At 34.2% G+C, this 57,671-nt stretch carries 53 protein-coding genes and 1 pseudogene (2 of these 54 running past the window's edge); 41 read left to right on the forward strand and 13 right to left on the reverse strand.

From position 1 onward, the window contains the following. The 28 genes from AC4BB5_RS07115 to AC4BB5_RS07250 form a co-directional block, all read left to right on the forward strand. Positions 1-550 carry the 3' portion of a hypothetical protein gene (locus tag AC4BB5_RS07115; RefSeq protein WP_490459039.1) on the forward strand. It extends 1,013 nt beyond the left edge of the window, so 550 of the gene's 1,563 nt are visible here — the last part of the coding sequence; its start codon lies off the left edge, out of view; the stop codon is at positions 548-550. A 205-nt stretch (positions 551-755) separates the two neighbouring features. After that, on the forward strand, positions 756-2,144 hold the full coding sequence (locus AC4BB5_RS07120) for a hypothetical protein (RefSeq protein WP_490458658.1): 1,389 nt from the start codon (positions 756-758) through the stop codon (positions 2,142-2,144). A gap of 11 nt (positions 2,145-2,155) precedes the next feature. Further along, positions 2,156-2,722: a hypothetical protein gene (locus AC4BB5_RS07125; protein WP_490458659.1), complete on the forward strand. Its 567-nt coding sequence runs from the start codon at positions 2,156-2,158 to the stop codon at positions 2,720-2,722. Positions 2,723-2,724: 2 nt separating this feature from the next. Beyond that, complete coding sequence (locus AC4BB5_RS07130; RefSeq protein WP_490458660.1) at positions 2,725-3,405, forward strand: structural protein; 681 nt, start codon at positions 2,725-2,727, stop codon at positions 3,403-3,405. 15 nt (positions 3,406-3,420) lie between these two features. Beyond that, positions 3,421-3,684, forward strand: coding sequence for a hypothetical protein (locus AC4BB5_RS07135; RefSeq protein WP_490458661.1), 264 nt, complete (start codon positions 3,421-3,423; stop codon positions 3,682-3,684). Positions 3,685-3,722: 38 nt separating this feature from the next. Further along, entirely contained in the window at positions 3,723-4,010 is a 288-nt protein-coding gene (locus AC4BB5_RS07140; protein WP_490458662.1) for a hypothetical protein, read from the forward strand. Further along, complete coding sequence (locus AC4BB5_RS07145; protein ID WP_490458663.1) at positions 3,997-4,302, forward strand: hypothetical protein; 306 nt, start codon at positions 3,997-3,999, stop codon at positions 4,300-4,302. Before AC4BB5_RS07140 ends, AC4BB5_RS07145 begins: the two co-directional genes overlap by 14 nt. Continuing rightward, positions 4,292-5,425, forward strand: coding sequence for a hypothetical protein (locus AC4BB5_RS07150; RefSeq protein WP_490458664.1), 1,134 nt, complete (start codon positions 4,292-4,294; stop codon positions 5,423-5,425). Before AC4BB5_RS07145 ends, AC4BB5_RS07150 begins: the two co-directional genes overlap by 11 nt. Before the next feature lie 5 nt (positions 5,426-5,430). Beyond that, complete coding sequence (locus AC4BB5_RS07155) at positions 5,431-6,573, forward strand: hypothetical protein (RefSeq protein WP_490458665.1); 1,143 nt, start codon at positions 5,431-5,433, stop codon at positions 6,571-6,573. Positions 6,574-6,577: 4 nt separating this feature from the next. After that, entirely contained in the window at positions 6,578-7,291 is a 714-nt protein-coding gene (locus AC4BB5_RS07160; protein WP_490458666.1) for a hypothetical protein, read from the forward strand. Next, positions 7,288-7,533, forward strand: coding sequence for a hypothetical protein (locus AC4BB5_RS07165; protein WP_490458667.1), 246 nt, complete (start codon positions 7,288-7,290; stop codon positions 7,531-7,533). Before AC4BB5_RS07160 ends, AC4BB5_RS07165 begins: the two co-directional genes overlap by 4 nt. Then, positions 7,533-7,922, forward strand: coding sequence for a hypothetical protein (locus AC4BB5_RS07170; protein WP_490458668.1), 390 nt, complete (start codon positions 7,533-7,535; stop codon positions 7,920-7,922). Before AC4BB5_RS07165 ends, AC4BB5_RS07170 begins: the two co-directional genes overlap by 1 nt. Positions 7,923-7,934: 12 nt before the next feature. Next, entirely contained in the window at positions 7,935-8,081 is a 147-nt protein-coding gene (locus tag AC4BB5_RS07175; RefSeq protein WP_490458669.1) for a hypothetical protein, read from the forward strand. A gap of 12 nt (positions 8,082-8,093) precedes the next feature. Further along, positions 8,094-9,443 (forward strand): hypothetical protein, encoded by a 1,350-nt coding sequence (locus tag AC4BB5_RS07180; RefSeq protein ID WP_490458670.1) that lies wholly within the window; start codon positions 8,094-8,096, stop codon positions 9,441-9,443. Between the two features lie 9 nt (positions 9,444-9,452). After that, positions 9,453-10,013 carry a hypothetical protein gene (locus AC4BB5_RS07185; protein WP_490458671.1) on the forward strand — a complete coding sequence of 187 codons (561 nt, stop codon included), beginning with the start codon at positions 9,453-9,455 and terminating at the stop codon, positions 10,011-10,013. A 104-nt stretch (positions 10,014-10,117) separates the two neighbouring features. Beyond that, positions 10,118-10,339: a hypothetical protein gene (locus AC4BB5_RS07190; RefSeq protein ID WP_490458672.1), complete on the forward strand. Its 222-nt coding sequence runs from the start codon at positions 10,118-10,120 to the stop codon at positions 10,337-10,339. Continuing rightward, positions 10,340-14,953 (forward strand): tape measure protein, encoded by a 4,614-nt coding sequence (locus AC4BB5_RS07195; RefSeq protein WP_490458673.1) that lies wholly within the window; start codon positions 10,340-10,342, stop codon positions 14,951-14,953. It begins immediately after the preceding gene. 1 nt (position 14,954) lies between these two features. Next, positions 14,955-16,058, forward strand: coding sequence for a hypothetical protein (locus AC4BB5_RS07200; protein WP_490458674.1), 1,104 nt, complete (start codon positions 14,955-14,957; stop codon positions 16,056-16,058). A gap of 15 nt (positions 16,059-16,073) precedes the next feature. After that, a complete protein-coding gene (locus AC4BB5_RS07205) occupies positions 16,074-16,859 on the forward strand; it encodes a hypothetical protein (RefSeq protein ID WP_490458675.1) in 786 nt (261 codons plus the stop codon). A gap of 22 nt (positions 16,860-16,881) precedes the next feature. Beyond that, positions 16,882-19,446 carry a phage tail tip lysozyme gene (locus tag AC4BB5_RS07210; protein WP_490458676.1) on the forward strand — a complete coding sequence of 855 codons (2,565 nt, stop codon included), beginning with the start codon at positions 16,882-16,884 and terminating at the stop codon, positions 19,444-19,446. Next, positions 19,443-20,105: a hypothetical protein gene (locus AC4BB5_RS07215; protein WP_490458677.1), complete on the forward strand. Its 663-nt coding sequence runs from the start codon at positions 19,443-19,445 to the stop codon at positions 20,103-20,105. The genes AC4BB5_RS07210 and AC4BB5_RS07215 overlap by 4 nt, the downstream gene beginning before the upstream one ends. A 4-nt stretch (positions 20,106-20,109) precedes the next feature. Beyond that, positions 20,110-20,301 carry a hypothetical protein gene (locus AC4BB5_RS07220; protein WP_490458678.1) on the forward strand — a complete coding sequence of 64 codons (192 nt, stop codon included), beginning with the start codon at positions 20,110-20,112 and terminating at the stop codon, positions 20,299-20,301. Next, positions 20,291-20,767 carry a hypothetical protein gene (locus AC4BB5_RS07225; protein ID WP_490458679.1) on the forward strand — a complete coding sequence of 159 codons (477 nt, stop codon included), beginning with the start codon at positions 20,291-20,293 and terminating at the stop codon, positions 20,765-20,767. The genes AC4BB5_RS07220 and AC4BB5_RS07225 overlap by 11 nt, the downstream gene beginning before the upstream one ends. Then, the gene (locus AC4BB5_RS07230; protein WP_490458680.1) at positions 20,760-22,574 is read left to right on the forward strand and encodes an XkdV family phage structural protein; all 1,815 of its coding nucleotides are present in this window, start codon (positions 20,760-20,762) and stop codon (positions 22,572-22,574) included. Before AC4BB5_RS07225 ends, AC4BB5_RS07230 begins: the two co-directional genes overlap by 8 nt. Positions 22,575-22,591: 17 nt before the next feature. Next, positions 22,592-22,960: a hypothetical protein gene (locus AC4BB5_RS07235; protein ID WP_490458681.1), complete on the forward strand. Its 369-nt coding sequence runs from the start codon at positions 22,592-22,594 to the stop codon at positions 22,958-22,960. Beyond that, positions 22,960-23,277, forward strand: coding sequence for a hypothetical protein (locus AC4BB5_RS07240; protein ID WP_490458682.1), 318 nt, complete (start codon positions 22,960-22,962; stop codon positions 23,275-23,277). Before AC4BB5_RS07235 ends, AC4BB5_RS07240 begins: the two co-directional genes overlap by 1 nt. Further along, a complete protein-coding gene (locus AC4BB5_RS07245; RefSeq protein ID WP_490458683.1) occupies positions 23,261-23,476 on the forward strand; it encodes a phage holin in 216 nt (71 codons plus the stop codon). The genes AC4BB5_RS07240 and AC4BB5_RS07245 overlap by 17 nt, the downstream gene beginning before the upstream one ends. Before the next feature lie 10 nt (positions 23,477-23,486). Continuing rightward, entirely contained in the window at positions 23,487-24,323 is an 837-nt protein-coding gene (locus tag AC4BB5_RS07250; protein ID WP_490459040.1) for a peptidoglycan amidohydrolase family protein, read from the forward strand. Positions 24,324-24,601: 278 nt separating this feature from the next. Here the strand turns inward: AC4BB5_RS07250 and AC4BB5_RS07255 are convergent, their stop codons facing one another. The 7 genes from AC4BB5_RS07255 to AC4BB5_RS07285 all read right to left on the reverse strand — a co-directional run bounded on the left by AC4BB5_RS07255 (position 24,602) and on the right by AC4BB5_RS07285 (position 30,659). Further along, entirely contained in the window at positions 24,602-25,792 is a 1,191-nt protein-coding gene (locus tag AC4BB5_RS07255) for a site-specific integrase (protein ID WP_490458684.1), read from the reverse strand. A gap of 82 nt (positions 25,793-25,874) precedes the next feature. Continuing rightward, entirely contained in the window at positions 25,875-26,072 is a 198-nt protein-coding gene (locus AC4BB5_RS07260; RefSeq protein ID WP_490458685.1) for a hypothetical protein, read from the reverse strand. A 752-nt stretch (positions 26,073-26,824) separates the two neighbouring features. After that, positions 26,825-27,409, reverse strand: coding sequence for a hypothetical protein (locus AC4BB5_RS07265; protein WP_490458686.1), 585 nt, complete (start codon positions 27,407-27,409; stop codon positions 26,825-26,827). A gap of 422 nt (positions 27,410-27,831) precedes the next feature. Then, on the reverse strand, positions 27,832-28,035 hold the full coding sequence (locus AC4BB5_RS07270) for a helix-turn-helix domain-containing protein (RefSeq protein ID WP_490458687.1): 204 nt from the start codon (positions 28,033-28,035) through the stop codon (positions 27,832-27,834). Positions 28,036-28,103: 68 nt separating this feature from the next. Further along, positions 28,104-28,508: a sigma-70 RNA polymerase sigma factor region 4 domain-containing protein gene (locus tag AC4BB5_RS07275; protein WP_490458688.1), complete on the reverse strand. Its 405-nt coding sequence runs from the start codon at positions 28,506-28,508 to the stop codon at positions 28,104-28,106. Between the two features lie 30 nt (positions 28,509-28,538). Then, the gene (locus AC4BB5_RS07280) at positions 28,539-29,000 is read right to left on the reverse strand and encodes a hypothetical protein (protein ID WP_490458689.1); all 462 of its coding nucleotides are present in this window, start codon (positions 28,998-29,000) and stop codon (positions 28,539-28,541) included. Between the two features lie 168 nt (positions 29,001-29,168). Further along, positions 29,169-30,659 (reverse strand): helix-turn-helix domain-containing protein, encoded by a 1,491-nt coding sequence (locus AC4BB5_RS07285; RefSeq protein ID WP_490458690.1) that lies wholly within the window; start codon positions 30,657-30,659, stop codon positions 29,169-29,171. A gap of 268 nt (positions 30,660-30,927) precedes the next feature. On the opposite strand from AC4BB5_RS07285, the gene AC4BB5_RS07290 reads away from it, so the two are divergent. The 5 genes from AC4BB5_RS07290 (at position 30,928) to AC4BB5_RS07310 (ending at position 38,075) form a co-directional block, all read left to right on the forward strand. Beyond that, entirely contained in the window at positions 30,928-31,377 is a 450-nt protein-coding gene (locus AC4BB5_RS07290) for a hypothetical protein (protein ID WP_490458691.1), read from the forward strand. Between the two features lie 507 nt (positions 31,378-31,884). Next, positions 31,885-36,462 (forward strand): bacterial Ig-like domain-containing protein, encoded by a 4,578-nt coding sequence (locus tag AC4BB5_RS07295; RefSeq protein WP_490458692.1) that lies wholly within the window; start codon positions 31,885-31,887, stop codon positions 36,460-36,462. Between the two features lie 13 nt (positions 36,463-36,475). Further along, entirely contained in the window at positions 36,476-36,997 is a 522-nt protein-coding gene (locus tag AC4BB5_RS07300) for a hypothetical protein (RefSeq protein WP_490458693.1), read from the forward strand. 57 nt (positions 36,998-37,054) lie between these two features. Next, on the forward strand, positions 37,055-37,723 hold the full coding sequence (locus AC4BB5_RS07305; RefSeq protein ID WP_490458694.1) for a hypothetical protein: 669 nt from the start codon (positions 37,055-37,057) through the stop codon (positions 37,721-37,723). 1 nt (position 37,724) lies between these two features. Continuing rightward, positions 37,725-38,075 carry an EF2685/EF0750 family sortase-dependent surface protein gene (locus AC4BB5_RS07310; protein WP_490459041.1) on the forward strand — a complete coding sequence of 117 codons (351 nt, stop codon included), beginning with the start codon at positions 37,725-37,727 and terminating at the stop codon, positions 38,073-38,075. Positions 38,076-38,749: 674 nt separating this feature from the next. Here the strand turns inward: AC4BB5_RS07310 and AC4BB5_RS07315 are convergent. Both AC4BB5_RS07315 and AC4BB5_RS07320 read right to left on the reverse strand, forming a co-directional pair. Beyond that, positions 38,750-39,047, reverse strand: a pseudogene (locus AC4BB5_RS07315) (bacteriocin immunity protein). A 224-nt stretch (positions 39,048-39,271) separates the two neighbouring features. Then, the gene (locus AC4BB5_RS07320) at positions 39,272-40,771 is read right to left on the reverse strand and encodes a helix-turn-helix domain-containing protein (protein WP_490458695.1); all 1,500 of its coding nucleotides are present in this window, start codon (positions 40,769-40,771) and stop codon (positions 39,272-39,274) included. Positions 40,772-41,001: 230 nt separating this feature from the next. Between AC4BB5_RS07320 and AC4BB5_RS07325 the strand changes: the two genes are divergently transcribed. From AC4BB5_RS07325 to AC4BB5_RS07360, 8 genes are all read left to right on the forward strand, one after another. Next, positions 41,002-41,709 (forward strand): winged helix-turn-helix domain-containing protein, encoded by a 708-nt coding sequence (locus tag AC4BB5_RS07325; RefSeq protein WP_490458696.1) that lies wholly within the window; start codon positions 41,002-41,004, stop codon positions 41,707-41,709. A gap of 253 nt (positions 41,710-41,962) precedes the next feature. Further along, positions 41,963-43,195: a DUF3440 domain-containing protein gene (locus tag AC4BB5_RS07330; protein ID WP_490458697.1), complete on the forward strand. Its 1,233-nt coding sequence runs from the start codon at positions 41,963-41,965 to the stop codon at positions 43,193-43,195. A gap of 9 nt (positions 43,196-43,204) precedes the next feature. Continuing rightward, positions 43,205-43,609 (forward strand): hypothetical protein, encoded by a 405-nt coding sequence (locus AC4BB5_RS07335; protein WP_490458698.1) that lies wholly within the window; start codon positions 43,205-43,207, stop codon positions 43,607-43,609. Between the two features lie 3 nt (positions 43,610-43,612). Further along, positions 43,613-44,131: an IbrB-like domain-containing protein gene (locus tag AC4BB5_RS07340; RefSeq protein WP_490458699.1), complete on the forward strand. Its 519-nt coding sequence runs from the start codon at positions 43,613-43,615 to the stop codon at positions 44,129-44,131. Between the two features lie 900 nt (positions 44,132-45,031). Further along, a complete protein-coding gene (locus tag AC4BB5_RS07345) occupies positions 45,032-45,766 on the forward strand; it encodes a hypothetical protein (protein WP_490458700.1) in 735 nt (244 codons plus the stop codon). 61 nt (positions 45,767-45,827) lie between these two features. After that, on the forward strand, positions 45,828-46,595 hold the full coding sequence (locus AC4BB5_RS07350) for a hypothetical protein (RefSeq protein WP_490458701.1): 768 nt from the start codon (positions 45,828-45,830) through the stop codon (positions 46,593-46,595). 25 nt (positions 46,596-46,620) lie between these two features. Further along, positions 46,621-50,409: a hypothetical protein gene (locus AC4BB5_RS07355; RefSeq protein ID WP_490458702.1), complete on the forward strand. Its 3,789-nt coding sequence runs from the start codon at positions 46,621-46,623 to the stop codon at positions 50,407-50,409. A gap of 56 nt (positions 50,410-50,465) precedes the next feature. Then, complete coding sequence (locus AC4BB5_RS07360) at positions 50,466-51,668, forward strand: DUF4238 domain-containing protein (RefSeq protein ID WP_490458703.1); 1,203 nt, start codon at positions 50,466-50,468, stop codon at positions 51,666-51,668. Between the two features lie 177 nt (positions 51,669-51,845). On the opposite strand, the gene AC4BB5_RS07365 is transcribed toward AC4BB5_RS07360, so the two are convergent. The 4 genes in view from AC4BB5_RS07365 to tcpF are tightly spaced (at most 18 nt apart) and all read right to left on the reverse strand, a layout consistent with a single transcriptional unit that may run on beyond the window. Next, positions 51,846-52,748 carry a conjugal transfer protein gene (locus AC4BB5_RS07365; protein ID WP_490458704.1) on the reverse strand — a complete coding sequence of 301 codons (903 nt, stop codon included), beginning with the start codon at positions 52,746-52,748 and terminating at the stop codon, positions 51,846-51,848. A gap of 18 nt (positions 52,749-52,766) precedes the next feature. Further along, on the reverse strand, positions 52,767-53,768 hold the full coding sequence (locus AC4BB5_RS07370; protein ID WP_490459042.1) for a bifunctional lytic transglycosylase/C40 family peptidase: 1,002 nt from the start codon (positions 53,766-53,768) through the stop codon (positions 52,767-52,769). Between the two features lie 5 nt (positions 53,769-53,773). Further along, complete coding sequence (locus tag AC4BB5_RS07375; protein WP_490458705.1) at positions 53,774-55,807, reverse strand: CD3337/EF1877 family mobilome membrane protein; 2,034 nt, start codon at positions 55,805-55,807, stop codon at positions 53,774-53,776. Continuing rightward, positions 55,807-57,671: the 3' portion of a conjugal transfer ATPase TcpF gene (gene tcpF, locus AC4BB5_RS07380; protein ID WP_490458706.1), read on the reverse strand. 586 nt of this gene lie beyond the right edge of the window; only the last 1,865 of its 2,451 coding nucleotides appear in the window; the start codon falls outside the window, past its right edge; its stop codon occupies positions 55,807-55,809. The genes AC4BB5_RS07375 and tcpF overlap by 1 nt, the downstream gene beginning before the upstream one ends.

Here is a 57,671-nt window from a genome sequence, read left to right on the forward strand (position 1 = left end):
TCCATTGGGACGTGTACGTGTATTGGATCATGTAACGATTGATAAATCTGATTGGGTGGATGGTGAAACAAGCGAAAAAATAATTGATAATCTTATGAAAATCATTGTACAATTCAAAGTGAAAAAGATTTGTGTCGATGTCGGTTATGGTGTTTATATCATAGAAGGACTAGCCAAGCGTTTAGGGTCTGCAGCCGTTCTTGGAATAAACTTTGGTGGGGGCACAACTAAACTGAGGAAAGATTCGAATCATTATGCATCTGTCCATGGCTTCAACATGCGGTCAGAGCTTCATATCGATCTGCAGCAGCTGATCCAAAGTAAGAGCGTAACTTTCACCAGTAAAATGCATGAAGCTTTAGAGGATCAAATGAACGCAGTCCAAGCAGATAGAAAACCAAACGGGAAGATTGCCATCATTCCAAAAGATGATATAAAATTGATGATTGGCAAATCGCCGGATGAGTTGGACAGTGTGTTATTATCAATTCATGCGATGTTAATTTACAAGATTGAGAATGCTGGTTCTGCTATTTATTCTGGTAAATAAATAACGATATTCAGCTTAATACATTGAGGAGATTTCACAATGTTTCATTTTTATAAATCCTTATTTTAAAGCAATGTATAATTACTTTTCGAGTATACCAATTAATTTTCACAATCTCATTAAGCTAGATGCCCATGGATGCTGCTACTTGATATAAGACAGATTATGTAACCTTGCTTATTAAATAACAGAAAGGGGTGAAATAATGTCGAAGAGTAAACGGAAAAGAAAAAAACAAATTAAGATGAAGTTAAACGACCGATCTCAATCGAATGATCAGTCGTTTTTTTCTTTGTCTGATGGCGGTGACAACGGCTATAAACTCTTTAAAGATATATTTGGAAATGCTCCAGATGATTGCAAGAGTGGCTACACCGAACAAAAAGAAAAAAGCACCATCGATTTACTTGAATGGCTGTGGCACAATCTTCCTGTCCTTGAATATGTTGTCGGATCAATCGTTAATCTAATCTTCAGTGCACCATTAGTCAGTGGTTCAGATGAAGATGAAAACGAAAAAATTAAAGAGTTTTTGTATTCTCAGAATGCGCAGGGCACTACAAACTATTTATTGATCAGGCAAGCTGTTAAATATTCATTGGTGTTTGGCCGCGCAGGGATTCGTTTTTTGAGTGAAGACGATGGCCTTCAGCTGATCAAATACAATAGGTATGGCACTCTAGTTGCTGAAAACACTGAGTATTATGGGTTTGATGATCTCTTAGCATATATCATTTCAAGAGATAAACAGAAGCTTGATTTCTCCACTGTCGAAAAAGATAAGATCGATGGGTGGTTGAATTTTGATCTTAAAACATTAATGAGAAAAGGAATTTTAATCACCGAAGACAAACGGCACATTGGTGTTCCTGTAGAAGATTTTATCAATTTACGGACAGATGTGTCTTTGATCGAAGGCGAACCAATTCTGACACACGATCAACTCAGAGTTCGTTTGATTACTACGATTTATGAAACTTTAGTAAAAGATTTAGAGTATGACGGCCCTGGTCGTCTTTTATTTTGGTTAAATAATGGTATTGATCGATCGGGAGGAAATGAAGCAAGTACATCTGACGTTTTAAATACGACAGTTAGAGCAAATCAAAATATTGCTGATAATGCAAAAGAAGAAGCCACTGAGCTGGGTAAAAAAATTAAGAATAGCAGCAGTGACAGCGTGGTTCTTGTCAGTGATATGTTTGAAAAAATGGAACACATTCCCAGGGTTACCAAATCTACTGAGTTTCTCACATTTTCACAAGATGCTGGCGAAATCATTGCCCAAGTATTTGGAATCAACCCAGCGTTGATTGGGCTAGGGAAAATGAGTGGAAATGTCTCAATGGAAAAAGTTTTAGAGAACGCCATGCAGAACGTCATCATCCCTTATCGTGAGTTGTTTGCTGTTCAACTCAGTAACATCTTAGCTCCGAAAATAGGAGTAGAAAAAATGTACTTTTACAAAGATGATTCTGTTGACAGCAACGCTAAAACTGAGAATGCGCTGAAGATTGTTGAATTAGCAGAAAAGCTTAAAGCGCTTGGACAGGACGAAAAAGCAAATACTTTACTTGAAAATATTATTATTTAGGAGGAATAAAGATGTTAGATTTAGAAAAAATTATTGCAAATGAAACGAAAAAGGTTGAGCCCTTGTTAGCAGTTGGAGCCACTCCAGTATACAGTTTTGAAGATGCTCAAAAACTTAATGAACTTGAATTGACTGACAGGAAATTACACGGTAAGAAAATTGATCTTACTGATCGCCAAGTAACTGCGGACGGAATAACTTACACTAGCACTGGTAAAAAGAATACAGCTGTTAATGTTGATACATTTCTTAATAACAGATATCGCAAACATACCGAGACTATTCCAGGCGAAAAGAAAGATGAAGTCGTTACTATTGTGTATTATGACGTGGTTGTAGATAAACGTGCTATCTTCGAACAAGACAGTGGCTTAATCTATAGCAACAACGTTACAGCCTATCGCATAGGTCAAGATGAGGATGACAACCTTATTGTTAATTCTATTTTAACCATCAAGGCAGATGATTTTGTTAATGACTTCAAAGGTCGTTTAGACAATAAGAGTTCGATGCAAATTTATGAGTTGATCAGCAATTCTCAAGAAATGGTAACTGACTACGACAAAATGGAATTCTAGCCATGGATGATCAACTTACTGAACTTTTAAATGATTATGCGAAAGATGTGATCGATGAACAGAATACTGATGAGAGTCGTCAAAACATCATCATCTTCGCATCTTTACTTTGGCTCTTAAGAGCCGATACCACACTTGAAAAAAACAAAGCAATTGCTGGTATTGATTTTCAACCAAATTCATCAATTTATCGTGATTACATCAATAATTTGGAGAGTTCTTTAGATAATTATGCAAATCGTTTAAATGATAAAGCTCGCTATTGGGCCAGAAAAATTGCTGAAGAATATCCGGAGTTGCCGTTATACGAACAAAATGAATTATTATTTGAGACTTTAAAACAGCTACCTGAATTAGAAGAATATCAAGCTGAAAGATTGGCTCGTACAGAATTCCACAACATTTCACAGTTAGCTGATATTGATGTTGTCAATCAGATCGTCGAAGTATATGGAGAACGTCTTATCATCAAAAAAAGGTGGAAAGCTTGGTCTGGTGCCTGTGATCTTTGCAAAGCATTGGATGGTAAAACTATTGGTTATGATGAGCCGTTTTTACTTCAAGGACAAGCGATTGATTTAGGAGACGGTAAATTCGTTATTCACAATTATAGTGATCAATTAACAGCAACTGCGCATCCAAATGATTTCTGTTCTCTTGAATGGATCATAGAAGCATATTGAGAGGAGGTGAGAAAGATGATCAAACGTACAATGCATATTGAGATCGATATGAAAGAAGGCGAATCTATCAAGTTAGATGGTGATGCTGCTCAAAAAGCGTTATCTCAATTAAACAGCTGGAAATTGGGTACAACTACAGCCAGAGCATTTAGTTATACAGATGCAGAAACAGGTAAGATCGTTACTACAGGTTTCCATTGTATCTGTGGTTATACTATGTTGCCTCAGACTGAAACTGAAGTACCAGATGAACCATGTAAGCAAATTGACTGTCTTTAATTAGGCGGTCTTTTTATTTTAGGAAAGGAGCCATTAAAATGGAATATTTTGATTCTGAAAAAGAACTCTTAGCGTTTATGAAATCAAAGAAAAATGGTGAAAGTGAATCTTCGTTAAGAGAAGTTATCCCTGAATCTGAAATTAAAGTAGAAATTCCTTCAATTCCGGATATCAATGAAGAAAAAGAAGAACATCCGAATTCTAACAATCAAAAGGTCGTTGATTCAGATGAAGAAAAAGAAGAATCTGACGTGATTGATAACGAAAAAAAGCAATCTCCTAAAAAGAAGAATGTAAAAAAGGAGAAAGAAAATGAAGAAAATTAAGCTATATGATGGGATTGATGGGACTGTTGCTTTATCAGTTGTTAAAAATGTAAGAGGTATTCCAACATATGGACATGAGCGTTTATTTCCTGGGAAAGTTTATGAGACAGATGACAAATTGCTTCTTGAAAGTCTTTCTAAAGCTACTAAAGAGAAACAATATTCTCCACAATTAGAAGAGCATTTGAAATCTCATAACATTCCTTATGAAGTTACTTCTTGCAAGTCTTGTGGCGGCAGAGTTAAAAAGTTGAAGTACCACGTTATCGAGGTGATTGAAGATGAAAAGTAACCTTTTGAAAGCGATCGAGGGGAGAAATTTCTTTCGACAACAATATAAAAAATTACTAGATAATACACTTGATCTGTCATCAGTTGATAAAAATCAACCAGAAAAATTCAATTTACAAACGATTACTCCAAATAATGGTGTTGTCCGTCTGTTGGATGAAGGCAGTGTTTTATATGGTGATGCATCTGTCCGGGCGTACATTAAAAAAGGTGTTCTAGAAGAGTTCTATAACTCACTTGATGATGATTATGTTGGCAGCATCAATATTGGTCACATGGACTATTCCAGTTTCCCATTTTTAGTTGGTCATTGGACTAAGAAAGATTTACAGCTAGTTGACATTGGAGATGGCAGAAAAGGTCTTGATGTCAAATTGAATATTGATGAGGAATCGATCTACATCAAAGAACTTAGACGACAACACAATGTTATAGGAGTTAGCGCTGAATTTAGTTTCTCAGTTGATGAAAGTGTTGATGAAGAATTACTTGAAAGACTTGATTGGGCACCAGTAATTGAGAAGTTAACAATCCATGATTTTGGAATCGTGGGAGAACCAGGTAATGCTAATAGCACTATGGTGCTAAGTGGAAAACAGAAGGAGGACACTATGAAAGACGGACTTGTAAAAAATCTATTTGAAAAATATTTTTCAAAAACAAAAGAAGAACCTATTGTTCAAGAACCAACAACTGAACCAGGAACGGAACCTGCAGAACCAGTGGAACCAAAAGGATCAAATGAACATACAGTGACGGAACCAGCACAGCCAGTTACTCCTGATCCAACCGATATAGCGGAACCAGTTGTTGTGCAAGAACCTTCAGTTGTTACGAATGAACCAGCGCAAGATAACCAACAAGTAGAAGCTAAAGTAAAGGACCTAGAAACACTTGTTTTAGGTTTGAAATCTGAAAATGATGCTTTAACTGCAGAAAACAAACAACTCAAGGCAGATAAAGCTCAGCAAGATGAGCAGCTTACTTCAATGAATACTCGTGTATCAAATGTACTGAAAAAATTCGAGAAGTTATCTGTTATCGATTCACAGGGTAATTCAGTTACTACAAATCAAACGGAACCAACTGGATATGATCCAGTCAAATTTATTACAGGAGAGTGAAATTAATGTTAGATACAAGTTTAGCAACATTAGAAAAAGTAGCAGTTGATGCAGCAAAGGTAATGCAACTTGCCGAAATCGGGCAAATTGGAATTGCACCAGATTTTTCGATGAATCGTCCAAAATATCCTATTCAGAATCAATTCCCATTAGTTACTTGGCTTTTAAGTACACCAATGACTAGAACAATTATGGGAGCATTAGGAAACGGCCATTTAGTTACACGAAGAGATCCAGATACTAACGATATCAATATTGTTTTACCATATACTTACGGAACATCATTGCCAACAGATACAGCAGGAGAATGCTGCTGGTTGCCTTTGGGCTTAGAAAAATGTGCAGCCGAAGCGCCCTTGAAATTACTTTGTTTACGTGATTGTGAAGAAATCTTAGACGGTCTTTTGGATAGCATGTTGAAATTCAAGCCTTCTGATATGATTAATTATTTCATGCGAGCAGGTGAGACTAGAGAACAAGCTAAGAAACGTATGGCTCAAGAATCAATGCGCTTCTTTACAGCCCGCAATATGATTTTAGGAACAACAGCTACCGCTACAGCAACATTAAAACCATTCCATGGATTGCTGCAAATCATGTCTGATCCATCAGTTTTAGGAATCAGCGGAGCAGATCCACTTAGTGCTTTTGAGTCATTGTGGTGCCGTTTGAAAGTTTTAGGTGGCAGTAACTATGTGTTTGCGGTCCATGAATTAACTTATGAAGCTATTGACAAGGCAGTTGTACCAGGTCGTTTCAATAACTTACCTACTGGTTGGGCTCGAAATGGGGAATCAATCACATTCCATGGCATTTCATTTATTCAAGATAAAACAATCCCTGTAGATGTAACAAACGGTACTGGTGATGTTTGGGTATTGGATGGAGAAACAGTTGGGGCAATGATGTTGACTGATTTAGCCGTAACAGATACAAAATTCCAAAGACATGATTCAGACGCAGTAAGCCCGAAAGATGGTTGTCGTGTCGAATGTGATTATTACTATAATGCTGGTACTACCTTTGCTAACGATACAAATCGTTTAGCTGTTATCACTGATATTCCATTGACAGCTAATTGTTTAGGTAACGCTTTGCAAGGTTTAGATGGTCTGATTTCACCTCAAACACTTATCCCAATGGGTTAAGCCTATGAGCGTTATTATTGACCAATTAAAAGAATACTGTGATTGTTTACCAGATATTGAGGATGATGAGTTCGAAAGAAATGTAAATGAACTAATCAATTTGGTCAGCCTTATGACCTGTTGGACCCAAGAACCTTGCGAAACATTTTTGGTTTCAGAACGTAAAGAGGTCTTGACTGTAGAAGATGTTAGAAAATGTGGGTGTGAGGGAGGAATTGTAAAATTCATTCCTTTTTTTGTACCCATTATACCTGGCTCATTTAAGATCACTCTTGTCCGCAGATTTGGGATTAAAGAAGAACCGTTTGTTATCAGTGATGATGAGTATCTGTATAGTGATTTTTCAGACGAGTTAAGGATTGATCTATCAAAATATCTAGGGAACGATCTTTGTAACTGTGAGTATGAATATAAGCTGATTATTGAGTATATTGCAGGATATTACGATCTTCCAGATTGTTTGTTACCTATATTTTGTGACATGTTGCATATCATCACTTCAAAAAATGAATGTGATTGTAGTAAGTGCCAGGCATGTAGTGACAATAGTTCATCTCAAGGATATATAACGGAAGATGACTATAACGGTAATCTTGATCCAACAGCTTATTTGGAACGTGTCTTTCTGCGATTAATAGAAAGTGCGTATAAAAATCAATTAGGATTGATCAGTTTATGTAATAGAAGAAATGCACATTGGTGGGGGACAGTCATATGAAAGTAAAATTTCTCGGCGTTAAAAATCAATCTAAACGGACAGGCTGCTCTTCGTGTGGCAGCCGCCGTATTTCAAAACAGACTTTTCAGCGAGAAAAACGTTTGACATTACCAAGTGGTAGATCAGCGACTTTTTATGCTGGAGAGATGTATGAGGTTACTGCTCATGAAGGCTTGTTTTTAATTGATCAGGTTTACAACCTGAACGGCATGCCGACTAAGATGTTTAAGCAGGTAGACTGATGACTCTAGCAAATTTAGTAATGAAGGCGATTGATAAAGAAATTGAAAGTTACGCCAACAAAATGATGCAGATTGAAAAGGAAGAAGTGCACGTCCAATCAGGAGCCTTACGAGATAGTATAGTGGTTGAAAAAATAGCTCCAGGACACTATCGAGTTGGTGTTGATCCTGCAAAATTACAAGCAGATCCTCGTAATATTGGCGGTATTGATTATTCAGTGCCGTATCATGATGGACATAAACCTTATACGATTAGACCTAAAAATGGTAAAGCATTGAGATGGGTTGGCAAAGATGGCAATGTCCATTTTGCAAAATCTGTCCGAATACCTGCAAGTGCAGGTGATCCATTTATCAAACGAGCTGTTTTAAGACGGCCAAAAATATAGGAGGTAGTAACAATGGCAAGAGAAAATAAAAAAGAAGAAATCCAAGAAACACCAGTTGATAAACAAGCATTTATTCAACGTAAACTGCAAACATTAAATCAAAAAAACGGAGCCAAACATGAGCGCAATGCTGTTCGTGTAGTTCAAAACAACCAATAGGAGGTAAATGCAATGGGAAGATGTAAAAATGATACATTAATTTCTAAAATCGGTTTAAAAGCCTTAACAAAAATGATCGAGGTGGATTTCGCCGTACTAACAGATGTTGATAGTTGCGTTAAAGTCAATACTAAAAACTTTATCGGTCAAATTGGGACTAGTGCAACCTTTAATTCATATAGTTCACCAGATGATCTCTTTAACTGTTTGGCAGAGGGGTGTCGAAATACTGGAACACTGATCGTTTCTAATGGAGCGGGACTTCCAGCTGGTGCATTATTTTCAGTTTTAGCTGATGCAACTGAATTTGTAGCTGGTGTAATTACCTATTATGTAAACTTTCCAAAAGCTGGAACATACGCTTTGAAAACTACCATTTTAGATGTACACGATAGCAAATTAACGAATGGTGATGTCTATGAAAATGAAGTGATTGTGACAGATGCTGGTTTTTATCCAGTTGTCGTCGATCTATCAAAAGCCCCTTCAAAAGTTGAGGGTAGTGGATGGGATGCAACTGAATCGGGCGTGGTACTTAAATTAGAAGCTACCGCAGAAGATGAAACTTTGATTCCAACAATCGGATTTTCTTCTATTTCTATTTACGATTCCTTGGAAGATTTTGAAGTTAATGATGTTGTAAAAATCGGTTGTATTGATGAATTTTCTGGCGAGATTACGGTTGATCCGGTGGATGCGTCATGCTTCGGTGGTGGATATGATCCAACAAGTATCGCAATTGAGCGTACATTGAGTGGTAAGAGCGCAACGCCTAATTACTGGAAACTTAATCCATTAATGTCTAAAGGCGATCAAACCACCGGATGGATCGTTCAGACAGCCGAACGTCCAGTAACACCTGTGACGATTGGTGGAGTAAATTATGGTTATCTACAGTTAGCAGATATGAATATGGACGAATGTTCATTCACTACTGCTGCAATTTCTGACGAATGTAATGTAACTGATGCTACTTTAAATCGCGTCAGCACACCTGTAGTTCTAGACATCAACGAGAAGCAATTCATCGTTTTAGATGGTAGTACAACGACGCCAGCAGATGCCGGGAAGGTATTGTTCCACGAGTCATTAGTTGGTAAAAAAGTTGTTATCAGTTATCCGAAGAAAGTTGATGTTGAGCATTTCATCGGCAGCGAAGATGCGCTCGAAGAACGAAAAGTTAGAATGTCATTTACACAAGAACAAACAGATGGTGTGAAACAAACTTATGTTTACAACAATGTATTGATCACGTCATTCCCTGGAACGGTGAATAACGAAGAAACAACATTTGAGTTCACCATTTCAGTACAACGAGATAAAAACGGCAGATTTTACGAAATGTATCGAGTAATCGACTAGGAGGTAACAATGATGACAGAAAAAGAAATGACACCAGAAGCTTTATTGTCTATCAATAACAAGCTAAAAAAAATTAATGAGGATGACACACCTTTTCCAGTAGTAAAAGACGAAGAGGTTGCTGTAGTCGGAAATGCAAATAAAACAGATGTGAAAAAGAATGACTATACAATCAAGTTCCGCGTGCCAATAAGTGCGTTTTCTGAGAAACCTGCTGATGCTACAGTTGTTGGCCCTTATTACGTCTTCAGTGTTAATTTTCCGGATGTTGCTATCACGCCACGTTCTGATTTGATCATTGTAGATGCAATAATGAAAATTACTCCATTCTTTAAAAAGTTGAAAGAAAACGGAAACGTAGAAGATTTGACTGATGAAGAAATGTTATCAGTGTTTGCTTATGCAGGAGAAGAAGTTCATCTTGCTATTTATAATTTAGTAGCAACGTTCTTGCAGGTTGGCGATGAAATTGGTCCGTACATGTTGCCTTTCTCTGTCATCGAAGCTCTTAATCAAATTATTGATAATCATCCAGAAGTATTCAATGAAGCTGACGCTTTTTTCGGATAATTTATGCCAAATCTTGTGAGAATGAAACCTCTATCGAAAAGGAATCTGAATACTATTTTGCTAACTTAAATATTTACACCTATATGGCCCATTATGTGGCTAAGGTGTTGAAGAAACGTCCTAATGAGATTCTTGATCATTGGGGCGTTTCTGAATTATTGGTGGCTTATGGGCAGTATGCAAATGAGGAAAGCTACAGTAATTTTCTTGAGTGGAAGAATTTGGACAATGAAACGAAGCGCAAAGTTAAGAAACCAAATGAATATGCCGTCCTTTTTTATACGTTGGATGATCTGCAAGATGATGAGCCGGAAGAAGGTGAATAAATGGCAATTGAAAAAATAGGCGTAGATATTAAAAGTAACGCTAAGGATATAGAAAAACAGCTGAAAGATATTGATTCTAGGATTAAGGATCTCAAATCGTCTAAACCGACAATTCAGATCAATGCAGAAAAACTAGGAAATGCAAAAAAAGAAATCAACAGTGTGAATGTCCAACTGAAAGAACTATCGGCTAAGAAAGCTCTTATCAAGGCTGATGCAAGTAACATAGAAGACGCTAAGAAGAAAATGGCTGATATTACGGCTCAAATGGATAAGCTCAGAGCAAGGAAAGCAGTCCTTCAGGTAACTACTGAAAAGCTTAAAGGAGCAGATCAGGATCTTAAAAAGTTAGACAGGGAGATGCAGCAACTCAACAATAAAAAAGCTTACTTACAGGTTGACAGTCAAAATATATCTGAAACCGAATCAAAACTATCTAGTCTAAAATCTAAGCTTATGCAAATTGGAACGACTAAAACGAAAATAGATATCTCAGCTAATTTAGATAAACTTGGGTCTCAGTTGGATGGCGTTGGAAATAAAATGCTAGGTGTACTTAATCCATTTACATCTAAGATCAATCAGATGATCGGTTTTGGGGCAATTATGCGAGGTGTCGATGGAGCAATCAATATGGTGTCTGGATCTGTAGATGGTGCTATAAATCGCTTTGACACTTTAAATAATTCAACTCGATCTTTTGAAAATATGGGGATTGAGGCCGGAGTTGTTAAAGATGAGATTGAAAACCTTAAGGGCTCTATTCAAGGGTTGCCAACACCAATTGATGGTGCGATCTCTAACGTTCAATTGCTGACAGCATCAACTAATGACATGGGTAAATCAGTCAAAGTATTCCAAGCGATGAATGATGGTATTCTCGGCTTTGGTGGAGATGTGCAGATGGTAGACAATGCTGTTGTCCAGCTTTCCCAATCGTTCTCGAATGGAAAAATTGATGCACAAACGTGGAACTCAATGATAAATAGCGGGTTAGGTCCATCATTAAATGCTATGGCTAAAAAAATGAATATGACAACAGGTCAGATGAAAGAGTCGCTGTCTGATGGCACTATATCGGTAGAACAATTTCAAGATGCACTGATTGACTTAGATAAAAATGGCGGCGCCGGAATGAAGTCCCTGCAAACCATCGTTAAAGATGCAACATCAGGGATTAAAACTGGTATAGCAAACATGAAAACAGCCGTAGTTCGTGGGTCTGCAAGTATTATCAAGACTACAGATAATATCTTACAAAAAGCTGGTTTCAAAGGTTTTGCTGGGGTATTTGCTAGTATTGGTGAGACTTTCGAAAAGAATCTCACTAAAGTTTCTGATTTACTCGAAAAAAACCAAGATAAGATTATTTCATTTGTGAGCACCGTCAAAAATCAATTTGCTAGTCTTGGAAGTTTTGATAAGGTTAAGTTTTTTGAAGGACTTAAGGAAAGTTTCACATCTACTGCTGAAGCAGGGAAAAGTTTTATTAATACCATGTCTCCTCTGATCAATGTTGCCAAAAATCTTATTACTAAGTTGGGTGATGGCAGTTTCGAGAAAGGTCTTGGTAAATTACCAGCCCTGTTTTTAAAAGCAGCAATAGCAAGTAAAGTTTTAGGTAAATCTCTTAAGCTTCTTTCAAAGTTAAATATCAAGTTACCTTCCTTTGGTAAAGGGAAGGAAGGCCTTGCCACTACATTTGGTGCATTTAAAGGGAATATGTTTGATAGTCTGACAAGTTTTGCGAAAAATTCTAGTAATCTAGTTCTAATTTTTGGAGCAATTAAAGTAATTGAAGCCGCTGCTGAAGCAATGAAGCATTTAAATGAAAAAGTACCAAGCGATCTCAAAAACGTTGCAGAAAAAGTTGGTGGGATGGCTTTAGCAATTAGTTCAATTGGTGTGTTAGCCTTTATTGCAGGGAAACTTCCATTGAAAGAAATGACGGTTGGTTTAGTTGCTGTGGCGGCGGTATCATTGGAAATTATGCTTGCTGCCGAAGCACTGAAACAGTTGAATGAAAAAGTACCGTCTAGCATTAAAAACGTTGCTAAGAAAATGGTTAATGTAGGTATAGCAATAGGCGGAATGGCATTGCTTGTAGGGGTTATTGGAGGATTGTCTCTAGTTGGATGGCCAGTGGCTTTAGCGGGTCTTGCAAGTGTCGCACTATTGGCAGGAGAATTAATACTTGTCAGTGAAGCAATCAAACAACTGGATGATAAAGTACCAACTGATTTCGATAGTTTGAAAACAAAACTAAAAACAATCACTTCTGTTTTAGACAGTATTGTTGAATCAAATCTTACTAAATTCGGAACATTATTTGATTCAATTATAGCAGGTTTTACGACTATCTCTTTTATTAAGGTAATCGATAATTTGATTATAGTTTCTAATAAATTAGAGAAGTTAAATTCTTCGAGTAAGAAAATTAATAAAAACAAGACTATTAAAATCATTGAAAATTTGAAAGATATTATCAAAGTTTTAAGTAACAATGGAAGCTTTTTATCTTCCATAGGCAAGTGGTTTAAAGGAAAAATAGATACAGCTGTGTTCGATAATATTAAATTGTTGTTGAGTAAGGCAGTATCGATTACAGACGATTTAGCCAAATTGGATGAGGGGCTTAAAGCAGTTGAAAAACTTAAATTCAACAAAGAAGCTGTACTTATAACTATCAATGCAATTACCGATGTGGTAAACGAGATGAATCTGGGAGGAGGATTATTTTCTTCGCTTGAAAAACTTGTCCAAGCTGATTTAGATCAAGGGACATTAGAAAAATCAAAAAAATCCTTAGCAAATATAACAAAATTGAATGATGCTCTAAAAAACATCGAAATAATGAAATTCAACAAAGAAGCTGTATTGTTAACTATTGGCGGCGTAAAAGATATAGTGAATGAAATGCTATTAGATGGTGGGTTATTTACTTCTTTAACCAGACTAGCAAAGGTGTCTATTGATAGCAGTATTTTAGAGAAATCAAAAGAATCTTTGCAGAATATCTCTGATTTGAATATAGCTCTTAAAAATATAGAGGTGATGAAATTCAATAAGGATGCTGTACTTATCACTGTTGGTGCAATCAAAGAAGTAATAGATGCAATGTCTATAGGCGAAGGTTTATTTCACTCATTGGGGTTGTTTATTCAAAAAGGAGTAGACAACGGGACCATAGAAAAATCAATAATAACACTAAATTCTCTATCAACTCTGAACGATTCAATGAAAAATATAGAGGTGATGAAATTTAACAAAGGGAATGTGCTTATTACAATTGGAGCAATCAAAGAAGTAATAAATGAGACTATAGTAGGTGACAGTTTATTTAGTTCACTAGATATCTTTATACAAAAAGGAATGGACAATGGAACGCTTGAGAAAGCAAAACAATCTATTGGCTATTTAGCATCATTGAATGATTCAATAAAAGAATTAGAAGTGATGAAATTTACCAAGGATGCTGTACTCATAACCATTGGGGGCATAAAGGATGTGCTCAATGAAACAATGTTAGATGGTGGTTTGCTATCGTCTGTTGGTCGGTTTGTTAAGAATTTTTTTGATAATGATAGCTTAGAGAAATCAAAGAGTACTTTGAAGAGTATCTCTGATCTAAATACAGCTATTAAAGATATTGAAATATTAAAGTTTAACAAAGGGAACGTACTAATTACAATTGGAGCAGTAGGTGATGTTATTGAGGCTTTAAATAATTTTTCTGTTAAGAATAACATCGGAGATACTAATTTTAACGGAATGATTGAGAGTTTCAGTACACTGATTTCCAAAATTAAAGCACTTGAGCCTGAGTTTAACGTAACTGGTAAAACCTTTGGAGAAGCAGTTATTAAAGGATTCAAGAATGCAAATGTTCCTAGTACAATCATCAGTTCAATTGATAAGCTTATTAAAGATTTAAAAAACAAAAATTCATCTTTTACTGCAATTGGAAAAGGTTGGGGAGATAGTCTCAAGAATGCATTTACTTCTGCAATTAGTGGACTTGTTAATGCAGTAACAGGCCAAATTAACAGCCTTAATTCTCAGAGCACATCTTTTTCTATGATTGGTACAAATTATGGACAATCTCTAATTAATGGATTCAATAAATCTGTAGTGTCCTTATCTGAGTCTATTGGTAATCAAGTTAAAGCAATTCAATTAAGTTTAAACAACCTGAAAGCTCCAGACTTAGACGCTAAGGTACGGACTAATGGACGTACTACGACTTTATCAAAAGGTGGTTCAGTACCTGAATACCATTCCGTAGGAGGCTTGACTGGTGTATTCAAACGTAAAGGGACTGACACAGTTCCTGCGATGCTTACTCCAGGAGAATTTGTCCAGCGGAGAGCAGCAGTCAATACATTTGGACTAGATTTCATGAACAGGGTAAATAACTTAGACGTCCAAGGTGCATTTCAAGCATTGACCGGGCGATTTAACAACAGAGCAGTTTCTCGTCAGTCGGTGTCAAGTGTTGTCAACAACATCAATAACAGCCGAACCAATAACGCTAAGGTTGTTCAAAATATCCATTCCGATAGTCAAAATTACAACAGTCTCGGTCGGATGCGCAGAGAATTAAGGAGGATTTAGAATGCTATTAAAAAAATGTGATCCCTTTATTCCTGTCAGAAAATACATCCAGTTTAATGATTTAGTCATTGATAATTTCGATATGCTGCAAGATGCCGATTTGAGCGGAGGTTTTAAATCCGAGACTCAGCCCTATAGCTTTGGTCACGGAAGTTATGCTCCGTTTAAATCACGACAGCAGCACTCCAGAGAGCAATCTTTGAGCATGACACTAAAACTTGACTATCGTAAGTTAAGACGAGAGCAACGTCAGTTTTACAAGGATTGGGTTCGCATGAATATTGCTAGAGCGGGTAAACTGTGGGCGATAGAAGGTAACCAGGTACTTTGGACAAATGCTTTTGTCACAGACTTTAGCGAACCTTATTCACTTGAAAAGTACACCGTTAGCATTGATCTTGAGTTTACTTTGTACGAAGGGGTTTGGCACAAAGCAGACGTCCGGAAGACTTTTCTTCAGCCATACTCATCTTGCAATTTCATGGACTGTTTAGACTTTAGAGAGATTGATGAGTGTATTGATTGCTGTATCGGATGTAATTCTTCTACTGTTGAAATTTGTCCAAAATGTAGCTGTGATTGTGAATTTCTAAATGCAGAAAATTCTCTTTGTGGACTGAAGCGCGAGGTGGCCTCTGATTTTTACAAGCAATGTGGAGACAGTTATCGAATCATTTACAACTGTGAAGCTGGAAAACATATCTGGGGAGAGGAACATATCTTAGGTAATAAAATTTGTAAAAAAGATATATGCAAAAACATCATCGCAGGTCAATTTTATAGTGAGACTGTGCTAGACAGTGAAAATGTGACAGTTACCTTGATCGGTACTGTAAAAAATCCGATTATCACGATTAACGGAAATTCCATGCAGATCATGGGAGAGTATTCGGGTAAGCTCACTATCACCGCCAGTGGAGACATCTACTATTTAGCAGATGAGTGCTGCGATGAAATAATTATTGATATCAATCAACTGAAAATACCTGAAGGAAATACCTTCGGTTTCATTGTCTACCAAGGACAAAACAGCGTTATTGTCGAAACGAATAATTGCTGTGACATGACTTGTGTGTATGTCAAAGTCGATAACATAACTATTTAAAAAGGGAGTGAAGAAATGTCAAAAAATTGTTCAGCTTGTGAAGCATTGAAGGAGTATGCGCCGAATTTTGTTACGAACGGGATAACAGCTAAAGAGTGTAAGAGTTTAAGAAAAGATACGGGTCTTAATCCAGATTTAAAAGTTTTACACGATAACTGCGAAGACTTAAATGATTTACTAGAATGCCTCATTGGAAGTTTGCATGACAAATTAGATGCGGCAGATGACTGTAACTGGAAAGATTATATTGACGATCTAATGACAAATCTGGAGCTATTAGAAAAAGCGATTATTTGTAATGAGTGCGGTCAATGGGACTATATCCATAAAATCATTGATTGGATTAATGGCTTTGGGGGCTGTGAGTCGACTATTCAGACGGAAACTCAGCTTTGGAGAGGCTCTGTTGAATTTTCTAGCGGTTCACAACATACTTTTAGCGGCCTTGATATTAGTAGATACGATTTTGTGGCACTGGAATGGAACTACCAAAAACCTGACGCTGGTCCGGATTATATGGTATCTGAGGTCAGACGAGTACAGTCATTTCCAAACCCTAAAGATAGTGGGTGGTTTATTGAAACTAGTGAAACAAAAACAGCTTCTGATTTGGCGGATGACCCTACTTTTCATATACTGACTGTCGGAGCGCAAGCACTAGAAAAAGACACAATATATACAAACTTAATAAAATACTCGGTTTGGTTATCTAACGGTACCAGAAAGGCACAAGCAACTACAGCAAATCTCATCGGAATTAAAGGTTATAAAACAATCAAACTTTGTCCACCAGCAATCTAGAGAGTGAAAGGAAGTGTTTTCCGTGGCAAGTATTCAAGCGGCAGTTAACTGGATGGACGAAAGAATAGGTCAAGTTTCATATTCTATGGCTGCAAGGAACGGTCCTTCCAGCTATGACTGTAGTTCCGCAGTTTATTATGCGTTACAAGCTGGTAAGTTTTTAGGAACAGATGTCATGGGAAACACTGATACTCTTTTCGGGCACCTAGAAAGTGCTGGCTGGAGACAGACCTCGTCACCAAAACGTGGAGATGTGTTCATTTTTGGAGCTAGAGGTGCCAGTGGGGGTGCAGCAGGCCATACGGGAATCTTTATCAATGCAACTGACATTATCCATTGCAATTATGCCAGTAACGGGATATCAGTCAATGACTATAATGGAGTACGCAGTGGAGCAGGAAATCCACCAGCAACAATCTACCGCAATCCTAGTAAAGCAGATACGCCAAATATTACAACAGAAGAAGAACGAAGAGCTTGGTCGATCGCTCAGGTACTAAACAAAGCTGGCTATAACAAGGTAGCAATTGCAAGTATTTTAGGAAACATCGAGGTTGAAGTTGGACCATCGATGAATCCAGATACCGATCAAGTTGGCGGACCCGCTTATGGCTTGGTTCAATGGGACGGATCAGCTTATCCTTTAATCGGATCGGCTACACTTAACGGTCGAGAATATGTACAACGATTGATGAGTCATGCGGGCATCGGTGGTGACTACACAACAGCTGAACCTCAAGCAAGATTGATCGATTGGTGCATGTTCAACGGACAGTGGATCGGAGCTGTAGAACCTAAATCGGTTGAAGGTTTCAAGAATGTCGGTGATGTTACAACAGGAACCACTGCATTTTTGAAAAACTTTGAAAGGGCTGGGGTTGAAAATCTACAGAAACGTATTGATGCCGCTAACCGTTGGCTTAACTTTTTAAACAGCGTTCCGTCCGATTTAGGCGAATTAGAAACTTTTGAAACCATGACTAATGTTGGGCACTTGGATTTACTAGGCATCAAGAACGGAAAGGTTTTTGCCAGAGGTTGGCATTTTAGTTCTGACAAAGCGGTCGAATACATTGTCTTTGTTAACGCTGAGAATGATAAAGAATTAGGCAGAGTCAAAGCACCAATCATCAACCGGCCAGATGTAAAAGAAGTGCATCCGAAAGTTATTGGAGTCGAGAAATCAGGCTTTGACGTCAGTCTTACTGTACCGAATGAAACAGCTGTTTATATTAAAGGGATTCGAACAAACGGTACACAGACAGACGAATTGATATTTGATAAAATCGTTATTTTTGAACAAGCCTTTGATGTAGAAATTGACGAGTATGCAAAGAGTAACACAAAGTTTTTCTTTGAGATTGTAGATAACGGAAAAGTGGTTAAACGTGGTAAGCATATCCTGAACACTTTATCATGGGGGAATTCGTTAATGGAGGTACCAACCACACAGATTGATCTACCAATCGAGTATCTTGAATTTATCAAGGGCAGAGAAGAAATAAAACTATACATCAACAATAAAGTATTTCACGGAATCATCACAGGCTGTCCGTTAATCAAAGAAGATGAAATGATAAGCCTTGATATAACTCATGTTGTAAGTGAGTGGGAATACCGTCAAGTGTCAACGAATCTTGCAGCTAAGAATCGAACAGTAAACGATATCTACAGCACTCTTGACTTTCGTTATCCTGGATGGAATGTCGGCTATATGCAAGACTCAGCTACTCGGCTCATTGACTACGTCTACAGCCGTCAAAATAAACTCGAAGGGTTAACCAAGACCTGTGAATTGACTGATGATCTTTTCTGGCGTGTAGGGTTTAACTTTGGGCGAAAAATTGAGATCGGTACTTTTGGAGATAAAAAGCCTTATCGCTTTTCCGTCAAACCGACAAGTAAGCAAAATATCCGAATCATTAAAGAGCCGACAATTACTCCAGAATTTGAAAACGTGATTAACGTTGCAACAGTTTACGGAGAGAAATCAGACAGTGGTATGAGCAGCATGAGTCTGCGTGAGATATATGAAGAGAAAGGTGCTCAAAATCCTAAGTTTCCTGTAGTGATTCTGAAAAAGGGAATCAACAATGAGCGAGGTTATGATTACATCAAATTCACAAAACTTGCTCCGAATAATGATCTGGAATATGCGGTGATCGATTCAGAAAGTATTGCATTTGAATCTGGCAAAGTTATAGAAGGGTCATTCCCTTTTAACGACCTAGCCCCGTTCAATACTGACGGGAAGGAAATATCTGACGAGGATCGAGCAAAAGCAGCTAAAACCGCATATGATGCAGCTGTAAAAAAACTAAAGCAATCACGTCGATCTTACAAAATTGAATTAAGCATTGAAGAATTACCTGCAGATATTAATGTTGGTGACAGGGTCAAATTTTCATATGACAATCTGTTGGCTAAAATCGGAGAATGCTCAAACTATATGAAGAAAATCCTCAGTTATGATGATTGGTTTTATATTACTGAGATTGGATATGAGTTCGACCAAAATGGTGGCGAGTCAAACACAGTGACGCTTGAAAAAATGCTTAAAACCGATCGGGAGAGTGATCAGCAATGAGAGCACAGGAAGGGACTATAATTCGAAGATTAGCAGAAAGGTCAAATGACCGGAAGCAAGAAGCGAAACAGGATCAGCTTCAACGTAGAAATCAAGTCGTGGACATCTACGGGATGGAATTTACCCGACAAGGTGATTCAAATCATCCTGCAACCTTTTATATCTCCGTTAGTCCAGATATAGTTTACTATGAACGATTTGAATTTAAAATCATTATCCAACCTTTTGCGATGCCAATCGCAGGTAACGGGGCGACCGGATTAGCAAGCGTTTCGGTAAATGATACGCTATTAACAACGAATGGCTCATCGATCTCCCCAAATCCTCACAAACATACAACTGCACCTCATAACCATTCGTTAGATGCTGGTGTGTCACTGTTTACTAGCAGCGTATCCGATTTTGAAATATGGATTGAAGGGATTGATATCACTCCCGTTTTAAAAGCACAGTTTGCGGGGAAATGGATTGACGGAGAGGGGATTTTTCCCTCATCTGATCTATCCAACTACGATATCCTTGCAGCTGTCGGCTATATGGCTCCTTGGCAAAAAGGGGTAATACTACAACCCGGCTATAAGAAAATTGAGTTGAAAGGAAAGGGAGCATTCAATGCAACTCTGGTCAACTACTTGAAATACTCCCACGTGAATAGGTGATGAAATGAATAAATACGAAAAAAAGGCAGCTCGAATGCGATCCCACTTGATTGATCATCCTGGTGACTATCAAAGCGTGATCAGTTTATTTCAAGCAGATAGTGATGCGATTGCGCATGAACTAGAACGCAAGAAAAATCTACAAATGAGAGAAATCTCTAAATATAAAAAGGAGAGTGGCAATCATGGAAAATAAACACAGTACAGACGGAATTGCAGAGGACATCATTCGAAGTTTTGTTCAGGTAGCGAGCGCCGAGATGCATGCCAAAACTTTGCTAGAAAAAAGAGTCTCTGAGCTTGAGAACGGCTTTATTGATCTAGAGACAGATATAGAACAGCAACTCAGCAAAATCAGCGAGTTGAAAATTGAGATTAATGATCTCGCAGAGTTACGCCGATCTGACATGCTTTACTTGTTTAACCTATATGGTGGGCAAGGTGACAAAGAAAAATGGTGTACTGTCAAACATCTTGGAATTGCAATGATGACGGCGTTCGAAGCGTGGCAAGCAAGCGATAATGATGAGGCATTACTGGCGTCAGCGCTAAACAAAAATAAGTTATTCATCAGGGCAGTATCTCAATTTTTAGGCGTTGAAGTAACTGAATGTGCCGCCTGTTTTGCAGATATTTTAAAAGGAGGCAACTTGGATGGTTAAACCAACGATTTGTAATTCAGACTCTAAAACTCCTGTCATTCCTGAATTTTGTGATGATGGATTGTGGGAAGTACCAGTCAACAGTTTATCCGAAATAAAAAAGGCAGACCGAGATCATGCGTACATTTTGCCAGACGATTCGGTATGGGTTTTGTCTCATGACGGTAAAAGTTTTATTCGACTAAATCTCGGAGGAGGATCTGGGGAAGGCCAACCAACGCAAGTTGAGAATACTGACGGATTCCTTTCTGTTGACGGGAGTGGAACCTATGACGTCTCAGTTGATTTAAACCTAGAAAATCTTAAAGAACATGTAATTACTCCAGAGATTGAAAAAAATCTATCTGATAAACAAGACAAATTAACCGCTGGTATAGGAATCAAAATCGCTGAAAATGAAATATCTGGAACAGGTCAACTTGCTAAGATTACAGCTGACGATGGTTCGGCATTTTTACAAGTGGCTGACAATGAGACAATAATCTCTGCGATTGTGTCAGCTGGTGCTGGGGTTAGATCTGGGGTAGCATCGGCAAAAGTATCGGACAATCCAACGTCTACCAACATGATTATGTTTGTTGCTAACATGGTGACAAGTTCAGGAGGATACGTAATCGGGACAAATACAGCTGGTTTAACTTGGACTAGAGCAATTACAGCAAAAGGGTGGTCAGGAGATTGGCAACAGTTAGCATCAACCCGTCAGGCTCAAATGAGCAAAATTACAAGTGACAACGGATCAGTCTATAAAGGGATATCTAGTGGCACGATTTTAGAGGCCGTTTTAGCAGAACGAGAAGGCTTTAGAAACTACCACGCTTATGGTGCCGTAACTGATTTACCTAGCAAGAGTGTTTTTAGATTTACAGCAAACATGTCAACGACATCGGGCAATGTTACAGGTATGGACGATCTAGGCAATTTCTATGCTCGCGCAATTTCCGATAGTAAGTGGAAAGGTGATTGGCAAAAAATAATCAACGGTTCTCCAGATAATGATACGCAATATTGGGCATATTTTAATCCTACCTATGACCAAATATCTGTTGGAGCCAAAGGAGATAAGCGAGGCAGTACGGTATACCTAGCAGGTAAATTTTATTCAGAAAGTATCTATTTAAAGTTAGAAGATACTACTTACTGGTACATTGATTTTAGCTTAAAAGACAACCCGGAAACTTCAAACTCCAACTTGATTGTTTATAGAAGCAAAGAGGATCTGCTAGTAGATTTTGAATATAATCTAGAAAATGATTACAACACTATGATGTTGAAAAATAGAAAATTTTCGGTATATGGTGGGCTAACCATTATGACAAATAATGATAAAGTATTGGCCTTAAATACTAATAGTTTAAATCTGGGCACATTATCATCTGATTTTTCCTACTTCCTTATTCAGAGTCTAAACTTTTTTACTATAAAATTAAGGATAGAATCTGGTTTTTTCATTCAACCTAAAGAGGGAGCTATCCTTAAAACCCAAAACTATAAAAATAAACCTCAGATTACAAGAGAAATACGAAATGAGGATTTTGCTTTTGATGTAGCTGTTAAGGCTAACCCGGCAATGCCTGGTGAGTATAAGCCCTATACCCTTACAGGTTACTATCAAATGATTAAAAAGCCAGAAGATGGTAGCTACGACTTTACACTAGCACTTACTGGTCTGTTTAGTTGGTCACACCAAATTCCATACGATGATAGTAAGATATTAGAAGATCCTAACAATGTATTCTCTCCACAATATGTGGGCAATGAAAACGAGTATGAGTTTCAAATAAGACAAAAAACAGTATTTTTATAGAGAAAGTAGGTGAATTTATGAGAAGAAACATGTTGAGTTTATTAGTTGCATTTCAATCAATTGTGATTGCTCTATGGCTGATAGTTCATCGAGGAAAAATGAATTATACAAATTCTGTAAGAGGTTTTCAACATACTGGATTCTTGAACAGTTGGGTATTCTACTCAATGGTCCTTATAACTGGGTTCTTGCTTGTTTACTCGATTTTAAAGAAACGAGTAAATATTCAGAAGTGGAGTCTAATTCTCATGAATGCTGTGTGGTCGGCATATACAGTTGTTCTTTTTATCAATGAATTGAACGGCGTTCCAAATATGAGTTGGGCGTTATTACTAGGTTATAATGTGGCGATTTATTTAGCTGCTAGATATGAGGTGAGCGGCTAATGGAACCATGGATAACCCCGACAGCGCTAGCAACAATTCTCACTGCATTGCTAACGTACATGGGAACAAAAAGGTCCACTAAGTCTGATGTTGACAAAATATACACAGTGGAAATCAAGAATATTATTGACGAACTGAAAGAAAGTAACAAAACCGTAAAAGAAGAAGTTGCTGATCTTAGATACCAGGTCAAAGCTTTGACCAAAAAGTTGAATGCTAAAGACGAGCTGATCGCAGAGCTTAGAAAAGAAATCAGTAGACTTGAAAAAGAAAACGCAGATTTGAAGGGAGAACAAGAAAATGAAGTTGAAAAATAAAACATACAATCGTATGAAATGGATCGTTTTAACAGTTTTACCAGCTGCTGCAGTATTAATCTCATCAGTAGGTGGCGAGGTTAATTGGGAGCATACGCAACTTACCGTAACGATCTTGAACGCAGTAACAGCATTTTTAGGTGCGAGCCTTGGATTCTCAAGTCTCAATTATCAGAAAGGCGGAAATGAAGATGGTTAATATTGAAGCGATGATCAAATGGATGTCAGACCGTTTAGGCAAGGTTACATATTCAATGAATGCAAGACTAGGTCCAAATAGTTATGATTGTTCAAGTGCTGTCTACTTTGCGTTAATTGCTGGCGGATTTTTACCAGCAGGAACTATGGGCAATACAGATACCTTGTTTGGTCATCTTGAAAAAGCTGGATGGAAACAGGTGCAACCTGATGCATCCGGAAACTATCCCGTTAAACGTGGCGACGTAGGAATCTGGGGAGAGCGCGGAGCATCTGGTGGAGCTGCCGGACACACGATGATCTTTTTAGATGATAAAGATACGATGATCCATTGCAACTACGGTTATAATGGAATCACTATCAATAATCATGATACAATCTGGAATCTCAATGGCCAGCCGCCTGTCGCAATTTATCGCTATACAGGTAATAGCGGAACAGCTAAGCCAAGCAAACCTAAACCGACACCACAGCCAGCTCCAAAACCTGTTGTTAAAAACGATGTGGATTATATGCGCCAATACGGGCAAGTGCAGTGGAATGGTAAGCAGTTTAATGTAGATGATAGATCACAGTATGCAGGTATCTGGCAAGTAGTCAGCAATGAACTAGGCGGACTGACGCCAACTCCGACAACTTCCGAAAACGAGTGGATCAATAACGGGGTGCCTATGTCAGTAATTAGTTGGACAGATGGATCACCACAGTCATCAGTTAATGGAAATCAATTTAAGTTTGATCAGGATCTCATGAACATTGTTGATTATGACGTACCGAGCAATGGTATTGCAGTGTTGTTAGATGGACACAAAATCTGGGTAGACGCGACTGTGGCTAGAAACGCATAAAAAATAATTAATAAATATCCGAGGGACAACTTATTCTTTGTCCCTCGGATTGTCCTATTAGTTTTTTATCTATACTAGACTAAGTAATCGTTATTTGTTAAAAATTTACATTAATCAATTAATCAGTATCAGTAATAGGCTAAGTAAATCAGGTAGTGCTTTGGAAGGCAGTGTGGGGTAAAGCCTTTTTTAGCGCTAGAAACGTTTATTTATCAATGTTTCTGGTGCTTCTTTTTTTTGAAAAAGCAAACTAACTACAAAACTAACTACAATTTCTTTTAGAAAAGATATTTTTCCTTTTCAATAAACTGAGCGAATTGGTCAGCGCTACGCTCCTCACGTTCGGGGTAGAAGTAGTTATATACTTGTCGAGTCATCTTTGAATCTTTATGGCCGACACGGTACATAATATCCTCTAAGTTCATATCTGCCATTGCACAAAGTGAGACATGTGTTTTACGGAATTCATGAAGTGTAATTCGCTTTAATTTGTATTTAGTCGCGATGACATCGTACCAATCATTCGCTTGACCAGGCCGACAAAATCTATTCTCTTTGTTAGGAAAAACAAGTTGATGTTTATTTGTTGCTCTAATTCCTAAAACCTTAAACTCAAATTGCTGTCTAGTTTGCCATTCCTGTAACATAGCCATTGTTTCTGAATCAATTGAAATGGTTCTTTTACCAGCATTTGTTTTGGCACTTTGACTAGCTACTTTGGTTATTTTAGTATTAGGATCACTTTCGACTTCAGCTAATGTTTTACTGATGATTAATTTCTTAGTTTCAAAATTAATATCATTCCATTCAAGAGCAAGTATTTCTGATTTTCTAGCACCTGTATAGGATAAGACTCGAAAATAAGTTTCGATTTTCTGATTTCCATGCTTTTTACAGCAATCTAAGAAGACAGCCAGCTCTTTAGGAGTGTAGACACTCATTGTTTCAGTAGCTACTAAATTTTCATCAATCTCTTGACGTTTAATAGCTTCAGTCTTGCGCATGGGATTTTCATTGATGAGTTCTTGTTGAACACCATATTGTAAAATCTGAGCAACTGCGCGACGAAAGTAATAAGCTTGCTTGTATCCATCTCGTATCCATCGGCGATTAACTTGAGTGCAGAAACGTACTGAAATATCATTCAATTTTTTGTCTCCAAAATATTCAAGCGCATGATCTTCAATAGCTCGTCTCGTAATCATGATAGTAGACGGTTTTACTTTCAAACGGTACTGTTCAATGAATTCTTCATATAGCTCTGTAAAAGTGATATTACCACTCATTTTTAGTAGATTCTTATCGAAATCTAGTTGCAGTTGCCTATATACTTGTTGGGCTTCTTTTTTTGTCGGGAAGCCACTTCTAGTTGTGCGAATCTCTTCACCAAACTCAGTTTTTCCAAAATAGCATTGAAATTTCCAGAGTTTTTGATTGTACTTGGTGTATTGCTTAAAAGAAACAGACATATAAATCTTCCTCCTAATTCATTCATTGGATTAGGATATTTTTGTCTTTAGCAAGATTTTAATATTTGAGGTTTTAATTAAGTTAATCATTTTTTAATTGATTGAAAATATCCTTTACATCTTCAATATCGTACAAATGCTGCCTACCAATAATAATGACTTCTAATCCGTTAAGACGAAGTGTTCTTAAGGTGTCATAACCAATGTGCAATTCTTTCATTAGAGTTTGTTGATTAACATATCTTCCAAGAATCAGTGACAGATTATTAGGCGTATTCATATGAAATTACCTTCCTTTGTTTACTATTTAAATTGTTGGATGATTCACCCTTTCTTTGTATTAAAATAGAGTATTACCTCAAGTTTTGCGAGCTAGAACGAAATACTATAACTAGATTATAATCTGTCCTGCTCTTTTTTCCTATAAGAAATTGTAGTTATGTGATATTTTCACTTTATTTATTTTGAAAAATATTCTTTATAAAACCGAGAGACTTGTGTTTACAAGCCTCTTGTACTTATCAATTTTCATCTTAAACATCAAGTTGTCTCTTGTTAGGAAACACATAGGAATTTCACCTCTCCCCAGTTTATGGCGAGCCTTACGGAAGTATCATTATGCTCTTTGTATTTTGTCGCAGATGAGGAACAACCTCATTGTAGTGAGTCTAATATTCGCTTTAAAAAATGATCATGGCGTAGTACTCACAAATGCTTATACAAAGAGGAAAGTACTTGATGTTTTTATTTGATTGTCAAAGAACAGGTTAAATTTTGTAACTCATAAATAAGATGATTTTTGACCTAAAAAAAGCAACATCTATTAAAATGAAATTTTTTGAATATTTTAGAGGAAGATTATTAAAAATTAAATTAAGAAAATAAAAATAGGCATGAATGAATTTCTTCATCCATACCTTGAAAATATAAAGGTAAAATTACTTTAACGATCGCTTCTGAACTTTGGATGCTAAAAACTATTTTATACACAGATTTTAAACAAATAGGTGTTGTCATTCTAGAGTTGCTAAATTACAGTTTTATAAATTGTACATTGAATGGTTCAGAAATTTCCAATCCATGTGTAGCGTGGATTGGAACAATGTACCCACTTGTTGGTTGGTAGAAAAGCGGTCCGTCATCAGTATTAATAGCATATTGATTATTTCCTACATCTTTAAAATCGAAATTACAGCTATAATCAACTTCTGGTTTTAAATATAATCCTCCCCATATATCTATAGTAGAAGGATTCTCATAAAATGGATACTTAACAGTAAAGCCATTTTCTTCAGTTACTCGAGTGCCCAAGCGGTATGTTTTATCAGTTGTTACTTCTGTACCTACGCTAGCGTCACGAGAAGCAGATAGAATTTCTTCAGAATAGCCCTCAGATGGATCGCCACATAAATAGGTACTAGTCCAGCTTCCGTGTCTATAATGCATCAAAGCGGTATGATTTGTTGAAATCATTTTTATTTTGTAGACATAATATTCTTGAACTGGATTACCATCTACATCCTTGACTGTATCAGCACTTGCAGCGGTATTAAAAATAAATAAACTCATTACACAGATTAATGACGTAGTAAAAAGAACACTTACAATTTTTTTCATTTCAATTCCTCCTCCAATTATATGAAACAGTTGCTTTGTATGGAATGACAACACCTATTTGTTCAAAAACTGTCCAGAAATAAACTTTAGAAAGCAGATTTCAATATCAGATTAAAAGGAGGGTTAGTTTCTATTATTAATGATAGAAACAAGTTTTTAACTTTTTTGTGCAGATACTATCTACACGACTACTATTTTGACTAGTTGTTTTAAGGCGAAATTCCTCCTTTCAAACTTTTTTGAGTAAATACTAAAATAGCTCTTACTATAATAATTAAAGCATATCATGGTCGGTTCATTTATCTAAAATGGGGTTATATCGATTTAAAATGTGATAATAATTTTATAAAAAGAGTTGATTACTTGGTATTTGTATACAAAATAAAACTCTAAAGACATAATGCCTTTAGAGCTGAATTTGTTTATCTTTTACAGTTACAACGTATTTCATACTTGTATATATGCTCAATGAAATGTTCTCTAAGTTCTTGTAGACAATCGGGATCCAATTGACCAGAACGAGTGGCTTCTTTCAAGAATAGAGGCTCAAATCTGTTTAAGAGCTCAAGCATTGCCTCTTCATTACCGGCCTTTGCGTCAATAACTAGATCAATTAATTCTTTCAAATTAAGGCCTCCTTTTATTTCGAGAGTTCTTCATACTCTTAGGAGGTCCTCTTGAGCGTAATTGAATGCTAAGAACTTTTAAGATAATGATGTAATTTAGCTAAAATTCTTTTTTTTAAAATTGAAACACCCTGTCTAGAGATACCTAGGTTTATAGCAATTTCTTTATCTGTTTTACATAAAATATATTTGTCGTAAATAAATGCTTTTTCTTTAACTGAAAGCTTCCTTAAAGCACAGGATAGAGAAGTGTTTGAAGTATATAGCTCCATTTCATCAACGTTTCCTGGTAAAAGATAATCTAAGAGAAATGTAGTTTCGTAATAAGGAATCAGGTAGTCATGGAGACTAACGCAAAGAAGAGTTCTATTTTGATAAAGGTATTTTTTTCTGAAATAAGCTAGAGCAGTTTTTTTAGTTACTTGATGAATGTAATTAATGAAAATATTGTTCAATACTTGTTTGGTACACATAACAATCACGTCCTATATAGTCTATTTGTCTTATTTTTGCCGATATTGATAGTAACCACGATATGCTTTTTCCACATTGATAGAATTATCTCTAATCGCACGCGGAAGGATATTATTAGCTAAATTCTTGTAATTTACAGCAAATAAAGAGTCTTTAGTGAGAGTACAGTAGATTTGTTTTGTGTTTAAGGGTGTCCCAGCTTCTTTTAAAATGGAGCAGATTTTTCTAGATATTTTATCGTAAGGTATGGATGTTTTTGTTTTTGAAGAAAGAAGATATTTTTGATGTTCGATATCTATTTTTGAGATACCATGCTCAGAGATAGTAGAATTTATGGCTGTTTCTTTCCTCTCGATTTTACTTGTTTTTTCACTATTCAAATAATCTAATCTTTCCTTTAGTGCGTAATATTGTTTCGTAATTTCTCTTCGCTCTGCAATAAGCTCATGTAACAATTGATAAATTTTTTCCTTTTCATCATGACTTTCCATAAGAATTCCTCCTCTAGAAATAAGATGATTTTTTACAGTAAAAAGGCAACAATTTTTTAAAATTTTCGACGAAAAAATAGAACCTATTCCTCATCTTATTTTTAACAGATTAGAATAAGCTCTTTCAGTTAGTAATCTAAAGGAATGTAAAAATACAATCGAATTTAATTACAACGTGATTAAATTTTTAGTTGCAAAGTTATTGATAAAACACTTTTTTTTGTAAAGCATACTGGTAATAAACGATAAAACATTGGTCCAAGAATCATTGCAGTATGGATTATCAAAATGATATATTTTTTCTTTATCTATTTCTTCTTGATAACAGTCAGTCAAAATGATATCTGCCTGCATTTGAGAATTCGTTAATTCAATATTGTCATTTCCAAATATAGCAATCAAGTTTTTTTTAATCATCTGCGTGGAAAAAATGTTTTGTGTGATTTCTACATAAATATAAATCTTTTTGGTATCCGTACAGTAGTCCAATAAAAAATAGCTGAAATTAACCATATATGTGAGATTGGCTTCAGATAATTGAAGTAAGTACTGATTGTTTTTTGAGCTTAATTTTTCATAGAAACGAGCTAAGTCTGCCTCTAATTCGAAAAAGCTTAAGTCTGTTGTTGAAAGTCCACTTAATCTAGGAAATGCTTCTGATGTATTAAAAAAATCAATATTTACATATTTTAAAAAAATATGTACAACTAATGAATGATAAAGGCAAATATTGTATTGAAACTCAGTAAGTTTAACTGGGTAAGTCTCAAAAAGATTATCTAAAAAAGTAGTAGATAGCGCTACGATTTCATTATTGCTAATCTGAGCAGCTAGTTGGGCAATACGCAATTTATTTAAGTCTGAGTCAAATTCTGGAATAAACAATCGAATAAAAAAGTTTTCTAAATGAGTAATTGGCAGCTCAGAGGAATCAAGTCCTTCTGCATTTACTAAGTTGTTATTGAATTTAGAAAACACTTCACAAAGGTCTTTTAAATCAGAATCAGATTTGTAGTTACAAGTCTTTAGTGCAGGATGTTTTGAGACTGATAATATTTGTTGCACCCTTTTCTCTTGAAAAGAAGAGAGTGTGGCTGTCTTATATGACGAGGAATAATCCGTTAAGAAAGGTGGCCATTCAATTACTTTATAGATATCCCAGTAATAGATATTTAGAAAATGTAACTTGTGAATGTCGGTTCCAACTAAACTGGAATTCGTCGTCATATCGTATGAAAAAGCAATATCTAGTTTGTATTTAGAAAGAAAAGTACGAATATTTTTAATGTACTTGTACAAATGAGATGGACTAATATTTATTTGTAACGACAATTGGTTAACACTTGCGTAACGTTTCGCAATTAAAGTATTTAAAATAATAAATTCATTTGATTTCTTTACATAAAAAAGTTTCATTGAATCCAGTAGAAAGCTATTTTGCATTTCAGTAGATGTAAGAGCATAACCTGTTTTTAAAGAACAAATTGAAATATTAGATTCTGGAAATACTTCGGACAATTCCTCGTTAATTTCCAATATGCATCGACGAACACTTGTAGAAGATACGTTTAAATGATCTTTAATGTCGCGCATTTCAATGCAACTAGTTTTAATTATTACTTTAAAAAGCTTATACTTTTTTCTCTCTTTATCGTTCAAAAAAAAATACTCCATTCAGTTCACCCCATGTATACATGATTCTATCATCTGTGTGATAGTCAATTTTCTTCAATATTGGCGGTGAGCGAATCGAATAAAAATAAAATCATGGAAATGGCTTTGAAGGTTCCCAATGGTGGATTAAATCAAGATATTTAGAAAATTATTTAATTGTGGCGGGTCCCGATGTGTTATTGAATAATAAATATGAAATAAGAAGAGTAAACTTATTCCATATAAAACAGTAAATAGAGGGGAACTGAATGAAATGATTACTCAAAACTTCATAGATTTAGATCTTTACTTCGTAGTATACCGCTCAAAAGAGAAAGAGGAGATTGGACAGTACATCATAGTTAAAGAAGGAATGGAGAAAAGCTGGCTGTTAAAAAGCTTGAGCAAAACTTTAATGGAATTTGGATGTGAAGAGATTAAAGAACTTATTTCTTGGGATTTTGTACAAGTTAAAACATCCAAATGTTTACTGGGGTGTGGAAAAGATAGAGCATCAAAAAGTAAAGTATTGATGATCGATAACGATGATTCACTGGTATACAGGTCTGTATATATCATAGTATTCAAAGGGATGAATCATAAATTATTTACGAGAATAGTTGCTTTGCCAGAATTTGTTGTTGGAATTGAGGATATTATTATGGAAGTAAAAGACATGTATAAAAATGTTACTAAAATTATTTCAGTTACAGAACTTAGATAGAAATTTACTGCTAAAAATTATTTGTACTATCTATATGATTCATTAGGAGATTAGGATAGAAGTATTTAACTCTAAGAAGCCTTAGTAGGTACTCGGTACCTTCAATACTAATTCGTACCTTGTTTGGTTTTACAGTAAGTAATAGCTAATTTTTAAAATTATTCTTCAAATTATTGTGAATTTCAAATTATTTTGGGAGGCATTGCTTCTTCTCTTAACGGTTGTACAAATTCTATGTGATTGAGATATAGCTATTTTGATGTGCTTCTGTTCTTAATAGTTATATCTTTATGGTAGGAAGGAAGCAATGAACAGTAGATAAATCAATTAAACGGACGATAAGTGAACTAGATTTTAATTTATTAGTTTTATTAGAAAGAATACTCATAACTAGTTAATTATTATTTTATTTCGGTTTCCTGTCGAGCGAAAGATGATAAACTAACTCTTTTTTATTCTGTACAATACAAATTAGTAAATCAAACAAATGGAGGAGTGTAGACAATAATGAAGAGTACATTAAAAAATAAAACATGGAAATTCGTAAGTAGAGCCATATCTATCGTTGGCTGTATCTTGCTGCTAAACAATAGTATTTGCGAGTATACACTGGTATTTGCGTGTAGTACAGATGAAAATCAAGAAGCCACTTTGCTAAATACTGAAAATAATAACAATAAGCAGTCAATAACAGAAATACAAGAGAAAGAAAATAACAACAATAAGCAGTCAACAATAGAAACACAAGAGAAAGATGTCATTACAGAAGAGCAGCGTTCTAGAAATGCATCAACTTTTAAGACACCAGCAAAAGATTTGATACAAATTGCCCACTTAGTTAGTTCTGTAGTAGAGCCTAAATTGACAGATTTAACATGGTCAATAAGAGTTAATTCGACACGTGTACTAGGAATAAATAAAGGGGATACAGTATCTTTTACTTATAATAGCTGGAAGGGGAAAAAAACATCTGAAGATGGTTGGTACTATATAGAAGGTACAGTAAGCTTAACTAATATGGATTTTTACTTAAGCGATTCGGTAAAGGTTACGCAGGATACAAAGAACCAAAAACTCATCTTTACTAGAACAAAAATGAACGATTATGATAAAACAACTTTAAATCTGAGAAATGCAAGCGCACAAATGAAATATCAGGAAACTATCAGTGTTTTTAATACGATGCAATATTATTGGGGGGGCGCGTGGTATAGTCACCGTGAGGATATACACGGAAGCTCGTGGACGTCTGGTGTGCTGGGACCTATTAATGTGAGTAGCATGATAAAACAACCTGATTTGAATGTTACAGCAAAAAATACTGTTGTCCCTATTAACCAAAATGCAACAATTTCAAACCCTGAAGAATATGTGAAGATAAATAATTCAAATCAAGAGTGGACGAATGCAACTTATTCATTTGATAAAAAACCTGATGTAGGAAAAGTTGGCAAAAGTGAAGCGCGGATTAGAGTTTCGGCAAAAACTCCTGATGGTTGGCAATATCCGGATAAAGTAGTCGATGTGACTTTTGATGTAAAACCTACATTAATAGCTGAGTTAATTTCTCAAGACACAGTTTTAGGAGAGAATATTTCAGGTCGTAATCCAGAAAAATCGATAAAAAAAGTTACATTGGGAGGGAAAACATTATCTTCTAGTGAATATACCGTGAAGTGGGGTTCAAATTGGTCCAACAACACTGTAGGAAAGCAAACATGGCCTGCAACAATTACAACAAATGATGGGCAACATTCATTGAATGTAGAACTTCCATTTGATGTTAAATGGGGAAGTACAGTGTTATTAAGAGGATTCGATAATGAGTCAGTTGGAGCAATTTCGCTACACCAAATGGGTGGAGATGATTTAGAGTTGACAGATTATGTAGGAATCACTAGAAAATCTAATGAATCACCAGTGCATCCTTACTTTACATCCAAGACCTACTATGATTTAAGACTGTTACGTCCAATAGATACTCCAAAATATCCTAAAGATTTGAAGACTGTGACTACGAATAATTCTTTGACATGGTCTCAGGGTGAGTGGCGTGCCCAAGATAGAATGAATATTTTTGGAGATAACTCTGATAGGCATCAAAAAGCAATTTCAGGCGATATTTTAGAAGTTACTCATGAAGAACCTGATACAAGAGAGCGATTGATTGTAAATGAAATGGAAAAACAAGAAAATGATGGACAGAAAATTGTTTATTATGAGTTGACTAAGAGCGGATTCATTCCGGTACGTGTGAATCAGTTACGATCAAAAAAAAGTACAATTCCTTTTCATTCTGATGAAGCATACTTGGATAAACATATAAAAGAATATATTGATTTAAGAGGTTACTCAAATATTGAAGTGAAAAAATTTAGTTCATACCCAACAACAAACAAATCTGGGGAAACATCAGGAAAAATAGTCGTAGAAGAAACATTGAAATCTGGGAAGAAACTACAGTGGGAATATCATACGCTATTTACAGTAGAAGAAGACAAATCGTCCATTGAGTCAAAGGATAGTGAACTTTATGAAGGCCAAAAATGGCATAAAGAGGATAACTTTGTAAGTGCCACAGATGAAGAGGGAAAAAAAGTTTCATTTGATGATAAACGAATTACTATCAGTGGGAGTGTTGATAGTAACAGTCCCGGTATCTACGAGATGAAATACACCTTTGAAGGAAAAGGAAAGCCAAAAGTTTCAAATTTTAAAGTAACGGTTAAAGAAGCTCCAGCACTCACAGCAGAGTCAGTTAAGCAAAAAACAGTTTTAGGGACAGACACATCAAAATGGGATGCTCATAAACTTATCAAGAATGTAAAAAAAGAAGACGACGAGAATGCTGATTCAAAGGAGTATACCGCTATCATTAAGCAAGTAGCAGATACGCAGACAATTGGCATCAAAACTCTCATGGTCGAAATTACGAGAATAGCTAATGGTAAAACAACAAATGTCGAAGTACCTGTTACAGTTGAATGGGGATCTACTATAGAAGTTGATAATGTTATTTATCCTGGAAATTCAGGTTATGCTTTAACATTGCATACAGGTGATGAGCCAAAAATTGTAGCGACGTATGGCAATAACACTTCTAGAAGAAATAACTGGATAAATGATTATACGTCAAGCGAGTACCTTAAAACAATGATTTATGCTGGCAATGAATTGAGTAAAAATAGTGTGATTACAGATCAAAAACCATCTTATCATTACAATATGACAGGACATGGAAAGATTAGCGACGCTGTTGCTGATTTTGGAGATTCCGGGGAATATAAAGTAACAAATGGAGATGTCATTGGACAATATGTTCAAACAACTGGTAGCAGCAGTTTTCCAGATAACAATAGATTGATGGAAAAAGAGCAAGTAACGAAACCTAACAATGGGTTAGATACTGTGTACTATGAAATCACAAAAAAAGGGTTTCATCCATTAAAAATAAATCAATTGCAATCAAAACAAGCATCAGTTAATTGGCATACTTCAGAAGAAGACTTAATGAAAGATTTAAAAGAGCATGCCTCTCATTATTTTGAAAATATTAAAGCTAGCGAATACAAAAATATTCAGCCGGTGGGGTTTGATAAATTTCCAGATACAAAAAAAGTTGGATTGCAATCTGCAAAGATAAGAATGGAAGAGACTCTCGAGTCTGGTAATACTATTCAATATGCTTATGATGTCCAGGTTATGATAGAGGATACGCGTCCCTTAACCGCAGAGGCAGTTCCATTTGTGACAACACTTGATATTGGAACAAGTAGATTTTCCGCAGATAAATTTGTTGGAAATATAAAATTGGATGGAAAAGCAGTTTCTAAAGATGAATATACTTTAGTTACTATTAAACATGACGACGCATCTAGAGTAGGGAATTTCACTTTCAAAGTGAAAATAACTAGAAAGAGCAACCATGTTGACACAATAATCGAAGTACCTATCGAAGTGAATTATGGGAACACATTAGTGCTAAAAGGTTCTAATTATTTATCTGTAATGGGATTGTCTTCACATTTTTATGGTAGTGGTAATTACACGATTGAACCAAGTAGAGTTGGAGCTGAAAAGCAAGACAATTTTCCGATTAATGCCAAATTTTCTACTCAATATTTTAGTGTTGATATGTATCACATCAATAACAAAATAAACGATATTGAGACAAGTAAACCTTATTATAGCTTTTCTAAAAATGGAACAGATAAGCTTTTGGAAGCCTATCGAACTTTTAAAGGGCAATCGTATCAACCAGGAGACATCTTGAAAGTGAATCATGTAGAAAGTTTGAACTATCAACAAATGGTTGCAATGTGGAGTAACGGTGAAAAAAGTGAACCGCAAGCTGGCTACGTGAATCAGGATGCTTATTACGAGTTGACTACAACAGCTTTTCGTCCACTGCATTTTAATCAGTTGCTGCCAAAGGAAGTTGCAACATTTCTAAATACTTCTCATGCTGCTTTAAACAAAGATTTTATCAAGAATATGGAAAAATATCTTGAAGTTAAAAATGATAAAAATAATATCTTGCCAGTAGGGTTTATTGATTATCCAGATACCTCAAAACCAGGAAAACAGCAAGCAAAAATCAGAGTGGAAGAAACCTTAGAGTCGGGTAATAAAGTGCAGTTTGATTATGCAATCCAAATCAATGTAAAAAATGAGTGGGTAAATGTAACAATTCCTACTAAAATGCTATTTCTATCAGATATGAAAAGTAAAGATAAAAGGGAGATTATTTCTGAGAACTACTCAATAACCAATAATTCTGCGAATACATCGTTGGAAGTTGAAATGGCTTCATTCACTGTTAAAGGGGATACTGAAGTGAAATTTCTATCAAAAGGAGATAAAGACCCCGAGAAACCAGAACATTCCTTAAGATTGAACTTACTTGTCGATAGTGTAGAAAAAGTGAACAGTTTGGACGCAGCATCATTATCAACTCGTTTAACAGATTTAAAGCCTAAAACATCAACGATACTTGCATTCAATGGGAAATATTTTAGCCCTGAGTCAGAAGATTCACCTCATGTGAAAAGCAGCATGGTATTGAAGTTTAACATTAAAGAATAAAGAGGCGATAGTAATGGAAACAGAAAAAAAGAACAACAAAAAGAAATGGATCAGTCTTTTATTGTTACTTATTTTAATTATTGGAGCAACTGGAGGGTATTACTGGTATAAAACTCATCAAAACCCTAAAGAATTGATTGCAGGTGATTATCCAGATGTAAAAGATGCACAGAAAATGACTGAGAAAGAATTAAAAGAATACCAAAAAAAGAAAGTGGATGAAACACAATTTACTTTAACTATATTTCCAGAAGCAATGTTTAGTAAAGCAACTTCTGAAGGAAATATTTATATAAAAAATGAGCCTGTTAATGCTTATCCAATTAATGTAAAAGTCATGCTAGATGAAGGCAATAAACAGATTTATGAATCTGGGATGATTAAACCTGGTTTTGAAGTAACTAAAGCTAAGCTTGATAAACCTTTGGAACTAGGAACATATAAAGCAACAGCTTATGTTGATATTTACGATAACAAGACAAAAGAAAAAAGAGGCGCGACACAAGCAGTGATAGAAATTACTGTTATAGAATGAATTTAGTAGCGAAAAGCTATTGAAGATAAATAAAAAAAATTTGAGGAGAGATCGATTATGAAGAAAAAAGTATTTGCAACATTATTATTAGCAGGAATGGTTTTAGGAACGGGACAAGCAGCTTTTGCAGAAGAAAAGGAAAAAGTAGAACCTTATCAAACAATCGACAATATTGATGGAAATGATTACGATCACGATAATGGAGTTCCGATTCCTGTTGGTGGAACTCTAGGTGAGAGGGATAACACAGGCGAGGGTGAAAACATTGATGAAGGAAGTGACAAATGGATTCACGTAACGCTTCCAACAAGTGTTGCATTTTACACAGATGAATCAGATAAAACAGCGGAAGTGAAAGATATTAAATCAATTGACTACACTATTACAAATTTATCTGGTCGTCCAGTAAAAGTCAATTTATCAAAATTTGAAGCTGCAGAAGGTCAAAATGAAGTTGCTGCAATTAGTTCTTTGAATCTTAAGGTAGGTGTAGAAGAAGTAGGACTGATTAAGGATGGTAGTGTAGACTTTCAGGGAGAGAAAACGTTAAATGCAAACTTAACTGCACAAGGTGGAGTTTTCAATTTTGGTTATACTGGTAAAGTAAGTACTGATCAAATTGTAGCAGACAAAAAAGATGAAGAAACTAAATCGCAACATGTTAAATACAACATGAACTTGAAATTTGAGGCTTTGCAAAAAGATGGAAAACCTGTTACAAAATAATATGAAGAAAAAGAACCTGCTAGTTTTACCAATTATAATTACTTGTTTTCTTTTTGGAGTATTTGAAATGGAATCTAGTGTATATGGTAAAGAGCTGAATGGTGAATCAGAAGTCAGTATTCCAGTTACTGGAACATTGTCTGATGGACAAACTGGAGAACAAGATGTCGATGATAAAAATACTGGGGAAAATATAAGTGAAAATGTCGCGACTGTAATAAAAGATAAATCAATTCAGAGATTACCAACTACTGGGGAAAAGGTAAGCATGTTTTTATTGCTTGTCGGTGTATTCTTGTTTGTTGTTGTGTTAGGTATGAAGAACAAAAAGATTTTTGTAAAAAGTAGATAAAATATCAAGAAATGAAAAACATAGACTCCATGTGAGTGAATGCTCTTATAATGTTGATTCATCAACGTTTTAAGGGTGTTCTTTTTTGTTGTGAGGATATAGTTCAATTTGTTCAATAAATAATTTAAAAAATTCGTTAGTAGAGATAGTTGTGTTTTCAAGAGTTCTTAAATAAAGAGAGTTTGAGAGACAAAGAGTCTTGACCAGAATTCACCATTTGAAGTGGTTTATATTTTTGGTTTCATTAAAATAGTTATTCCTTTAAATTCTTTCATTAGTTGTGTCTATAGATGCGATTCTTCATCGTTAGCAACTTTGTACCTGGTCCTCTGCTTGCTCATCTTATAGTCATTTATGATGCTCAGAAGTAAGAAATCAGCTAGTAAAACTGCTGCAAAATGATAAGTGACTTCCTGTGCATTTTCTTGTTTACAGAAAATTTCATAATGAGTCCAGTTCTGATAATAATTAAAAAAAGTACAAACAAAGAAAAAGAATGTATATAAATAAGAACCTTCAGCAATTATATTTTCTGAAGGTTCTTATTTTCTATTAAAGATTCGCGGGCGTTACTTTCTGAACTAATCCCCTTAATGGCGATAAACCTTAGTCGACTAGCATAAAGTAAAGAGATTAAAATTAATTTAATTAGGAATCGTTAGAGTTATCCATTATTAGTATCCATATCTAATAGTAGATATAGAAGTCAATTCTTTTAGTTTTTTAGATTGATGTTCAGATAAAGCAACCCCATCATTTCTGATTGCTTTAGAAATATCTAAGTTCATACGACTCAAAATCATAGGAACAGAAGCGCTCTTTTGTTTTAATTCTTCAAGATAATTCTCTAACGTTTTTTTGTAGAGATTCGTTGCCTAAGTCCGTTTTTAAATCATCCAATAAATCAGTAATAATGTTTTCTGCTTGTTTTCCTCGTTCATTTCCTCCAGAAAACCATTTTAAATTACCCATAAAATATCACTCCCTAATTCTGTATACTTATGATTTTAGTTAATAGTGTACGTTCTTTACATCCTGTTGAAACTAATCTATTTTTGATAGAAGAGTATAAGTGTTGAAAGTATAACAATATCCTATTCTATTTCTATAGTGATCTTTGCTTCAAAAAACTACCTACAAATATAAATACCGATTCATGTCATGTAACAGCATGGATATTAGTTGAGTAGGTACTTTTATTCAGGCAAAGTGAAATTTTTTTTGTAAAGTAATTCCGTAATAGCTGCAATCATTGCCTTCCAATTATGTTCATCAAAAATGTCATACAAGTAAAAATATTCAGCATTCGATTCACCCTGATAACTATCTGAAATAATTAAATCAGCATCTTTAGGAGTGTCTATATATTCAATATTTTTAAACACTAAGTTGATATTGTATTTTATTTGATCATTTAAATAGAACAATCGACCATATTGAACGCATATTTTTAATGGTTCTATGGGTGCGTTACTATCAACAATAAAGAAAAGGTAATGAGCAATATATTTTATGACCTCATCTGTAAGTTCAAATGGAGGCGGTAATTGGGATAACGTATTTTTGTAATACGAGATAAATTCTTTTTCAAAGGATTCCACTATTGGATTAACTGAATTCGGATTCAAAAAACTATCTTTTTGTTTGTGCCAATCAGAGTAATCCAGACCAACATATTTAAAATAAAGACAGATAGTATTTAAATTGTAGTAAGAAATTAACCAACGATCCATTGAAACGGTAACATTAAATGTTCTAAATAAATGGTTTAGCAATTTTTCACTATATTGGCTTAAAGGTGTAGATAAACTTAAAAATTCTTGAGCCATCTCAATCTGCTGTACCAGAGTATCACAACCTGAAATATAAAAACGTACTAGGAAGTTGAAAAATAATTTTTCTTGATAAAACACATGATCAGGTATTTTGTAATCATCTGAATAGAGAACTTGAGTAAAATTTTTATTTGTTTCATATGGTGATAAATCCTTTAAACATTCATCATCTAATACAATGTATTTTTTTCTTGAGTACATTCTGTATTTTGAAATTATGACTAAATAGTTGAATCGTTGTAATTGAGAACGCTTAAAGAGTTTAGTTTCTTCAATCATAGGTACTTGAGAAGGAAGCACTTTTTTAAATGGCCATTCTAAGCCTTTGAAAATTGACCAATAATAAAAACAGAAAAATATTCGAATATTTCTTTCTCTTTCACCCACTATGTTACTAGAAATATCGTTTGTTTTAAAAGTTATTTTAATTTTAAACGTTTCTAACAACGAGTTTAAGTCTTTGATTACTTTATACAAGTGAGGAGGGCTGACGTGTAAGTATTCAGATAATTCATTAATGCTTTGAAAATTTCTATTCAAGAAAGCATCAATAATTTTAAATTTAGTTGTATCTCTGAAATAGTTTAGACGCAGTATATCATTAACATAAGGAATGGGTTTATCAGAGTCATTTTTTAAATGGTAAAGGTTATTAATACTTACTATCTTCACAGTATTATTATGAAAAATTTGTTGGAAGTCCTCATTTAATTGCCGAATGTATCTGTTTGCAGATGTTGTTGAAATCAGAAAGAAATCGGAAATGTCATTAATCGTAACATTTTTTTCATTAAAACAGATAAAAACAAAAAGATCATATTTTTGTTTGTCAATTGGTTTCATGTAAAAGTTATTTATCACAGGATCACCACCTCATTTTCGAATGTTTGATTCATTTATTATACCATCTTTTTAGTATTATTTAATAATGTTCTCTCGTAAACCACATTTAGATAAACAAAAGGTAGATTAAAAGTATAAAATCTAAAAGTAAAGGTTTATTCATTTACCTGTAAAAGCAAAAACATAGAACACAGGAACCGTCATTTACCATTTCTTTAGAACTTAAAATTAGCTTAGGAGAGATCGAAATGCATACAATTGGTGTATTGTCTTTAAAGAACGTAAAAGAAAACAGGCACATAAACTTTTTAGCTGAAAAAGGCTGGGCTACTCAAGGAGTTGAAGTGAAAAAATTATCAAAAATAGAACCAGAAGTTAAAGCTATCTTAATTGAAGAAAGCACAATGCCGACAACTTGTTGTCATCTCATTGAGCTGACTCGAGGTACTCGAAATATGGATATTCCAATCTACATACTGTCGAAAAACAGTTCGGACTATAATATGGTTTATCTACAGTTGGGGGTTGAAGCCTGTTTCTCTGTAGAAATGGCTCCAGACGAATTTTGCGCTACTTTAACTAATTTGTTAAATCACTATCATCCAGTTGGTTTTCAGGACGGTAGAGAGTACCTAGAAGACAAAACAGCGGTTCAACCAAATAACTTAAAATTAGTACCAGAAAATCTTAGTGTGATAATTGATGGGAATAAAGAGGTAAGTTTAACTAAAATAGAATTTCAAATCATGGGTGTTCTCTATGATAATCCTTGTAAAACAGTATGTTACGCTGAGTTTATGAAGAAGATATGGTCAAATGAAGCGGAAATGACTGAGAGAAATTACAAAATTGCCAATGCGGTTTTTCACATAAGAAATAAAATTGAAAAAAATCCTAAATATCCTAGATTTATTAAGACTGTACGTTCTAAAGGGTATATGTTAAGCCTTAACTAAATTCTTTGGAATGAATAAATTACGGTTTGTTGTGGCTCATACTTAAATAAAATAGTTAACCTAAGAGATTTTAATTGGGTAATGTCTTTTGAAAATGAGAAGGCTATCTCACTAATGAAATTTGTCAATAAGCAATAATAAGCAATTAGTATGTTAGTCCATATTAATTGCTTATTTTTTATAAGGAGGGTTTAAGATTAAGTATTTTGAAGAAACTTCAGTGTTAGAAAAATCTATAGAGAGATTGACCTATATGTTCAATACTTTTGACAGAGTCTATTTTTCTTTTAGTGGTGGAAAAGATAGTGGTGTCATGGTGTTACTAGCAAATATGGTCGCAAAAAAAATGGGAAAAAAGTTTGATCTATTAATTCTAAATATTGAGGCAAACTATGACAGTACTGCTTCATTTATTTCCACGTTAGAAAAGTTAGAAAGCATAGAATGTATTTATCATTTTTGTTTGCCGTTCTATGAGGATAATACATTAAGTATTTTTCAGCCCCAATGGAAAATGTGGGATGAAAAAGTGAAAGAGTTGTGGGTGCAGGAAATGCCTGAACATGCATTAACACTTAATAACATCCCAACTGGACTAAGGGAATTATTTGACTCTTGTTATGGAAATCCAGATGTGTTTCTTCCGAAATTTGGAAATTGGTATTATCAATTTCATAAGGGAGAAGATGAAAACTTTAAAGTTGTTTGTGGTATTGGAATTAGAACACAAGAAAGTCTAAATAGATATTTTGCAATCACCAAAGTTAAGCATAAATGGGCCAATAGAAGTTGGCTGAATCTTTCATTGGAAAACTACATCAAAGCGTATCCTATTTATGATTGGTCAGTAGAAGATATATTTGCTGCGTACGCTTATTATGATTGGCCAATGAATCAGTTTTATGAGAAGTGTTACAAATTAGGTATCCCACTTTCTTTGATGAGGATATGCCAACCGTTTGGCCTACATCAAAGAAGGAGTCTAACAATGTATGCAGCAATCGAGCCTGCAACGTGGGAGAAAATTGTTAAAAGAGTGAGCGGTGTAAATTTTGGAATGTTATACGCGCAAACCTCTGTACTTGGGCACTTTAAAACATCAAAACCAGCTCATATGACATGGCAAGAGTATGCTGTATTTCTTTTAGAATCAATTGGTTTAGTGTCACCAGCACTTAGAGATCATTACTACAGAAAAATCAAAATATTAATGGATTACTACGAAACAAACTTTAGAATGAGTATAGCTGATATTGTTGATGAAGCAAAGGCTGCTGATTGGAAATATGATGAAAAGCTTTGGCATAACTGGAAAGGGATTGCTAGAGCAATAGAAAAAAATGACTTTTCTTTATCAACGCGACAATATAGTTTCACTCAAGCGGATGCAAAAGATTTGTATGCCATTTGTGATGACTACAAAGGCAGTTTGAATTTTGACGATTCACCCAATCGAGCAGTTAGAGAATTTAAGAAAAAAATTTAGGAGAAAGATATGGAGTTAATGATATTTAGTCCGCCTTACAAAAAAGATATTTTTTATAGATTGATGGGAAAATATTTTGCTGAAGATATCTATCAGAACAAGTTTCCTTATTTAGTTAATACATCGACGACAACTTGGTATCTACTTGTCAAAGATCAAATGGTTAAAGGGTTCATGTCTTTTGATTCTCAGAAGAAGAAAACAATCCTCGGTGAAATGTATTTTGAAAATGTTAAGGATGAATTAAAATATGGAAAACCAATTTTAAAAAAATTGATAAAAGCCATCAACAGCAATTCCTCTCATCCAATTGAGACGGCAGTTGAAGACGGTCGACAAAAAATATTATTAGAAGAGTTCGGATTTATCCAATATAAAAAAACGAAAAATTACTATTTTTTACGAAGGAGCTAGAACATGAGTGAAATATATTTTCCTGTCATGAATGTAAAGATGGTTGAAATCGAAAAAATTCAGAAAAACTTTTATAACCCTAATCGTGTTGCGAAGCCTGAGCTTGAATTGTTAGAACACTCAATTAGAGAAGATGGGTTCACTCAACCGATTGTTTGTTACTACAGTAAAGAAAAAGATGTTTATATCATTGTTGACGGTTTTCATCGATATCTCGTTGCAAAAGAACGATTAAATTTGACGCATATTCCGGTAACTATTATTGAAAAAGACTTAAGTAACCGTATTGCATCAACCATTCGTCACAATCGAGCAAGAGGAACACATGGCGTTGAATCAATGAGCAATGTCGTTCAACAATTGTTGTTACATGGATGGACAGACGAAGAAATAGGACAACATTTGGGGATGGAGAGAGAAGAGGTTTTACGGTTAAAACAAACGGGAGGATTGAAGACATTGTTTTCTAATCATAAATTTAGTAATTCCTGGATTACATTTGAAGAAAGATATTACAAATGATTTTTGCTGACTGCTCACTACGAGTGAATTTAAAGTAGGCGTAAATAACCATAAAAATATGATATTTTTTATCTTTATATGTTCTATACCGCGCTATAGTATAATAAATACTTCGCTTTAAGTGTGTTTAAATAAAGTAAGAACGTTCTAACAATAAATTGATTGAGGTGGTTTACGATGAAAAAAAGATTAAAACTAGAGATATTACATTTGTTGGGGTTTTAAGTGCATTGGGTTTTGTATTAATGCTATTTTCATTTCCTGTTTTGCCAATGTTTTCTTATCTGAAAAAGATATTTTATTAGTAACCCATGCATTTTCTATGAAAACAATTTTGAATGAGTTGAATTATTCGGATTTGAGTAGTTTAAAAATTAAAGGTGCAAATACAGTTATCATTCTTGAAATAGTTAAAGAGGACATACAATTGCGAGAAGTGACTAATATGGCTGATGCTATTTTGTAAAAGTGATGGGGTTTTACTAATAAAATAGCTAGTTCTTTGTAATATATACAATTAAAATTATCCAAGTTCTATTGTTAGACAAAAATATTTTTATTTATAAGAGAGTTTCTAGATATTCTAGGTACTCTCTTATTTTAAATTTACTAGTCAGATGGTAATAATCCAATGTTTAACCTTTTCAACATTGGGTCAAGTTTAGAAATTTGAAATGTAAAAATGATTGCAGTTGAAAAGAGTCAAAACAATTTTTACAATCCCAAATTGAATAGTCTTACAGTTTTGAATTTGATTTTTATGATACTGAATTTAAATTATTTGTGTTGAAACAGACTTTAATTCTAACTAAGCAAGACTAATATAAACTATTCTTCTTATAAGATGTTAAAAATGTTATCATATAGTTAAGTAAACACAATGAATATGGAGTTGATTTTATGAATGAAAGCATCATTGATTTGACAGATCGTACAGATATTTCTAAATTTTTAACTCATTTAACCAGAAACACTAAAGATGCTACAGCAAAGGAAAACTTGATTTCTATTTTAAATGATAAAAAGATAAATGCATCAAGTTATTGCTGTATGTTTAACAAAGAACTATCTAAGTTATCAGAAGAATACCAGAAAGAATTTAGCGTGACATGCTTTACAGAGACACCTTTAGATCGTTTGAAGGTTGTTGTTAAGACTTTGGAGCACAACAACAGAAGGTTTGAACCCTATGGACTGATTTTTATGAAAGATACTCAGTGTTTAGAAAGTGGTTTTGGCATCAATCCAGTTATATATATTAGGCACCAAAATAGGAGTTTGACAAAATCTTTTTGGAATCAATTTAATAATTGGAGAGACAAACCTAATGAAAATGAGAGTTTTCCTACTTTTGGTTGTTTAGTGAATCATGTCAGCTCAGAAAATGATTTTCAATGGCAAAGAGAGTGGCGAATGAAAGGTGATTATTGTTTTGATTATAACCATATAGTTGCAGTAATTGCTCCACAAGATGAACACATAGCGATAAAAGAACTTTGTACGTTTGAATCAGCTAATAAATTAACTTTTATTGATTCTGAATGGAATACTGAAGAAATTTTGTACCAACTATCCAAAAAATATTGGCATTTGAGTGAGCAAGTTATGAATGTGTTTAAAGTTCAAAAAAATTAATTATCTTTTTGTTTCGTTTAACTAATATAACTTAAATCATTTATTATTAGGAGGATACAAAGTGGGAACTTATGCGTACAAAAATGAAGATAGAAATGAAAGTAGTGTCATTTTTGCAAAGGATGCTCAAGAAAAACATAGAAAAGTTCGATATTATTGCCCAAATATAGATTGTCCTGCAGAATTATACATTTGCAGTTTGGATGGAGAAAAAGAAGCATATTTTTCAGCAAATTCTTCCATTAAACATATTGACGGATGTTGGGGCGCTTCCAAAAATAGTAAAATAAAACTTAATGAATATACAGAAGAATTATTTGAATTTGAAGATGCTCTAACTAATTTGATGAAACCAATATCTACAAGTAAAAAAGGTAGCGAAAGACAAGAAGGTAAAACACATGGCACTGGTGATTCTAAATTAAAACCATTACGCACAATTCATCAAATATATGAAATGTGTAAGTTAAATCATATAAAAGATACGTACAATGGAACCTTAATAGGTTATATGTTATTGGATAACAGGAGTGAATATCTATATTCTAAAGGTATCTATGGATTTAAGATTGTTGAATGTACTAGACAAAAACCAAATTTTTACAATAACGAAAAGAAGGAGCTATTTCTAGGCGCTCCGAAAGATATTCATAAATTTAAATTGATCTTACAATTTGAAAATTTAACGCTATTTACTAAACTAAAAAATTCCTATTATTCAAACAGAGATGCTACTGTTATAGTAGCTGGTAACTGGTCATACTCTAAAGAAAGAAAAGCGTTTCTTACAAAAATAAATAGTGCAAAACAATTTAAAATATTGAAATAATTCGGTTTATTTATGGAGGTAAAAAATGATATTTGAAAAAATCACACCAGAAAGATTAGATAGTTGGAGTAGTGAAAATAGCAGACGCGCACAAGAAATTTTACCAGAAATTGTTGCAAGATTAGTATTAAGTAGTTTTAATCAGATTAAGGATTTTAATTTTCCTTATGGAAAAGGTATTCAGTTTCCAGGTTATGATGGTTATTTGAATGTTGATGAAAGTACAAATTATATTCCACAAGGAGTTTCTGTATTTGAATTTGGAACAAATGGGAACATATTGAATAAGTTTGATGATGATATAAAAAAAAGGTCTGAAAATCCGTTGAATATAACTAAAGAGATTACGAATTTTATTTTTGTATCATCAAAAATTTGGAGTCATAGAATATCTGTACCTGATAAAATTATTGCGACCAAAAAAAATTACACTTGGAAAGATATTAAAATACTTGATGCTCAAATATTGTGTTTATGGCTTGAGGAAAACCCTGCTGTATCCATTTGGCTATCGGAAATAATAAACGGAAATATTTCAGGTATTTCGACTATTGAAAAATATTGGGATGAAAAAACTGAAACAACGAATCCTAAATTGACAGATAAATTTTTCATTAATAATAGAGAAGAAAAAGTAGATAAAATTAAAGAGTGGATTATAAAAAGTGAAGGGTACTATTTTATAAAAGCAGAGTCGTCATTAGAAGCAACTTTATTCTTAATTGCTGCAATGAAAAATATCGATATTGAGATAGACCATAAAGTTATTCTTATAAAAGACAGAGAAACATGGAATAAGGTCATATCATTAGACAATAAAAACATTGTTTTGGTTCCGATATTTCCAATTGATGATGATATCTCTTGTCCCAACTTTATTAGTGCGATATTACCTATTAGTAAATTTACACCACTTGCTAACATTTCGGAAAATTTTGAAGGTATAGAAATTAGTAAATTTAAGCATGAGCAGTTTCAAAAAAATCTATTGGAATTAGATATTTCACATGATAAAATTTCGGATCTTGAAAAAGATACAAAAAGATGTTTTCTTCCTTTGTACAGAAAATTATCAACCAATCCTTTGGTAAAGAGACCGGGCTGGCTTTCATTAATGAACAAAGAAACTGCAAATTTAATTTCCATTATGTTAGTCAGTTATATAGATACAGAGTCGCAAGGTGATATTGAAGTACTTAAAATATTGACTAAAGATTCAAGTGGATTTTTATCAAAACTTGAAGAATGGACAAAAATGGAAGACTTTCCAATTATAAATATTGGCAATGTGTATCGAGTAGTTTCAGTTCAAGACATGTGGTTATTTTTGGCCGAAAAAATTAAAAAAAATGATATTGAAAACCTGAAAAAGGTAATAAGTTTAATTTTTTCAGAAACAACTCCTAAATATGATTTACCGACTGAAGAAAGAAGTATGGCAGCAATTTTAGGAAAAAACGATAAATATTCAAAACAGCTTATTGAAGGGTTGTTAATTTCATTGATTTTTTTAAAAGAAAGAGATGAGATGTTCTCTAGTACATTTATTGGTTCAACCAAAACGGTCGTAAATGTTTTATTGAAAGAGATATTGAGCGAAATAAACTCAGAAAAACAATGGCTTTCAATTGCAGAATTTCTTCCATTAATTTCTGAAGCTTGTCCTCAGGTTGTGATTGATAAATTAAAAAAAGAACTCAGAAATCCAGAGAGTATGTTCTGGGAGATATTTAATGTAGGAGAAGGGAATAGTTTATTTTCAGGGAATGTATATCACCATTTATTGTGGGCGATAGAGAGGTTGCTTTGGATGGAAGACTACGCTGTAGATGCGATACTATTATTGGTTAGAATAGCGCAAAAGCAGTTTACTCTTCCAAATGGAGATACGCCAGAATCAAGTTTGAATCAAGTTTTTAACATGATGTTTCCTCAAACTATATTATCTAAAGATGAATTAGCCAAGTTATTAGGGAAAATTATTCGTGACTATCCTGATGTGGGTTTAAAAATTATCGATGAGATGAGTGGAAATAATAATAATCATATACTAATATCAATAAGTAAACCTGAATGGGTTGATTTCACGGATCCATATGAAAAAAGATCTTTAACATATGGTGATTTGCAATCATTTAGAAATAAGGTTGTAGACGTTTATTTTGAGAATATTAATGAAACAGATATTCGTGTATACGAAATTATCTTTAAAAACATTGATTACTTCTATTATGGAAATGAACAGAAAATAAAAAAACTAATTGAAACTAATATTGAATATTTTAATGAAGAGCAAAAATTTCCGATATCAATAAACGTAAGAAAAACTATTTTTAACAATAAAAAATATATCGATAGTGAAAGCAATCTGCCAGAAAAAACTATTAAGTTTTTGGAAGATCTATTGCCTTTGGTAGAACCTAATAATATTATGAAATTTGTTTATTTGTGTAAATATAATCCACCAATCAATAATCCTGTTCCTTATTCCGATTCAATTAAGTATGATATGGAACAAGAAGATGCGTTAGTTTATATCGAGCGAAAAAAAGCAACAAGTGAGATTATAAAAGTTTATGGATTAGAGGAGATGATTGACTATTGTCAATTTATCGAAGATACTTCTGATTTTGCAAAAATAATTGTTGAAGAAGTTTTAGAGGGACAGTTTGATGTTGAGTTTTTATTAAAAGTACAAAAAATCAATTCTATTTTATTTAGTTCACTTCTTTTCTTCTTGAATAGAGACGGTTTAGAAACTATGTTTAAAACATTAGAGAACGATTCAAGTTTATGTTGGAAACAAAAAGCGGATATATTTTGTCAAACTGAACACAGTATGACTTTGTGGAAAGAAGTAGAAAAGCACGATTCTTTGTTTCAAAATTACTTTTGGGAAAATTCGCCATGTATTTCTGTGGTTCGCTTAAATAAAGATGAGATTGAGTATTATCTACGTAAACAGGTAGAGCATGGTCGAGTAGTAGAAGCGATTAATTCAACTGCTTATTCCGACTATAATGATTACAAAGTTTTACAATTTTTATTGTACTCATTACGAGAGTATATAAATGATGAGAATAATATGAACAATTCAGATAAACTTGATCCTAAGAATATTCAAAATATTTTTGAAAAAATTTACCAAGAAAAAAATAAGGATATTGAAAAAATTGCTATTTTGGAATTATATTTCATTGGAATTCTACCTTTTGATTTTTATCCACAATCAATAAATGAATTGATAGCTAAACAGCCAGAAATTTATGTTCAATTAGTATCAAATTCATTTTTGGACGATTCTGGAGAAAGTAAAAATAATGGTAACTCCATTTCCTTCTATAAAATACTAGATAGAATAACTATTATTCCTGGCTGCAATAAATATACCGCAGACAAAGAAGCTTTTGATTCATGGATTACTAATGTTAGAACTATCGCTAAGGAATATGGATACGAAAAAGCAGTATCATTGTCTTTAGGAACTTTTTTAAGCCACTCACCCAATGGTGAAGATGGTATTTTCCCTCATGAAATTATAAGAGATTTTTTTGAAGAAAATGCTTATGAATCTTATGTTTCAGAATACCTTATCCCTAACTTTGTTGTAGGAAAAAGTAATCATGAGGGGGCTAAAGTATTTTGGGGGAGTAGTAGTAATCATGAAAAACATATGGCAGAAAAATACAATAATGATGCTAAAATAATAAAAATTGATTATCCAGAAACTTCTTCGATTCTGAAGCGCTTAAGTGATAGCTATGAATGGAGTTCTAAGGCTGTAAGTAGTATAGATGAGAGGTACTTTGATTAATATGTGATAAATATGATTGGTAAAGAGTATTTAGAATTATCAGGAAGGTGGAGAAAATGCAAGTAACAAAAAAACAACACTACATCCCACAAGGTATATTGAAACACTTTTCTGATAATAGAAAAAAAGTTTTTGAACTGTACAATAACTCTTATCTAAGTAAAAAAGAAATTAGAAATACTATGTGTCAGAACTTTGTTTATGAGCATGAAAAATTACCCCAAAATACTATTGAGAATTCTTTTGCACGTATTGAGAGTGCATTTATTCCTTATCATGATAAATTAGTCAAAGTATTGGAAGAGAATTGCTTAATCAGTCAAGAATTACCAGAAGAGGAAATTAATAAGTTAATGATGTTTTATGTATTGCTATATTTGCGCAGTGGTGCATTACTGGAAGAGTACGCAGCATATAGTGATAATCCAAAAAATGAAAGAGTTGAACGGCTTTTAGAAAATCTAATTGGTAACGTGTATCCAGCTAAGCTTGCAAATACCATTCTAAAGGGGTATGAATTATCAATTCTTGTTGATGAAGCTGAAATGTTTTGTATGAGTGATCAATTTTTTAGCACAGTATCTTTAAAGTTTAAGAATAAGTTTTCCAATATGTCTAATCGTCAGATTGGTTTTAAGGACACAATGATTTTAATACCAATATCTTCAAAATTTTATTTATGTTTTTACCATGGTGATAAACCTAAGTATGCCAAATTTAAATCATATTGTTTTCTTACAGAAGAGCAAACAAATGAAATAAATGTAGCTATTTTAAAAAATTCGTATTCCAAGTCAGTTTGTATGAAAGAAGTTCCTTTGAAACAAAATAAATCTGAAGGTCAAGGCATGAAAAGTCCTGAACGGAACATTATGGTATATCAAGGTGGAGACGTATCTATAAATACAATTAAAAAGGAAATAGAATTTTATAAATCAGAAGAAAAATTTAGTAAAGAATATTTGTCTATTTTTAGTGAGTATAGAAGCTTGTATGAAGGAAAAGTTAAACGAAATGATTTATGTCTTTGTGGAAGCGAAAAAAAATACAAAAAATGTTGTCTAGAAATACATGAAAGATGTATTAGTATTTACCATGAAATTCACAATCAAAAAAACGATCGGTATTCTATTTCACCTAAATATACAGTTGAACGGGAAATTGAAGTATTTAGAGGTCCTCAAGAAGAAATTCCGACATCTAAAGACCGTGAAATATTTGAATTATTAAAGAAAGAAAATTTAGAACCTATGAGATGAATTTTATATACCTGAATATGAGCAAGTATAAGGGCAGATGCTCATGTTAAGTAGTTCAAGTTATATATCTAAGAAGATGAGAATTAGTGAGTCAAAAAATCTGGAGTTTTTACAACTAAATACAGTAATAATAAAAGAAATCTAACGAATAATTCTCGTTAGATTTCTTTTATTGTATTAGTTTAAAATCATCCAGTTATTTGCTTTTTGTAGAGTTAAATTATATTGAGAAGTTTGATTAGCTTTAGTTATTGGATCAAGGTATGTCACCAATACTTGTGTAACGACTTGATCATTCTTTAATGAATAATTAGAAGAAGCTAGTTCCAAAAATTGATACTGTCTATTAATAGGTTTTAAAGCTTGATTATTAACGTAGTAAGACAGTTCTTTTTCATTGGCTTTGGGATATAGTTTAAAGAATGTCTTTAAGAATGAATCAATTTCTTCTGTAGTTTTAGCATCTACAGTTCCGTCACTATCACTAACTTTTGGCTTGTACTTTGATTTAGTAGGGATGCTACTAATCGTTGGATTTTTTATAATAACCATATTTTCTTTATCATCCACATGGATAGTAAGAGTATAAGCTGAGTGAGTAGTTTGTTTCTTTTTTTGTTCAGTAATATCTTGGTTAACAGTAAATAAAACCTCAAAGTTATTTTTATCAATTGGCTTAATATCCCAAAATTGAATGGATTCAACTGTAGAATTTGTAGGGATGTCAGTCCTCACCATATCCGCATTTAAGACTTGTAAATCTTCTGTGAGATAATCTTTTAATTTTTCAGTTCGTTGATCTAATGCTTTTTGATTATGTTCCCAAGAATAGAAAACCGTAATGAAGTTTCGACTGAAGCTTTCGATTTTATTTGTATCAATGACTCGTTGTTCAATGATTTCTTTTTCATGAGTCGTATGTTGATCGATGGCTGTAAAGTTTTTATATACGCCAAAAGCAATACTTGTTAGAAGTAAAAGCCATAATGCCGTTGTCATTTTTTTGTGCGTTCCTAGTTTTATTGTAGGAACTTTTTTGACTTTGTTTCTTTTTTCTTTTCTCTCTAGTTTGATTTTCATGAATGTGATTCCTTTCTCTTATTTAGTAATGATTCGCCCTGCACCAATCAGATGTTGTTGCCAATAAGACGAGGTAAGATCTCCATAACCAATTGGATCTCCTGCGTGATACATTTGAGTTGGAGATACGACGATGCCAACATGTGTAACAAAATCTGATGTATCGTAAGTTGAGTGGAAGAAAACTAAGTCCCCAGCTTTTGCTTCAGTTAATGGAATATGTTGTGTGGTGTCATACTGTGCTTGAGCGATTCTGGGAAGGGTTATGCCAGCTTTTCCAAAACACCATAACGTTAACCCACTACAGTCAAAACTTGTCTCAGGGCTAGTACCTCCAAAGACGTAAGGATAGCCTTGGTACTTCAACGCTTCATCCATGATTGCTTGGACAGTTTTATTATCAAATTTAGTCACCGTTAGATATTGAGAAACTAATTTCACATAAAATTGATTGCCATAGTTGTATCGCCACCCACCATTAATAGGGATGGCAATTGGATTGGGATAACTCACTTTATTACCACCTGATTTTTCTTTTGAGAAGTTTTCTGCTAGTTCATAAGAATATTTCTTTCCGTGAGAAGCAACGTATTGAAGAAAGCCACCACCATAATTATAGGATTGAATGACTGAATCAACATCGCATTCTAGACCAGTAGAAGATTTCAAAAGTTCACTAAAATACTTACAGCCTTGTTTAATTGATTCTTCAGTAGATAAGGTATTAGGAGGAAGTCCTAGAGACTCACTACTTTGCATCACATCTTGACCTTTCCCACCAGACTCAACCTGCATAATCGCAAAAATATAGCGAGCATATTTTGAAATGTCATATTCCTTGCAGTATTTCTCAACGGTATTTTTATGAGAAAGAACTTCCTTTGAAACAGACAACCCACTTATATCAGAAGAGTCTTGAGCATTACTGTCATCATCTGAGAAAAAAAGGGTGACGCAGAAAATTAAGCCAAATAGGATCATAAATAAACTACCAAGTAGTAGAGTAAACTTTAGTTTTATTAGCTTCATTTTTTAGAACCTCGATTGTTTGGTTGCTTTCTTTTCTGTGTCGTGTTCCTAGGAGCTTGATTTTCTTTTGATTTTTTAGGGTGAGGATTCTTATTTTTAACTGGTTTATTTTCACGGATGATTGGTGTAGTTGATGCATTTATTTTTTCAGATTTTGGATAAGGTTTGATAGTATCTTTTGTAAGTGGACGTTGATAATTTGGTGTTTTTGAATTCGTTTTATTTTGAGTTTTAGGTGACCTAGTTTTACGACTTGTTTTTGCTTGTTCCATTTCCAATCTTTTTTGAGCGATTGTTTGTCTATGTTGCTGGTGTTGTTTCAAACGTTCGCCATGATTTTTTTGTGGTGTATTTTTAGTTGTATCAGAAAAGTTTTGAATGCCTTCTTTTAAGTTGCCTTTCTTTTTATGAATCGCATATTTAGCTTGAGTCGGTAAATCTTTTGTTTGTTCTTTTAGCAGCTTGGTTTTATCATTTGCTCGTTGTTTGATATCTAGCGCATTTCCTGTTGTTTTCCCAAGTCGTTCTGATAATGGTTGCTTCGGTTTAATAGGTGAAGGAACATTATTTTGTCTGTCGAGAGTTTGAGGAACAGATTTACGATTAGCTGCTGCTTTCTTTTTAGAAGGTGAGCCTTCTGAAGTATGACTTTTACTGAGTTGTCGTTGGATTTTTCTTGTTTGGCGATTAACTAAGTGTTTAGGTTTACGGAAAATTTGTTTTCCAACACCTTGAGAATCGCTGCTTTGTAATGCAAACAGACTCATCAAGTCGCCTAATTTCAAATAGATACCAGCGAACGTCAAAATCTGTAAGAATGCCGTCATAAAGAAGGGCGAACTTGCGGACAATGAATACAGCATCGTAGAAATGCTAAAGGCAACGGTAATAATCAATGTAATACCAGCTCGGGTCATGATGACATTAAAGAGTTTCATAACAGCTCTTTTACTGGTACTTTGAAAACTAGGAATCATACTTAGCAGAAAACTAATTGGTAAAAACATCGCGTAGACAATGAAGAGGACTTGAGAGAAAATCATAATCCCTGTGAGCAGAAAGATAAAAATAGAAATGCCGATATTAAAGAAGAATAAGAAGAAGACCATTCCTAATCGATTAATGGCTTTGGTGATACTCAAATTGTTATTTTTCTTATTCTCAATCTCATCTTTAACAGTCGTTTCTCTGTCTTTTCCATCATTAAGTGTTGGACTAACGGAAAGCAGTTTTTCAACACGAGATTCTCCTAGTGATTCAATATCGGAATCATCGTATTGTAAAAGAAGCCACGGCTGTTGTACTTGAATAGAGAATAAACTATTTCGTATTAAATCGACACTGTCTTTCCCTTTAGAATCAGAATTAGGCAAAATAATCTTTGTACCAATATCCAAACTGGCTTTGCTTACATCGGTAGAGAATTCATTAATCTTTTGAATGTAATCAGGTGCATATGCAATAAAGGAAGCAGATAAAATAAAGACTACGAAAAAGTTGATGATAGCTTGAACAGCCTTGGTAGTTTCACGCTTTAATAGTCCTGTATAAGCAACATAGATACCCAAAACTAAAACTAGAATCAATAGAAATCCAACATAGAATCCAGAACTGGAAAAGCCGTGTTTCGTAATTCCTGCAAGGGTTTGCATGTTTTTACCAATTGCATCAGTTGTTTGAGAAATAAAGTCTAATTTGTACGCTTCTTGAATCAAGTAACCTGTCGCATTTGAAAGATAAAGAGAAATGGTCCAAATGAAATTGGTAATGGCATAAAGACCATATGTTACTTGTTTTCCAATCCCATCGCCCCAGTTCCAAGGTAACCAGCCCCATGAATTATCGACATAGAAATCTAATTGATAATTATCAAGAGGGTATTTTGAATAAACATTACTGGAATTAATGGTATCATCTACTAACCCAGCAGCTTCGACAAAAGTTCCTAACAAGATTAATGAAAGAACAACAACTCCAACAACTAGAAGTAGAGAGAAAATAATTTTCTTTAAAGGCCATTTTGATTTCATTAGGACACCTCTTTTCTCACAGGCGGTCTTGTATCAAAAGCATGAAGCAATTCTTCAAAAATTGGATGAAATTGAATCACACCTACACGACCATATAAATCTGAAAGGAGACATTGACCATTTTCTAAATCTCTTAATCGTTTTTGATTGCCTTCATCTTCTTTATCAATACCAAAGAATTCCAGTGTCTTTTTAATTTCATTAATATCCGTAGAACGGAAAGCAAACTTTAATCCCAGATTGTTTTTTAGTTTTTCGTCCAGTAAATCATCCGCATTTTGTGTAACAAAATAGACCCCTGCATTCATAGCTCGTCCAGCACGGACTAGCTTCATCGAAAGGGTCTTTCCTTGAGCTACTTGAAGAAAACTCCAGGCTTCATCTAGGTCAACAATTTTAAAGATAGAACGGTCAGAGTGAATAAAATCTAAAGCAAAGGTACTAATGACAATTAGCATAGCGACGCTTAATAATTCCATTGTCGTATATTCTTCAAAACCTGTTTCAGCATCTGGAAGAACTAAATCCGCAACTTGAATGATATTCAGCTGCTTATCTAAACTAATAGACTGTTCAACAGTTCCTTCACTAAACAATAAGTGGGCAAAATCGTAGTCGGTAAAAGATTCAATGTGATCAGCTATATGGTTACTGATAACCGTATTTTCTTTTCGTAGTTCATCTAGAACAAGTAGGAGACCACGCGTTTTACTTTTGGTAACACGACGAATCGCTTTTCGTAAGACAGGGAATTTTTCACCATCCCGACTGGATATTCCTGTTAAGAACGTCAAAATATCAATCGCTAGGCTTTCACTATCTTTAGGACGTTTTAAAATGACATACGGATCAAGTAGCCCTTTATTGATTTCTTCGCTTGTCAGGTTCACAATATTAATCTCATGTGCAATATCTGGTAACGTTTCTTTCCAGTTTCCTCGTTCTGCTTTTGGATCAACGATAACAGCTTGCCCACCAAATAAAACAGCATAATAAACAAGCATATTATTACTAAAAGATTTCCCACCACCCAAAGAGCCAATGAATGCAGAAGCCAAGGCATTGGTAATAGAACCTTTCACACCTTGACTAGCTAGACTTGGTTTTAGGTAAACGTTTCTTCCTGTATCTAAGTTATATCCTATATAGATACCTTCTGTTTCTCCTAGCATTTGAGTCGCACCAAAACCTAATCCAGCTAAAAAATCAGAAGTAACATATTGGATATAGTCGTTTATATATCGTTTAGAAGCGGGTATAAATTCACCATGTAGCCCAAGCATATCGCCAAAAGGTCGAACCAATTTGATACTAAAATCATCATAGAAATCTTTGACTTCATTGCAGCGACGTTTTAATTCATCTGGATTATTTGCGGAGACACGGATAACATAGCTTAGTTTGTACATAGACTCTTTTGTTTGATCTAAGGTACTTTCAAGTTCATCTACAGAATCTAAAGCATCTACAACGTTCGAGCTTGTTTCATTGTTACTTTCAAAAGCATGGTTGTCTAAATCTTTAAGTTCTTTCTTTTTGTTGCGAACAGTAGAAAGAGCTTTTTTGTTGGTCACAATTTCTACGTTCATTGAAGTATCGATTGGGAAAGAGAATTGTTGTTGCTGGTAATAAAAGATTTCACTGTTAGGAAAACCAAGTTCGCCAATAACAGAGTTGATTGTAAAATAAGCGACATAGGTTGTCTCATCTTCGTTTTCAATTTTCAAGTAGCGTTGATTTTCTTCGATTAAGCAACGTGTTGGTTTTAAGAGGTCATATCGCTTTACCAAGGTCTCTTTTTTTAGTTTTCTAGTTGGTAGGTGATAAGAATATTCTTCATAAGGCGTTCCTGTTTGTCCATAAA

The sequence above is a fragment of the Enterococcus sp. AMC1252 genome, from assembly GCF_058216515.1.

Coding starts and splice junctions, on each gene's coding strand:
- AC4BB5_RS07220 (WP_490458678.1), top strand. CDS start 20,110: ATGAATAAATACGAAAAAAAGGCAGCTCGAATGCGATCCCACTTGATT.
- AC4BB5_RS07300 (WP_490458693.1), top strand. CDS start 36,476: ATGGAAACAGAAAAAAAGAACAACAAAAAGAAATGGATCAGTCTTTTA.
- AC4BB5_RS07135 (WP_490458661.1), top strand. CDS start 3,421: ATGATCAAACGTACAATGCATATTGAGATCGATATGAAAGAAGGCGAA.
- AC4BB5_RS07150 (WP_490458664.1), top strand. CDS start 4,292: ATGAAAAGTAACCTTTTGAAAGCGATCGAGGGGAGAAATTTCTTTCGA.
- AC4BB5_RS07360 (WP_490458703.1), top strand. CDS start 50,466: ATGCAAGTAACAAAAAAACAACACTACATCCCACAAGGTATATTGAAA.
- AC4BB5_RS07155 (WP_490458665.1), top strand. CDS start 5,431: ATGTTAGATACAAGTTTAGCAACATTAGAAAAAGTAGCAGTTGATGCA.
- AC4BB5_RS07245 (WP_490458683.1), top strand. CDS start 23,261: ATGAAGTTGAAAAATAAAACATACAATCGTATGAAATGGATCGTTTTA.
- AC4BB5_RS07310 (WP_490459041.1), top strand. CDS start 37,725: ATGAAGAAAAAGAACCTGCTAGTTTTACCAATTATAATTACTTGTTTT.
- AC4BB5_RS07295 (WP_490458692.1), top strand. CDS start 31,885: ATGAAGAGTACATTAAAAAATAAAACATGGAAATTCGTAAGTAGAGCC.
- AC4BB5_RS07140 (WP_490458662.1), top strand. CDS start 3,723: ATGGAATATTTTGATTCTGAAAAAGAACTCTTAGCGTTTATGAAATCA.
- AC4BB5_RS07165 (WP_490458667.1), top strand. CDS start 7,288: ATGAAAGTAAAATTTCTCGGCGTTAAAAATCAATCTAAACGGACAGGC.
- AC4BB5_RS07375 (WP_490458705.1), bottom strand. CDS start 55,807: ATGAAATCAAAATGGCCTTTAAAGAAAATTATTTTCTCTCTACTTCTA.
- AC4BB5_RS07185 (WP_490458671.1), top strand. CDS start 9,453: ATGATGACAGAAAAAGAAATGACACCAGAAGCTTTATTGTCTATCAAT.
- AC4BB5_RS07260 (WP_490458685.1), bottom strand. CDS start 26,072: ATGAATACGCCTAATAATCTGTCACTGATTCTTGGAAGATATGTTAAT.
- AC4BB5_RS07145 (WP_490458663.1), top strand. CDS start 3,997: ATGAAGAAAATTAAGCTATATGATGGGATTGATGGGACTGTTGCTTTA.
- AC4BB5_RS07160 (WP_490458666.1), top strand. CDS start 6,578: ATGAGCGTTATTATTGACCAATTAAAAGAATACTGTGATTGTTTACCA.
- AC4BB5_RS07230 (WP_490458680.1), top strand. CDS start 20,760: ATGGTTAAACCAACGATTTGTAATTCAGACTCTAAAACTCCTGTCATT.
- AC4BB5_RS07130 (WP_490458660.1), top strand. CDS start 2,725: ATGGATGATCAACTTACTGAACTTTTAAATGATTATGCGAAAGATGTG.
- AC4BB5_RS07340 (WP_490458699.1), top strand. CDS start 43,613: ATGAGTGAAATATATTTTCCTGTCATGAATGTAAAGATGGTTGAAATC.
- AC4BB5_RS07205 (WP_490458675.1), top strand. CDS start 16,074: ATGTCAAAAAATTGTTCAGCTTGTGAAGCATTGAAGGAGTATGCGCCG.
- AC4BB5_RS07275 (WP_490458688.1), bottom strand. CDS start 28,508: ATGTGTACCAAACAAGTATTGAACAATATTTTCATTAATTACATTCAT.
- AC4BB5_RS07335 (WP_490458698.1), top strand. CDS start 43,205: ATGGAGTTAATGATATTTAGTCCGCCTTACAAAAAAGATATTTTTTAT.
- AC4BB5_RS07175 (WP_490458669.1), top strand. CDS start 7,935: ATGGCAAGAGAAAATAAAAAAGAAGAAATCCAAGAAACACCAGTTGAT.
- AC4BB5_RS07240 (WP_490458682.1), top strand. CDS start 22,960: ATGGAACCATGGATAACCCCGACAGCGCTAGCAACAATTCTCACTGCA.
- AC4BB5_RS07125 (WP_490458659.1), top strand. CDS start 2,156: ATGTTAGATTTAGAAAAAATTATTGCAAATGAAACGAAAAAGGTTGAG.
- AC4BB5_RS07305 (WP_490458694.1), top strand. CDS start 37,055: ATGAAGAAAAAAGTATTTGCAACATTATTATTAGCAGGAATGGTTTTA.
- AC4BB5_RS07325 (WP_490458696.1), top strand. CDS start 41,002: ATGCATACAATTGGTGTATTGTCTTTAAAGAACGTAAAAGAAAACAGG.
- AC4BB5_RS07200 (WP_490458674.1), top strand. CDS start 14,955: ATGCTATTAAAAAAATGTGATCCCTTTATTCCTGTCAGAAAATACATC.
- AC4BB5_RS07235 (WP_490458681.1), top strand. CDS start 22,592: ATGAGAAGAAACATGTTGAGTTTATTAGTTGCATTTCAATCAATTGTG.
- AC4BB5_RS07120 (WP_490458658.1), top strand. CDS start 756: ATGTCGAAGAGTAAACGGAAAAGAAAAAAACAAATTAAGATGAAGTTA.
- AC4BB5_RS07255 (WP_490458684.1), bottom strand. CDS start 25,792: ATGTCTGTTTCTTTTAAGCAATACACCAAGTACAATCAAAAACTCTGG.
- AC4BB5_RS07170 (WP_490458668.1), top strand. CDS start 7,533: ATGACTCTAGCAAATTTAGTAATGAAGGCGATTGATAAAGAAATTGAA.
- AC4BB5_RS07280 (WP_490458689.1), bottom strand. CDS start 29,000: ATGGAAAGTCATGATGAAAAGGAAAAAATTTATCAATTGTTACATGAG.
- AC4BB5_RS07290 (WP_490458691.1), top strand. CDS start 30,928: ATGATTACTCAAAACTTCATAGATTTAGATCTTTACTTCGTAGTATAC.
- AC4BB5_RS07355 (WP_490458702.1), top strand. CDS start 46,621: ATGATATTTGAAAAAATCACACCAGAAAGATTAGATAGTTGGAGTAGT.
- AC4BB5_RS07330 (WP_490458697.1), top strand. CDS start 41,963: ATGTTCAATACTTTTGACAGAGTCTATTTTTCTTTTAGTGGTGGAAAA.
- AC4BB5_RS07180 (WP_490458670.1), top strand. CDS start 8,094: ATGGGAAGATGTAAAAATGATACATTAATTTCTAAAATCGGTTTAAAA.
- AC4BB5_RS07225 (WP_490458679.1), top strand. CDS start 20,291: ATGGAAAATAAACACAGTACAGACGGAATTGCAGAGGACATCATTCGA.
- AC4BB5_RS07365 (WP_490458704.1), bottom strand. CDS start 52,748: ATGAAAATCAAACTAGAGAGAAAAGAAAAAAGAAACAAAGTCAAAAAA.
- AC4BB5_RS07195 (WP_490458673.1), top strand. CDS start 10,340: ATGGCAATTGAAAAAATAGGCGTAGATATTAAAAGTAACGCTAAGGAT.
- AC4BB5_RS07215 (WP_490458677.1), top strand. CDS start 19,443: ATGAGAGCACAGGAAGGGACTATAATTCGAAGATTAGCAGAAAGGTCA.
- AC4BB5_RS07345 (WP_490458700.1), top strand. CDS start 45,032: ATGAATGAAAGCATCATTGATTTGACAGATCGTACAGATATTTCTAAA.
- AC4BB5_RS07250 (WP_490459040.1), top strand. CDS start 23,487: ATGATCAAATGGATGTCAGACCGTTTAGGCAAGGTTACATATTCAATG.
- AC4BB5_RS07265 (WP_490458686.1), bottom strand. CDS start 27,409: ATGAAAAAAATTGTAAGTGTTCTTTTTACTACGTCATTAATCTGTGTA.